This is a genomic window from Gordonia aquimaris, assembly GCF_026262595.1.
In the GTDB taxonomy this organism is placed as follows: domain Bacteria; phylum Actinomycetota; class Actinomycetes; order Mycobacteriales; family Mycobacteriaceae; genus Gordonia; species Gordonia tangerina.
Map to the genome: position 1 here is coordinate 1 of NZ_JAPKFM010000035.1, position 46,403 is coordinate 46,403.

Annotated in this window: 42 protein-coding genes and 1 pseudogene; 17 read left to right on the plus strand and 26 right to left on the minus strand. The window is 68.1% G+C overall.

The annotated features are described in order from the left end of the window. Nucleotides 1–353: pseudogene (locus tag OSB52_RS22630) on the minus strand (hypothetical protein); the annotation flags it as partial. A gap of 403 nt (nucleotides 354–756) precedes the next feature. Here OSB52_RS22630 and OSB52_RS22635 point away from each other — a divergent pair. After that, nucleotides 757–1,380 carry a hypothetical protein gene (locus OSB52_RS22635; RefSeq protein WP_266063620.1) on the plus strand — a complete coding sequence of 208 codons (624 nt, stop codon included), beginning with the start codon at nucleotides 757–759 and terminating at the stop codon, nucleotides 1,378–1,380. A gap of 97 nt (nucleotides 1,381–1,477) precedes the next feature. Here OSB52_RS22635 and OSB52_RS22640 read toward each other — a convergent pair whose 3' ends face one another. From OSB52_RS22640 to OSB52_RS22660, 5 genes are all read right to left on the minus strand, one after another. Continuing rightward, complete coding sequence (locus OSB52_RS22640; protein WP_372512468.1) at nucleotides 1,478–3,730, minus strand: ATP-binding cassette domain-containing protein; 2,253 nt, start codon at nucleotides 3,728–3,730, stop codon at nucleotides 1,478–1,480. Nucleotides 3,731–3,754: 24 nt separating this feature from the next. Further along, nucleotides 3,755–4,486 carry a hypothetical protein gene (locus tag OSB52_RS22645; protein WP_266063622.1) on the minus strand — a complete coding sequence of 244 codons (732 nt, stop codon included), beginning with the start codon at nucleotides 4,484–4,486 and terminating at the stop codon, nucleotides 3,755–3,757. Nucleotides 4,487–4,591: 105 nt separating this feature from the next. Then, nucleotides 4,592–6,523, minus strand: coding sequence for an Hsp70 family protein (locus OSB52_RS22650; protein WP_266063623.1), 1,932 nt, complete (start codon nucleotides 6,521–6,523; stop codon nucleotides 4,592–4,594). A 28-nt stretch (nucleotides 6,524–6,551) separates the two neighbouring features. After that, the gene (locus OSB52_RS22655) at nucleotides 6,552–7,988 is read right to left on the minus strand and encodes a GTPase (protein ID WP_266063624.1); all 1,437 of its coding nucleotides are present in this window, start codon (nucleotides 7,986–7,988) and stop codon (nucleotides 6,552–6,554) included. After that, complete coding sequence (locus OSB52_RS22660; protein ID WP_266063625.1) at nucleotides 7,985–9,814, minus strand: dynamin family protein; 1,830 nt, start codon at nucleotides 9,812–9,814, stop codon at nucleotides 7,985–7,987. Before OSB52_RS22660 ends, OSB52_RS22655 begins: the two co-directional genes overlap by 4 nt. 207 nt (nucleotides 9,815–10,021) lie before the next feature. On the opposite strand from OSB52_RS22660, the gene OSB52_RS22665 reads away from it, so the two are divergent. Together OSB52_RS22665 and OSB52_RS22670 are read left to right on the plus strand one after the other, a co-directional pair. Further along, nucleotides 10,022–11,341 (plus strand): DUF7373 family lipoprotein, encoded by a 1,320-nt coding sequence (locus OSB52_RS22665; RefSeq protein WP_266063626.1) that lies wholly within the window; start codon nucleotides 10,022–10,024, stop codon nucleotides 11,339–11,341. 99 nt (nucleotides 11,342–11,440) lie between these two features. After that, the gene (locus OSB52_RS22670) at nucleotides 11,441–13,081 is read left to right on the plus strand and encodes a peptidoglycan recognition protein family protein (protein ID WP_266063627.1); all 1,641 of its coding nucleotides are present in this window, start codon (nucleotides 11,441–11,443) and stop codon (nucleotides 13,079–13,081) included. Between the two features lie 90 nt (nucleotides 13,082–13,171). Here the strand turns inward: OSB52_RS22670 and OSB52_RS22675 are convergent, their stop codons facing one another. Genes OSB52_RS22675 through OSB52_RS22685 form a run of 3 tightly spaced genes read right to left on the minus strand, consistent with a single transcriptional unit; the run spans nucleotide 13,172 to nucleotide 15,595 of the window. Beyond that, on the minus strand, nucleotides 13,172–14,029 hold the full coding sequence (locus OSB52_RS22675) for an HAD family hydrolase (protein ID WP_266063628.1): 858 nt from the start codon (nucleotides 14,027–14,029) through the stop codon (nucleotides 13,172–13,174). Continuing rightward, entirely contained in the window at nucleotides 14,026–14,799 is a 774-nt protein-coding gene (locus tag OSB52_RS22680; RefSeq protein ID WP_235723289.1) for a lysophospholipid acyltransferase family protein, read from the minus strand. Before OSB52_RS22680 ends, OSB52_RS22675 begins: the two co-directional genes overlap by 4 nt. Nucleotides 14,800–14,824: 25 nt before the next feature. Beyond that, the gene (locus OSB52_RS22685) at nucleotides 14,825–15,595 is read right to left on the minus strand and encodes a lysophospholipid acyltransferase family protein (RefSeq protein WP_266063629.1); all 771 of its coding nucleotides are present in this window, start codon (nucleotides 15,593–15,595) and stop codon (nucleotides 14,825–14,827) included. Between the two features lie 94 nt (nucleotides 15,596–15,689). Here OSB52_RS22685 and OSB52_RS22690 point away from each other — a divergent pair, with 94 nt between their 5' ends. Together OSB52_RS22690 and OSB52_RS22695 are read left to right on the plus strand one after the other, a co-directional pair. Next, nucleotides 15,690–17,270, plus strand: a complete 1,581-nt coding sequence (locus OSB52_RS22690) for a Rieske 2Fe-2S domain-containing protein (RefSeq protein ID WP_235723287.1) — start codon at nucleotides 15,690–15,692, stop codon at nucleotides 17,268–17,270. 95 nt (nucleotides 17,271–17,365) lie between these two features. After that, entirely contained in the window at nucleotides 17,366–17,938 is a 573-nt protein-coding gene (locus tag OSB52_RS22695) for a TetR/AcrR family transcriptional regulator (protein ID WP_266063630.1), read from the plus strand. A gap of 236 nt (nucleotides 17,939–18,174) precedes the next feature. On the opposite strand, the gene OSB52_RS22700 is transcribed toward OSB52_RS22695, so the two are convergent. Further along, entirely contained in the window at nucleotides 18,175–19,026 is an 852-nt protein-coding gene (locus tag OSB52_RS22700; RefSeq protein WP_266063631.1) for a hypothetical protein, read from the minus strand. A gap of 165 nt (nucleotides 19,027–19,191) precedes the next feature. Here OSB52_RS22700 and OSB52_RS22705 point away from each other — a divergent pair, with 165 nt between their 5' ends. Together OSB52_RS22705 and OSB52_RS22710 are read left to right on the plus strand one after the other, a co-directional pair. Next, entirely contained in the window at nucleotides 19,192–21,249 is a 2,058-nt protein-coding gene (locus tag OSB52_RS22705; RefSeq protein ID WP_266063632.1) for an MFS transporter, read from the plus strand. A 111-nt stretch (nucleotides 21,250–21,360) separates the two neighbouring features. Next, on the plus strand, nucleotides 21,361–21,873 hold the full coding sequence (locus OSB52_RS22710; protein WP_266063633.1) for a hypothetical protein: 513 nt from the start codon (nucleotides 21,361–21,363) through the stop codon (nucleotides 21,871–21,873). A gap of 9 nt (nucleotides 21,874–21,882) precedes the next feature. Here OSB52_RS22710 and OSB52_RS22715 read toward each other — a convergent pair whose 3' ends face one another. The 3 genes from OSB52_RS22715 to OSB52_RS22725 all read right to left on the minus strand — a co-directional run bounded on the left by OSB52_RS22715 (nucleotide 21,883) and on the right by OSB52_RS22725 (nucleotide 24,584). After that, nucleotides 21,883–22,824 (minus strand): DMT family transporter, encoded by a 942-nt coding sequence (locus tag OSB52_RS22715; RefSeq protein ID WP_235723282.1) that lies wholly within the window; start codon nucleotides 22,822–22,824, stop codon nucleotides 21,883–21,885. A gap of 28 nt (nucleotides 22,825–22,852) precedes the next feature. After that, nucleotides 22,853–24,109 (minus strand): serine--tRNA ligase, encoded by a 1,257-nt coding sequence (serS, locus tag OSB52_RS22720; RefSeq protein WP_235723281.1) that lies wholly within the window; start codon nucleotides 24,107–24,109, stop codon nucleotides 22,853–22,855. A gap of 67 nt (nucleotides 24,110–24,176) precedes the next feature. Further along, a complete protein-coding gene (locus OSB52_RS22725; protein ID WP_266063634.1) occupies nucleotides 24,177–24,584 on the minus strand; it encodes an ankyrin repeat domain-containing protein in 408 nt (135 codons plus the stop codon). 52 nt (nucleotides 24,585–24,636) lie between these two features. Here OSB52_RS22725 and OSB52_RS22730 point away from each other — a divergent pair, with 52 nt between their 5' ends. Together OSB52_RS22730 and OSB52_RS22735 are read left to right on the plus strand one after the other, a co-directional pair. Then, entirely contained in the window at nucleotides 24,637–25,863 is a 1,227-nt protein-coding gene (locus OSB52_RS22730; protein ID WP_266063635.1) for a septum formation family protein, read from the plus strand. 4 nt (nucleotides 25,864–25,867) lie between these two features. Then, on the plus strand, nucleotides 25,868–26,218 hold the full coding sequence (locus tag OSB52_RS22735) for a metallopeptidase family protein (RefSeq protein WP_235723279.1): 351 nt from the start codon (nucleotides 25,868–25,870) through the stop codon (nucleotides 26,216–26,218). A 482-nt stretch (nucleotides 26,219–26,700) separates the two neighbouring features. Here the strand turns inward: OSB52_RS22735 and OSB52_RS22740 are convergent, their stop codons facing one another. Together OSB52_RS22740 and pheA are read right to left on the minus strand one after the other, a co-directional pair. Then, nucleotides 26,701–27,375: a histidine phosphatase family protein gene (locus tag OSB52_RS22740; RefSeq protein WP_235725724.1), complete on the minus strand. Its 675-nt coding sequence runs from the start codon at nucleotides 27,373–27,375 to the stop codon at nucleotides 26,701–26,703. Further along, a complete protein-coding gene (gene pheA, locus OSB52_RS22745; RefSeq protein WP_266063636.1) occupies nucleotides 27,375–28,325 on the minus strand; it encodes a prephenate dehydratase in 951 nt (316 codons plus the stop codon). Before pheA ends, OSB52_RS22740 begins: the two co-directional genes overlap by 1 nt. A gap of 141 nt (nucleotides 28,326–28,466) precedes the next feature. On the opposite strand from pheA, the gene OSB52_RS22750 reads away from it, so the two are divergent. Both OSB52_RS22750 and OSB52_RS22755 read left to right on the plus strand, forming a co-directional pair. Then, nucleotides 28,467–29,222, plus strand: a complete 756-nt coding sequence (locus tag OSB52_RS22750; protein ID WP_266063637.1) for a DUF2470 domain-containing protein — start codon at nucleotides 28,467–28,469, stop codon at nucleotides 29,220–29,222. 33 nt (nucleotides 29,223–29,255) lie between these two features. Beyond that, nucleotides 29,256–30,062, plus strand: a complete 807-nt coding sequence (locus tag OSB52_RS22755) for a CPBP family intramembrane glutamic endopeptidase (protein WP_235725715.1) — start codon at nucleotides 29,256–29,258, stop codon at nucleotides 30,060–30,062. A 10-nt stretch (nucleotides 30,063–30,072) separates the two neighbouring features. Here OSB52_RS22755 and OSB52_RS22760 read toward each other — a convergent pair whose 3' ends face one another. Next, nucleotides 30,073–30,756, minus strand: a complete 684-nt coding sequence (locus tag OSB52_RS22760) for a DUF4873 domain-containing protein (RefSeq protein WP_266063638.1) — start codon at nucleotides 30,754–30,756, stop codon at nucleotides 30,073–30,075. After that, a complete protein-coding gene (locus OSB52_RS22765; RefSeq protein WP_266063639.1) occupies nucleotides 30,753–31,667 on the minus strand; it encodes an AurF N-oxygenase family protein in 915 nt (304 codons plus the stop codon). The genes OSB52_RS22760 and OSB52_RS22765 overlap by 4 nt, the downstream gene beginning before the upstream one ends. A gap of 164 nt (nucleotides 31,668–31,831) precedes the next feature. On the opposite strand from OSB52_RS22765, the gene OSB52_RS22770 reads away from it, so the two are divergent. Together OSB52_RS22770 and OSB52_RS22775 are read left to right on the plus strand one after the other, a co-directional pair. Then, nucleotides 31,832–33,304: an LCP family protein gene (locus tag OSB52_RS22770; RefSeq protein WP_308203688.1), complete on the plus strand. Its 1,473-nt coding sequence runs from the start codon at nucleotides 31,832–31,834 to the stop codon at nucleotides 33,302–33,304. Between the two features lie 90 nt (nucleotides 33,305–33,394). Next, nucleotides 33,395–33,940 (plus strand): ferritin, encoded by a 546-nt coding sequence (locus OSB52_RS22775; protein WP_266063640.1) that lies wholly within the window; start codon nucleotides 33,395–33,397, stop codon nucleotides 33,938–33,940. Nucleotides 33,941–33,953: 13 nt separating this feature from the next. Here the strand turns inward: OSB52_RS22775 and OSB52_RS22780 are convergent, their stop codons facing one another. From OSB52_RS22780 to OSB52_RS22800, 5 genes are all read right to left on the minus strand, one after another. After that, the gene (locus tag OSB52_RS22780) at nucleotides 33,954–34,874 is read right to left on the minus strand and encodes a DUF5926 family protein (RefSeq protein ID WP_266063641.1); all 921 of its coding nucleotides are present in this window, start codon (nucleotides 34,872–34,874) and stop codon (nucleotides 33,954–33,956) included. Nucleotides 34,875–34,937: 63 nt separating this feature from the next. Next, a complete protein-coding gene (locus OSB52_RS22785; RefSeq protein WP_235725705.1) occupies nucleotides 34,938–35,729 on the minus strand; it encodes a glycerophosphodiester phosphodiesterase in 792 nt (263 codons plus the stop codon). Then, nucleotides 35,726–36,553, minus strand: a complete 828-nt coding sequence (locus OSB52_RS22790; protein WP_266063642.1) for a DUF4328 domain-containing protein — start codon at nucleotides 36,551–36,553, stop codon at nucleotides 35,726–35,728. The genes OSB52_RS22785 and OSB52_RS22790 overlap by 4 nt, the downstream gene beginning before the upstream one ends. A 215-nt stretch (nucleotides 36,554–36,768) precedes the next feature. Next, nucleotides 36,769–37,104 (minus strand): rhodanese-like domain-containing protein, encoded by a 336-nt coding sequence (locus OSB52_RS22795; protein ID WP_235725737.1) that lies wholly within the window; start codon nucleotides 37,102–37,104, stop codon nucleotides 36,769–36,771. A gap of 442 nt (nucleotides 37,105–37,546) precedes the next feature. Further along, the gene (locus OSB52_RS22800) at nucleotides 37,547–38,395 is read right to left on the minus strand and encodes a S49 family peptidase (protein WP_235725703.1); all 849 of its coding nucleotides are present in this window, start codon (nucleotides 38,393–38,395) and stop codon (nucleotides 37,547–37,549) included. Between the two features lie 53 nt (nucleotides 38,396–38,448). On the opposite strand from OSB52_RS22800, the gene OSB52_RS22805 reads away from it, so the two are divergent. Further along, nucleotides 38,449–39,201 (plus strand): VOC family protein, encoded by a 753-nt coding sequence (locus OSB52_RS22805; protein WP_235725702.1) that lies wholly within the window; start codon nucleotides 38,449–38,451, stop codon nucleotides 39,199–39,201. Between the two features lie 7 nt (nucleotides 39,202–39,208). On the opposite strand, the gene OSB52_RS22810 is transcribed toward OSB52_RS22805, so the two are convergent. Together OSB52_RS22810 and msrA are read right to left on the minus strand one after the other, a co-directional pair. Further along, nucleotides 39,209–40,279, minus strand: coding sequence for a winged helix DNA-binding domain-containing protein (locus OSB52_RS22810; protein ID WP_266063643.1), 1,071 nt, complete (start codon nucleotides 40,277–40,279; stop codon nucleotides 39,209–39,211). A 4-nt stretch (nucleotides 40,280–40,283) separates the two neighbouring features. Continuing rightward, nucleotides 40,284–41,000: a peptide-methionine (S)-S-oxide reductase MsrA gene (gene msrA / locus OSB52_RS22815; protein WP_235725698.1), complete on the minus strand. Its 717-nt coding sequence runs from the start codon at nucleotides 40,998–41,000 to the stop codon at nucleotides 40,284–40,286. A 131-nt stretch (nucleotides 41,001–41,131) separates the two neighbouring features. On the opposite strand from msrA, the gene OSB52_RS22820 reads away from it, so the two are divergent. Beyond that, entirely contained in the window at nucleotides 41,132–41,284 is a 153-nt protein-coding gene (locus OSB52_RS22820) for a hypothetical protein (RefSeq protein WP_235725692.1), read from the plus strand. Between the two features lie 194 nt (nucleotides 41,285–41,478). Beyond that, nucleotides 41,479–42,108, plus strand: a complete 630-nt coding sequence (locus OSB52_RS22825) for a superoxide dismutase (RefSeq protein WP_235725690.1) — start codon at nucleotides 41,479–41,481, stop codon at nucleotides 42,106–42,108. A gap of 82 nt (nucleotides 42,109–42,190) precedes the next feature. On the opposite strand, the gene OSB52_RS22830 is transcribed toward OSB52_RS22825, so the two are convergent. After that, nucleotides 42,191–42,940, minus strand: a complete 750-nt coding sequence (locus tag OSB52_RS22830; protein WP_266063644.1) for an energy-coupling factor transporter transmembrane component T family protein — start codon at nucleotides 42,938–42,940, stop codon at nucleotides 42,191–42,193. Further along, the gene (locus tag OSB52_RS22835; RefSeq protein WP_266063645.1) at nucleotides 42,937–44,997 is read right to left on the minus strand and encodes an ABC transporter ATP-binding protein; all 2,061 of its coding nucleotides are present in this window, start codon (nucleotides 44,995–44,997) and stop codon (nucleotides 42,937–42,939) included. The genes OSB52_RS22830 and OSB52_RS22835 overlap by 4 nt, the downstream gene beginning before the upstream one ends. 270 nt (nucleotides 44,998–45,267) lie before the next feature. Here OSB52_RS22835 and OSB52_RS22840 point away from each other — a divergent pair, with 270 nt between their 5' ends. After that, nucleotides 45,268–45,792, plus strand: a complete 525-nt coding sequence (locus OSB52_RS22840; protein ID WP_235725684.1) for a peptidase — start codon at nucleotides 45,268–45,270, stop codon at nucleotides 45,790–45,792. Nucleotides 45,793–46,403: the final 611 nt, after the last annotated feature.

The window sequence follows — 46,403 nt, forward strand, 5'->3', positions numbered from 1 at the left end:
GTACCCTGTCGAGCACGGGAGCTGACGGTCGCGCGGATAAGTGACGATGTCGGCGTAGTAGCGCCCGTGGGCTGCGGTGGCAGCGCTGCCCTTCGTTTAGGGGCCCAGAAGGATTCCCACGGTGCAGTGCCATGCCACACATTCTCATGCCGCGTGGCTTCCGCGATCGCCGCATGCCCGGTCGTGCCGCGTTCCTGAGCGGCCTTGAGCGCCGCGGTGTCACGGCGGGTGACCTCGGTACCGAACACCACCCGCGCCTCATCGAGACTCTGTCCCAACACCATCGCCGACTCACGCGTCATCGCCGCACCACCACCGCCGGCGGTGAACACCTCCCGCGTCGAGGCCGCCACCCATGCGGGTTGGTGTGCTCGTTGGCCTTGCCCGGACCGGCCAGATACATCACCAGACCGTTCATCCGCGCACCCGACGAGATCGCCGGCATCTACACGCCATCCCACTCGTCGACATCCGCACGCGACACTGTGTGCTCAGCGCCGGTGACGTTGTCGGTGTCGGCGGCACCGTAGGGCAGCTCGCTTCCGCGAGGCGGGTGCGTTTGGGCGTGCGCGCGCCTGCGGGCGGGGTCGGCGAGTCCAAGCGCACGCGTGGCCCATGTCGTCCGCCTGTGGCGGTCAGCGAGTGACGACGAAACGTCGGCTGGGGACAAGAGCAGGCAGAACTGGGGAACATTTAGGGCGACCGGGCACATCAGACACGTGACAGCTCGACCACATCGACCAGGAAGGCCCCACCATGCTCCCCAACGATCACGGCACCTCCAGCACCCCCGGCACCGCCACCGAGGGCGGCGTGCGCCACACCACCGACGCGCAGGGCAACGACGTCGCGGTCCACTACGACGCGGCGGGCAATGTCTCCCTCGTGGAGGTCGACACCGACGGCGACGGGCGCTACGACACCGCTGCGGTGTCCACCGCCGACGGCACAACCCTGGTCGGCCACGACGACGACGGCGACGGCCGCATCGACACGATCGCGCACGTCGACCGCGACGGCGATCTCACCCGCGTCGACACCGTGGAGAACGGCCAGATCGTGGCCTCGACCCTCGACCAGGACGGAAACGGCGCACCGGACACCGTCATCGAGGACACCGACCGCGACGGTGTCGCCGACCGCATCTCCTACGACCGGGACGGTGACGGTCGCATCGACTACATCGCTGCCGACACGGACGGCGACGGACAGCTCGACACCTACGTCGCCGACAACGACGGTGACGGCCAGGCCGATTCCTACTCCGGTGGTGGCGATTCCTACGGCAGCGACTCGTACGGCAGCGACCCCTACGGCCAGGACCAGGTCCCGCACTCCGAGGACGGCAGCGGCTACGGCGCCGACGACACGGTGCTCTGACCTCCACTCATCGCACCCCTCATCGCATCGCCCCCGCCCAGCCCACCCCGGCGGTCGGGGGCGTTGTCGTCTGCTCGCCACTCACCGACGACCCCACTCACCGACGACGCTGCAGCTGCAACCGCGACATCGTGTACGTCACCAGCACAGTCGCCACCAAAAGCATTGCGCTGCAGGCGAGTACCACGTTCGACCCAGTGGCATTCCAGATGGCGGCGCCTCGGGTCTGCGGGGCCAGTGGTGAGTTCGTGTTCACCTCGACCGCACCGGCCGCGGCCGCGTATCCCCAGTAGGACGGGAACAGCCAGGGCAGCTGGGCCAACACCGGTGTGCTGATCCGGAACAGCCCGCCGCAGAACACCAGCTGCGCGATGATCAACACCACCAGCGGCGGCATCGCCTGTTCGGTGGAGCGCACCGTGACCGACACGGCCAGACCGACGACGGTGCTGACGCAGGCGAGTGCACTGACCGCGCACACGAGTTCCAGCGGAGCGGTACCGAACACACCGCCGGCGGGAATCCCTTTGCCCAGGAAGGTGATCGTGATCATGACCATGCACTGGGTCACCGCCACGCTGCAGAACACGACGATCTTCGCCGCAAGGTAGGCACCGGGACGCAACCCGACGGCCCGCTCTCGTTCGAAGACGTCGCGCTCACCGATGAGATCGCGGATGGTGAGCGCCGTGCCCATGAAGGTCGCGCCGACCACCAGGATCACCAGGATCTGCAGGGCTTCGCCGGCGGTCTCGGGATTCTGGTTGACCGCGAATCCCCGCGAGCCCGGGATCACCAGCGTCAGCAGGCCGAGGACCAGCGGTAGTGCCGCGAGGAACGCCAGATAGCCGGGGTCGGCGACGAGGAGTCGGAATTGTCGGCGGATGACGGTGTCACACTGCCGGAACGCCGACGCCTGTGGCGTACCGATCAGCGGCCCGGTGGGCCGTCGAACCGGGATGGCGGGCGCTCGCCGGGAGCGGTCGAGGTGGGCCCGATGGGCGAGCACCGGGTGCGCAGTCACGAAGGCGAAGACCTCGGCCCAGTCGGCGCTGCCCATCGCGGCCGGGATGTGGTCGGGGCGGCCGACGAAGGCGGTGCGGCCACCGGGCGCCAGCAGAAGCACTTGATCGCACATCGCGAGATGTGCCAGCGAGTGCGTGACGACCAGAACCACGCGCCCGGCGTCGGCGAGGCGACGCAGCGCGGCCATCACCTGGCGGTCGAGTGCCGGATCGAGACCCGAGGTCGGTTCGTCGAGGATCAGCAGGCTGGGCCCGGTCAGCAACTCCATCGCCATCGAGGCACGTTTGCGCTGGCCGCCGGACAGTCGGTCAATGCGGGTGTCGAGGTGATCGGACAGCTGCAGTTCGGCGAGAACCCCGGCGACGACACGGTCGCGATCGGCGGAGGTCAGATCCGGCGGCAGCCGCAGTTCGGCGGCGTAGCCGAGCGCCTCGCGCACGGTGAGCCGCCGGTGCAGCACATCGTTCTGCGGCACCATCCCAATCCGGGTGTGCATCGCGTCGTACTCGCCGTGCACGTCGCGGCCCTCGAAGGTCACCACGCCGGCCGACGGGGTGCTCAGGCCGGCGACCACCCGGGCCACCGTCGACTTCCCCGCCCCGGATGGTCCGATCACCGCCGTCAATGTGCCGGGGCGGGCGGTGAATTCGACGTCACGCAGCAACGTGGTGCCACTATCGAGGGTGAGTCCGACGCCACGCACGTGCAGGCCGTCGGAGGCTCCTGCGGGTGCGCCATCACGGGCGAGGACATCGCCGTTCACCACGAGGTCGGTGTTGCCGATCGTGATCACCGATCCGTCGAGAAGCGCGGCCCGGTCGACTCGGTGACCGTCGACATAGGTGCCGTTGCTACTGGCGAGGTCTTCGATCATCAACTCTCCGTTGACCTGTCGGACGACCCGGGCGTGATGACGGGATGCCGGCATGTCCTCGACCACCACATCGTTGTCCGGGGTGCGCCCGATCGTGGTGATGCCGCGCACCGTGATCCCGCGCTCGGACCACCGGTCGGGTTGATCGACGACCAGGTCGATCACCAGCGACGGACCGTCGTCGGGGTCGGAGAGACGCACCACGGTCGGCGCGGCGACCATGACCTCGGTGACCGCGATGCCGGCCACGAAGGCCGGCATCGCGGGATCCTGCGCGGATACCCACCATCGGTTGGTCCGCCACTCGATCTGCACGTGGCGGGCGGCGATCAGCGGGTGATCGACGACGATGTCGTTGCCGACCGCGGACCCGACGCTCACCTGCGGATGCTCGCCGAGCTCGTGGACGGTCGCGCCCACCGTCACGGTGCCGCGGATCATCGTGGTCATCATCTCGGTCACCCGCAGGCCCGGTCAGAACGCGTCGTGCGCGTCGAGAGTGGTGTCGGCGTACGGTTCGTAGGCGGCTGCGGGATCGGTGACTGCAGTATCGGCTTCGGGGACATCGGATTCGGCGACATCGGACTCGGGGACATCGGACTCGGGGGCCGACGGCGCCGTCGACGGGGCGTTCTCGCCGTGCGGCTCACCACCGAGATAGCCGATGCGGTCGGCCTGACCGTCACCATCCGTGTCGGTGATCACGGTGTCGGGGGAGCCGTCGTTGTCGGCGTCGACGACGGTGGTGTCGAAACCGCCGTCGCGGTCGGTGTCGACGAGCTGCACGTCGAAATTGCCGTCGCCGTCCACATCGATCGCCGAGGACACGACCTGACCGTGGTCGAGGCCGTCGATCTGGATCACGTCGCCGTCGGCGGAGAGCTTTGCGATCACATCCGCGGAACCGTCGTCGTCCGAGTCGGATTCGACGATCGTCGTGCCGTCCGGACCGCCGTAGACCAGCGTGTCATAGGTGCCGTTGTGGTCGGTGTCTGCTTCGACGAGCACCACGTTGCCGGTGTCGTCGAGGTAGGAGTTGATCGCGGTGCCGTCGGCGGTGGTGCCGTGCACCACATCGACGTTGCCGTCGCGGTCGATGTCGACGGCGCTATGGGTGGTTCCCTCCGGCGCGGAACTGTCGGTGGTGCTGGTGCTGGTGCTGGTGGTGGGGGTGCTGCTGTTGCTGGTGGCGGTGCTGTCGGACATGGTTCTCACCCTTCGTCGCACCCCGCTCGGCGGGGCCTGTGTGCGTTGTCGGAGATCTGACGACAGCGGAGGGTGACAATGTTCCCGGAGGAGCCGAACGAGACTTTAGTTCATCAGACCCGACCGGGTGAGGAAGGTCTTCGCGTCATCGACGCTTGCCACGCCGAACACGTCCACCAGCAACCCCGTCGAGGTGTTGGCATAGTCGATCTTGTAGCTCGACTCCGCACTCGAGCGCGGTGCGATATCCGCGGCGGACACACGATCGGAATCCTCCACCAGCTCACCCTTGCCGTCGGAGTAGATGCCGTTGCGGATGTTGACGATGGTGCTGTCGGCCTCGTTGTCGTCCACGTGGAACGAGATGAAGTAGGTCAGCGACTCGGGTTGGCCGAGTTCGGCCAACGTGCTGTCCTCGGCGATGTCGCACAGCATCTTGACGGCGTCGTTGCTGTTGAAGCCGGTCTTGCGGCAGTTGGCGACTGACGCCTGCAGCGGCCCGGGCAGCGCGGCCATCAGGGCGGTCTCGTCGGTCAGGATTCGGCCACCGTCTTTGCCGGTTTCGCCGGCGGCGCTCACCTGCCCCGTGTCTCCTGACGCGTCGGCCGTCCCGGAGGCCGACGGGACGTCGGGATTCGGGTTGTCGTCGTCGGAAGAGTTCACCAGAGCGGCAGCGCCGGCACCGATTCCCACCACGGCGATCACCCCGACGGCGATCGCGGCGATCCGTCCCCACCGTCGACCACCCGACGACGAGGAGGTCGGTGCCACCGACTTCGCGGCGTTCAGACCGGGGCCCGAACCGGGGGGAGCCGGCATCCGATCGGACGCTGACGGCACGCCGGCCGGCCGGTCGTTGGTACGCGGGGCGCCCTCGACGATGGCGGTCACCAATGCACCCTGGGCGACCACGGTTTTCGGATCGTCGAGCGTGGCGACGGGACCGAGTTCGGTGAGCCGCTGCTGAATCATCGGGATGCGCGACGACCCGCCGGTGAGATACAGCGCCGACAGCTGATCTGCGTGAGTGATTCCCGCGTCACCGAGCGCCGCACGCGTCAGCTGCATCGCCTGCCCCACGGCCGGAGCGATGAGCTCGTCGAATTCGTCGCGGGTGATCTGCAGGGTGTTGCGGCCGGTGGGGGTGGGCACGGTGATGGTGGCCGACGGCGCCTCCGACAACAACTCCTTGGCGTGCCGAATCGAATCCTGCAGGCTCTGCATCACATCCACGGACGCCTGCCGACGCAGCCACGTCACGAGGTCCGGATCACGGTCGGCCAGGCGTTCCTCGACCCACCGTTGCACGAGGGCGTCGAGGTTCTTGCCGCCGAGCCCGTTGTCGCCGCGGGCCGCGATCACCTCGAAGGAGTTGGGCGCGGTCACCGTCAACACCGCGATATCCAGTGTGCCGCCACCGAAGTCGAAGACCGCGATCCGCGCTCCCGGTTGCATCGCGTGCGATCGCGAGTAGTGCGCCGCGGCGGCACGGGGTTCGGAGACGGTGACGATCCGCGCCGGGTGGATCCCGACCGTGGCCGCCGCGTCCACCAGCACGCGTATCTGCTGCTGCGCCCAGGCTTCCGGATGGGTGAGCACCACCTGCGCGGGCGGCGTCCCGGCGTGCGCGGCCATTCCACGCGCGATGATCGTCCGGATCACCGCCGACACGAGGACGTAGGTCGGCATGGTCTGCCCGTTGACGGTGCAGGTCGGGTCAGCACCGATCAAACGTTTCGGAGAGGCCACAAAGCCCGACGGATTCTGTTGTGCGGCATTGATCGCCGCGTCACCGACGGCGATGTTGCCGCCGCTGCCGGCGACGTACACCGCCGACGGCATCAGGTTGCTGGTGTGCGAGAGCGCCAGCGTCTCGATGCCACCGCTGGTCGCCCCGGAGTGCGCGGCGGCGGAGTTGGAAGTGCCGAAGTCGACGGCCAGCGTCCACGCGGCCGCTGTCGGGGGCGCCGGGGTCATCGGTTGCTGGGTCATCGGTCCCGGGTGCATCGGGTGCGGATTCATCGGCGGCGGGGTCATGGGTCTCGGTTCCTCGGATGCGGCGGGCTCAGCCCGGTGGCGGAGTCGGGGTGGTCGGCACAGTAGGGGCGGTGTAGGTGCGGATCAGGGTGACGATGGCGGCATCCTCGGCCGCCGACCCGGTGGCCAACGAGCGTTGCTGGAGCATCCCCAGCCGCCGGGCCGCCTCCGCGGTCACCGCCTGCGGCGGTGCGTCATCAGGCAATCCCACACGTCCCGCCAGGGTGGTCGCGGTGAGCACGGTGCGCAGCTCGTCGGTGATCGACGCCTGCGGATCGGTTCGCAGCATGCGCTGATAGTCCTCCAGGACGGTCACCATCTGCAGCGCCGGCGCTGCGCGCAATTGCGCTGCCAGCGAACGGATCTGCTCGCGCGCCGGGTGAGTGAAGGACAGCTGATCGAGTCGCGCCAGGATGCGGTGCGCGCGATGCAGGATCGCGAAGCGCGTGGTGGACGCGTCCAGGGCCCGCATCAGCCCGCCGATGCCGGATCGATCGGTCAGCCACGCATTCAGCGCCGCCGCACCACCCGCGGCGATCTCGCGCCCGTTGAGCACGCCGTATTCACCGAGCAACCCGAGCAACTGGATGCGCACTTCCAGCGGCAACACCTCGTCGGCGTCGTCGGCGTCGAAGGTGCGGATCAACTCGAGCGTCGGCATCCCGCGCAGCCGGCCGAGCGCTGCGGCATGGTGTTCGGTCAGCATGCCGGTGTGGCTGGTCTGGGCCATCAGCCCGGAGATCGGCACTACTGTGCTGACCGTCGCCGACAGCTGTCGTGCCATCCGCACGGCGTGCTCGGCGGCATGCCCGAGCGGGTCGCGACGGCCCAGCGCGCCCTCGCCGAAGGAGTCGGCCCGCGAGAGCACGCCGAGCATGTTCAGCGGCGTGAACGGCAACTGGGAGAGGAACTCGATCTCGTCGATCCGGGGTGCCGCGTCGAAGAGGAAGACCGCAGCGTCGGCGTCGATCGATGCGCTGCGGGTCTGTTCGAACCCGTCGATGGTGGCGCGTCGGGTGGCGGTGTCGTTGGCCACCGTCAGCGTCGACAGGCCGGGAGTGTCGATGAGAGTCAATCGACGCAGCGCCGCCGACGGCAACCACCGGTCCACGTAGGCGATGTCGGGGGTGGCCAGCGGCAGCGGGACCTGCTGATGCGGACCAACCGTCACCGGATGCCGTCGCCCGTCGACGCCCACAACTTCAGCACGCGACGGCGAACCGTCCTGGTAGACGGTCACGGTGTTGGTGGCCTCCAACGCGGCGGTCTCGGCCACCGGCGCCCCGATCAGTGCGTTGACCAGTGTCGACTTGCCTGCTTTGAGCCGGCCGACGACCACCACCCGCGGCGGTGACCACAGGATGGTGCCGATCGAGTTGGCATGTGCGGCCAGGTCGCCGCCGAACGCGGCGAGCTGATGCAGGCCGCGATCGAGGGTGGCGTGCACCGGATCGGGATGCGTCACGCGCCGACTCCCGCCATCAGTTGTTCGGCCGCGGCGATCCGTTTGTCCACGATCTGCAGGTTCGTGGTCAGCCGGGCGGTGGATTTCTCCCGGGCCGCGGCGTCGGCCGACGCCGCCTTTTGGACCTCGTTGATGGTTTTCTGCAGCTGCTCGATGGTGGTCCGCAGGTGATCGCGGTAGCGGATGATGATCTCCGGGCGCGACTGCGCCACTGCACTTTCCAGCAGCCGGCCGGTGGCCGCCTTGGTGGTGGCGATCGTCTCGCGCAGCCAGGTGAGCAGATTGGTCTTGCCTGCCCGGATGGCCCGGTAGCTCAGATTGACGCCCACCCATACCGTGCCCACCACCACGCCGACGCCCATCAATGCGGACAGACCCAACAAACCGCCGAGTGTCGAGCCACCCACGACACCCATTGTCAGCAGGGTGGGATCGAGCAGTCCGTGGCGCTTGTTGCCGACCTGATGAGACTCGATCCGTTTGTCCTGCATGGACGTGACGATGCGCGCGCTGAGTTCCTCCCAGACACTCGGGTCGTCGGCAAACCGGGGGGCGATGATCTCATCGTGCAGGCGGGCCAGGAAGGTCGACAGTGTCTGTGCCATCGCCTGTTGCAGGTCGGCCTGCATGTCCGCGGTGAACTTCTGCTCGCTGCGCCGCAGCACGGCCATGCCATGGGTGTTGACGTATGTCGTCCACTTGTCGCGGATCTCGTCGAGGCGCCTCTCGAGGTCGTCGATGGCCGACTGTCGCAGCAATGTCAGGTCCCGCGCCAGGTACTGCTCCCACTGCCGCGACTGCTCCTGCAGTTCGGCAAGGCGGTTCAGGTCGGCGGTCAGGTCGGGCAACGCATCCGCGCCCGCCGCCACTGCATCGAGTTCGCGGCGCACCCTGCTCCGGACCGACCGCAGTCCTTCCAGGCAGGTGCGCACTGCATCGAGGTGTGGGAGTTCGGCGGCGGTATCGAGCCGTCGGACGATCTCGGTGCGCAGCGTGGTGATCCCGCTGTCCCCTTCGAGGCGGTCTCGGACGGTGGGGTCGTCGATGTCGGCAGCGATCACCGCGAGCAGGCTCGACACCCCCAGCACGGTCACCGGCCGTCCCAGCTCGGTGGCCAGGATCTGTTCGTTCTCGGCGACGATCTCGCGCCAGCGACGCAGGTTCTTGTCGGTCTTGGTGACCACCACGATCACCGAGTCCACGGTGGCCGTCGCTTCCCGGACGAATGCCATCTCCGGGGCGGTCAGCGGCGACGACGCATCACACACCAACACCAGCACGCACGCCTGTTCGGCCGACTGGGCGGCCAGCCGCGCCAACCTCGGGTCGAGCCCCCCGACCCCCGGGGTGTCGACGAGGGTCACGTCGGCCATCCGGGCATCCCGCACCGCCAGTGCGGCGGCGGTCGGCAGCTCGTCGACGCGTGGGTCACACACATGCGTCCCCGTGGTGGTCACCCACTGCGGCAACTCCGCGACATCGATCCGCCGCGACCCGGTCGGGAAGAACAACTCGGCCACACGCGCCTGTTCGAGGCCGGCTTCGGGGGTGACGCCGACCGCCACCGAGGACGTCACATCGACCCCGACCGGACAGAGATCTCGTTGTCCGACAAGTGCGTTGACGAGCGAACTCTTGCCGCGCTGCACCTCGCCCACCACCACCACGGTGCGCGTCTGCACACCGCGATCGAGCTTGGCCAACGCGACGTCGGCGAGCCCATCGAGCTGATAGGCGCGCAGCACTTTGACCGCACCGTCGACCACCGCGGACACCTCCGCAGGGGCGGTTCCGGAGGCCACTGCCTGCGGCGTGGACTCACCCATCGATGGCTTCCCCCGGTCATGTTCGGTCACGGAAAACAGCAGAGCACGGATATCAGCTGCCTGCCGGGGCCGTAGTCTACCGAGATGAATTCTGCGCTGGTCATTCCTTCGGTGCACTAATCTGCATCCGAAGCTCGGGGGAACATTCGTCGGTCGCCACCGCATCGAACCCACGACACAGTTGTGAGCCCGCCGCTACAGGTCGGGATGCTGCGAGAGGGGAACGACAAGATGATGTGCGCACCGACGCCAGGTGGACGAGCGAGAGCAGGACGGTGGCTGGCGGCCTCCGGCGCGCTGGCCGCCGCGCTGATCGCGGTCGCCGGCTGCACCACCGACGGGACGCCGAGGAGCACACAGGCCGCGGCGGTGTCGTCGGCCGCCGAGCCCTCGGTGGATCTCGCCGCCCTGGACACCGGGGCCTACCCGACCGCGCCGCGGCCGGAGTTCGGGAAGGCGACCACCGACAACATCCTGCAGGTCGAAGGCCAGCGGATGGCGCAGTTCATCGTCGTACCGTTCGAGATCGATGCAGATCTCACGAAGAGCGGGCTGCCCACGATGGTGATCACCGGTAAGTCGAATCTGCGCCTGGTGTTCTCCCCGGAGGTCGCGAACGTGCCCGCCAACGAGAAGATGCTCGGCGGTTATGTCTCGACGGCGGCGACCCCGGACGAGAGTCTGCGCGCCGGTCAGCGGCGCAGCCTCAACAACCTGGTGGTGCGGTATCTGACCGCCGCTGACGCCACCGCCGCGGCACAGCAGATGGCCGACGCGGCCGCGAAATCCGCCGGCACCCGACCCAGCACGCTGCCGGGTCTGCCCGACACCATGGTGGTTCGCGGCACCAGCGGCGGCAACCGGCAGATCATGGCGTTCACGCCACACAAGACCTATGTGCTCTACCAGTGGTACGAAACGACACCGGCGCAGCAGGACCGCCTCGAACCCACGATCGGCAAGGCTTTGGAACTGCAGACACCGCTGATCGATCAGTTCCCCGCCACACCCACCAAGGCCGAGGCGGCCGCGCGTGGCGTCTCCGGCTCCAGCGCGCCACAGATCGACCAGGATCATGTCCTCATCTACGCGTTGCCCTACAGCGACGAGGAACTGAAAGACGCCAAGGCCAACGTGCCCGGCGGCAGCGTGCGGGCGGTCTACGGTCCGCGCGGGATGGCGCACACGAGTACCGATCCGGTCACCGACTACAACGTGCTCACCGAGACGGGGTCCACCGCCAACGCCGTCGAGCGCTCGACCGTGTACCGGGCCGAGACGGCCGAGGGCGGTCAGAAGATCGTCGACGCGTTCCTCGCCTCGAACCGCAATCAGGGCTGGTCCGACATCGACAGCCCGGCGGGCCTGCCGGTGGCGAACTGCCAATCGAAGACACAGTTCTTCTGGTGCATCGTGCGTGACGGTCGCTACGTTGCCTCGGTGTCGTCGAGTAGTGAGCGGGACGTTCACCAGCAGATCTCGGCGCAGTACGTGATCTTGACCAAGGCCGATCAGCAGGCGGAGTGATTCACACGAGTCACACTAGATAACAACTGCATCACGGGTTACTGAGAAGCGGCGCGCGGTGCGGATGTCCGAGGCATCCGACCACCACGATGGCGAACCATGCGCCGAGTTCGTCCCAACGCCCGCCCCAGGCCGTCGTTCGTGCTCGCGACGATCGCCGCTGCGATCGTCGCGAGTCCGTTCGCCATCATCGTGACCGGGTCGGAGCCACGACCCACCGACAACCATCGAGAAGTGCCGCCGACCGCAATCGATCAGATCGGGCTCGGCAATGTGCCGTCAGCGGTGGTCGATCTCGCCGAGTCAGGGCTGTCGGCGGCCGGGCTGAAGCTGCCCGAGATCGATCCGACGGCATTCGGGTTGCGTGACCTGAGCGGCGTGCAGGGCCCGGCAGCGCCGGAGACGCCTGCCGACCCCGAGTCCGAGCCGGTCGAGCCGGCGCCGCAGCAGAATCCCGAACCGTCGGCCGAATCGGAATCCGAGCCGGAGCCGGAGGCGTCACCGGCGCCGCAGGCACCGACGTCGCCCGGTGCGAAGTCGGCCGCGCCGGAGGCACCGCCGGCACCGCCGCGGATGGCCGACGGCCGGGAGGTTGGCGTGGCGGTCAAGCACATCGTCCGCGACGACCCGCTGAAGATGGTCGCGTTCACCTGGGACCGGGCGGTCGATGCGTCGATGATGCTGCGGGCCCGCAACGACGACGGGTCGTGGGGGGACTGGCTCGATCTCGACCCGGTCGACACGGCCTACCCGGTCTCAGCGGAGCACCCGATGGGCACCGAACCGGTGTGGGTGGGTGACGCCAAGGAGGTCCAGGTGGCGGTGTCCGACGACGGGCTCGCGATCCCGGCGGCCGAACCGCAGGGCGGCGGTCTGGTCGAACTCGGCATCGGCACCGCCAGCACCGTCGTCACGGAGCTGCTCGAGACCGTGGTGCCGGCGTTGACGGCGACGCTCATCAGCCCGGAAGGTCTGCTGTCGCTCGGGTCATCGTTGCTGACGCCGCTACTCGGCGGTCCGCAGGTGGTTGCGCGGGCACAGTGGGGCGCCGACGAGTCGATGCGGTGCTCACAGCCGACGTTCTCCCCGAACGTCCGCGGCGCCGTGGTCCACCACACCGCGGGCAGCAACGATTACACGCCGGAGCAGTCGGCGGAGATCGTCCGCGGCATCTACGCGTATCACGCACGCACGCTGAACTGGTGCGACATCGGCTACAACGTGCTGGTCGACAAGTACGGTCAGATCTTCGAGGGTGCGTTCGGTGGTCTCGACCGGAACGTGGAGGGCACGCACACCGGCGGGTTCAACAAGAACACGGTCGGGGTGTCGATGATCGGCAATCTCGACGAGGTCGCACCGACCACCCCGATGATCTCGTCGGTGGCGAACTTCCTGCGCTGGCGCCTCGGGAAGGCAGGGGTGAACCCCGCGACCAACGCGCAGCTGACCGCGGAGTACTTCTCCGACAGCAAGTTCCCGGTCGGCGCCGTCACCAATCTGCCGGTGATCAGCGGCCACCGCGACTACAACAACACCAGTTGTCCCGGTGAGTTCGGTTACGCCGCACTGGGTCCGATCCGCACGATGGTGGCGGGCTCCTCGGCACCGCAAGAACCGGCACCGCAGGAGTCGGCACCACAGGAGTCGGCACCACAGGAGTCGGCACCGCCGGCGGAGCCCGCACCGGCACCGCCGCCCGCCGAGCCGGTGTCACCGGCGCCGCCTCCCGCCGCCTGATACCTGTCCGCGCCTGGCCGAGTGAGTTCAACGTTCCGAAAACCGGAACGTTCACCTCACTCGCGAGTCGGGCCACGCCACTGCAGTGAGCTACGCGAACCACCGCTCCAGCACGCGGGCGACGCCGTCCTCGTTGTTTCCGACGGTGATCTCGTCGGCGGCGGCCAACGCCGCGGGGTGGCCGTGGCTCATCGCCACGCCGTGGCCGGCCCAGCTGAGCATCTCGACGTCGTTGGGCATGTCGCCGAAGGCGACGGTCGCCGACGAGTCCATCTGCGCCAGTTCGACGATGTGCCGCAGCCCGGACGCCTTGTGCGTATCGGGCACCGCCAACTCGACCAGCCCGTTGTCGGTCGAAAAGGTGATCTGCGCCAGCCCGTCGACAGTGTCCTTGAGTCGGGCAGCGATCTCGTCGCTACGCATATCCGGTTGGCGAACAAGCAGTTTCACTGCCGGTTCGGCATGCACCTCGTCGTCACCCACCTCGATATGGTCGGGATTGAGCCAGGCGTGACGGTATCCCGAGGTGGCTACGAAAGGCGGGGTGGCGGCGTCGTAGGCGGACCGTCCAGCACGTTCGGCGGCGATACCACACCCCGGTACCTGCCGATAAGCCTGCGCCACGAGCTTCTCCAGGACGTCGGGCGCCATTGTCGCGGCAGAGATCACGTGGTCATGCTCGACGTCATAGAGGATGGCGCCATTGGCGCACACCGCGTATCGCACATGTGCTGCGGTGCCCTCGAGTTGATCGGTGATCTCGGCGATCCACCTGGGCGGTCGGCCGGTGGCCAACACGAAGTCGACGCCGCGCTCGGCGGCGGCCGCCAAGACCTCGATCGTCCTACGCGACACGCGATTCTCATCATCGATGAGGGTGCCGTCCACATCCGACGCGATCAGCGTGGGCGGACCGAAGGCCCCCGAATCCGCGGGTGTCGGGCTCACCGCTCACCTCGCGCCTTCTGTGCACGCGCGTTGGCCTTCGCCGCCGCCTCGGCGTCTTCGATCACCCGGGCCTGTTCCGGTGTCGGTGCCGAGCCGCCGAGTCGGGCGGGCACCCAGAACTCGCCTTGCGGATGCGGCCCGTAGGCGTCCTGCACCTGGTGCAACAATGTCGTCATCTCCTCTCGCAGCCGGGCAGTGGCCGCATGCGAGTCCTCGCCGGCGTCGACCCGCACCGGCTCGCCATAGCTGACCGCAACCGGCAGTCGACTGCGGCCCATCTGTCGGGTGCCCGTCTCGGTTTTGGTCCATTGGCGCTGGGCACCCCAGACGATCGCCGGGACGATCGGCACACCCGCCTCCCCGGCCATGCGTACCGCGCCGGTCTTGAACTCCTTGAGTTCGAAACTGCGACTGATGGTCGACTCCGGGTAGACGGCGACCATCTCGCCGTCTGAGAGTTCGTCGACGGCGGCACGATAGGCGTCGGCACCGACCGACCGGTCCACCGGCACCGTCTTGGTGTGGTTGACCAGGAAACGCATGATCGCCACATCCATCACCTCGGACTTGATCATGAACCGGGTGCGCCGGCCGACCCGGTACAGCCCGAGCGCCAGCGGCAGGAAGTCGACATAGCTGGTGTGGTTGACGGCCAGCACTGCCCCACCGGCGCGCGGGATGTTCTGCAGACCCGAGAACCGCAGGTCCAGCCCCTGCGCTCGCACCAAGCCATTCGCGATGACCTCGAGCGTCCGGTAGACCGGTTCCATGTTGAGCCAGGGTAGTCGGGGGCGATCAGGAGGCCTCGCCGCCCGCCTCTCGCTCGGCGCGGCGGGCCGCTTTGGCCGCCTGTTCCTCGGCATCCATCCGGTTGGCCTCCTCGAGAGTGGGCGCCGACCCGCCCAGGCGCGCGGGCACCCAGTATTCGCCGGCGGGATGCTCACCGTAGGCGTCCTGCAGTTCGAGCAGCTTCTTGCTCATCACCTCGTGCAGCCGCGCGGTGATCTCCTCGGCGGTGCCCGCCGGTTCGATGGGTTCGGCGACCCCGATCATGATCTTGACGTTGCTGCGCCCGAGGTTCTTGGGGTGGCCCTTGGTCCACACCCGCTGCGCACCCCAGATCACCGTGGGGATGATCGGCGCCCCCGATTCCAGTGCCATGCGCGCGGCACCGGACTTGAAGTCCTTGAGCTCGAAGCTGCGGCTGATCGTCGCCTCCGGGTAGACACCCACGAGTTCGCCACGTTTGAGATAGTCCACGGCGTCGCGATAGCTCTGTGCGCCGCTGCCGCGATCGACCGGGATGTGTTTGAGCGCACGCATGATCGGACCGGAGACCTTGCTGTCGAACACCTCCTTCTTCGCCATGAACCGCACTTTGCGGCGGCCTTGCAGAAAGGCGGGGATGCCGGCATAGGTGAAGTCCATGTACCCGGTGTGGTTGATCGCGACCACGCCCGGGCCGTCGACGGGAACGTTCTCCACCCCCGACACCTTGAACTTCAGGCCCTCGGCCAGCCACAACAGGCGTGCGGTGGTGATCACAGCGTCGTAGACCGGTTCCATGCGTCGAGCTTAGGCCATGGGCGAGGCGCTACCCTGGGAGCCGATTTCGATCTCGGGCCCCTACCCAGCGGCTCGAGTGCGAGGAGGCGAGAAGTTGCAGATCACCAGCGTGGGACATGCCGGTTTCCACATCCAGACCGCGGCCGGTTCGATCCTCTGCGATCCGTGGGTCAACCCTGCCTACTTCGCGTCGTGGGTGCCGTTCCCCGACAACTCCGAGCTCGACTGGCGTTCACTCGGCGACTGTGACTACCTGTACGTCTCGCATCTGCATCGCGATCATTTCGACGAGCGCAACCTGCGCGAGAACGTCAACAAGGACGCGACCGTACTGCTGCCCGACTACCCGGTGCCCGATCTCAAGCGGGAGCTCGAGAAGCTCGGCTTCCACAGGTTCGTGGAGACCGAGGACTCGGTGAAGACGACGATCAGCGGCCCCAAGGGGTCGCTGGATGTGATGATCATCGCGCTGCGCGCACCCGCCGACGGGCCCATCGGCGACAGCGGTCTGATCGTCTCCGACGGCGAGACCACCTGCTTCAACATGAACGACGCCCGGCCGATCGACCTCGATGTCATCTCCGAGGCGTTCGGCCACGTCGATGTGCACCTGCTGCAGTACTCGGGTGCGATCTGGTATCCGATGGTCTACGACATCCCGCGCAAGTCGAAGGCGAACTTCGCTGCGCAGAAGCGGCAGCGCGGCATGGACCGGGCGCGCTCCTACATCGAGCAGGTCGACGCGAGCTGGGTTGTCCCGTCGGCCGGGCCGCCGATGTTCCTCGACGAGGACCTGTTCGGGCTCAACGATTTCGGGTCCGGGGTCGACGGCGCCGATGAGACGTCGATCTTCCCTGACCAGGAAACCTTCCTCGAACAGATGCGCATCCACGGCACCGACGACGGCGAGAAGCACCGCGGCCTGATGATGGTGTCGGGTTCGATCGCCGAGTTCGCCGGGTCGTCGCTGATCGAGGTCTCCCACCCGTATCCGCCGGGTGAGGTCTTCGGCGAGAACAAGCGTGCGTACCTGGAGAAGATGAAGGAGAAGTTCGCTCCGGTGATCGCGGCCGAGAAGGCCACCTGGGCACCGGCCGACGGTGATCCGTTGCTGCCGGCCCTCAAGGAACTCTTCGAACCGATCATGGCGCAGTCGGACCTGATCTGCGACGGCATCGGGTATCCAGTGGGTCTCGTGATGGGTGACGAGGTCGTCGTGGTGGACTTCCCCAACCGCATCGTGCGCGAACCGAAAGAGGGAGAAGGCAAGTACCGCTACGGCTTCCGGATCGCACCGGAGCTCGTGCGGACCGTGCTGCGCGACGACGAACCGGACTGGGTCAACACCATCTTCCTCTCCACCCGGTTCACCACGTGGCGCATCGGCGGCTACAACGAGTACCTGTACACCTTCTTCAAGTGCCTGACCGACGAGCGGATCGCCTACGCCGACGGCTGGTTCGCCGAGGCCCACGACGACTCTGCCTCGATCGTGAAGGACGGCTGGGAGATGCAGCGTCGGTGCCCGCACCTGAAGGCAGATCTGTCCAAGTTCGGCGTCATCGAGGGTGAGAAGCTGACGTGCAATCTGCATGGCTGGCAATGGGATCTGGCGTCCGGGCGCTGCCTCACCTCCAGGGGCCACGAACTGCGCGCCCAGCGCCTGGACTCCTGATGACCCGCATCTAGGCTGCGGAACGCACTGTGGCACAACGGTCATACCGAGGGCGCCCGGTCACCGAGCGCCGCGCCGACCGCCAGGACAGATTCATGGCGGCCGCCCTTGAGGTGTACGGCACCCAGGGCTACGCACGTGGCACGGTCTCCACGATCTGCACTGCCGCCGGCCTGTCCCGGCGGCAGTTCTACGAGTTGTTCGACAGCCGTGAGGATCTGCTGATCGCGGTGTACGACATGATCCACGCACAAGCCCGCACCGCGGTCCTCGCCGCATTCGCCCGCGCCGATCCGGCGGCAAGCCTGCAGGACCGGGTGCGCCCGGCCATCGCCGCCTTCTTCGACTCGGTTGCCACCGACCCGCGGCGGATGCGTATCGCATTCGTCGAGATCGGTGGTGTGAGCGCACGCGTCGAAGCTCACCGCGTGCGGTCCCGCGCAGAGTGGACGACGTTCTTCGGTGCCGCGGCTGCGGAGATCGGCGGTCTGCGCGACTCACCGTTCGGCTTCGACTACGAGGCGGCAGCGTTCATCGGCGCACTGACCGAGGCCGGCCACTTGTGGGCGAGCAGCACCGAACGGCCCGATCGGGACGAGGTGATCGACATGCTGCTCGCCGTCATCGTCGCACTGGCCACCCACCGGTCCACCGCTGAGCCCGCCTGAGCCACCGGCACCCTTGCCTGACGCTCGGGGCCCATCCGACCCATACCTGCACGTTCGTTGCCGAACGTCACGGCGGCATGCTATCTTTCCCGGCATTGTGGGACAGCACGTTCTCACATTCCTGGTCGGGGGTCACCGGAGCGAGCCAGCAGCGGGCGCCGCTCCGGTGGCAGCGGGAGTGTCCGAGGCGCACCCGCCCGCAGATACCTCAGACCGCAACGACAGCCCGCAACAACTCAGCCCTGCGGCACTGCGGGCGATGACGCCACGACGACGGCACCCACCACCGCCGCGACGAACGCAACGATCGCGACCGGCTCCCAACCCGCTCGGGTCGCGTCGCCGAGCAGGGCCAGTCCCACCGCGCCCGGTACCACCGTCTCGCCGACGACGAGAGCCGCCGCAGCTCCGTTGACCGATCCCGTCTGCAGCGCCACCGTGAACAAATAGAAGCCGGCGACGCCGCACCCGATCACCGCATAGGCCGCGGGGTCGGAGAGCAACGTTGCGAGGTCGAACGGATCGATACCGTGCACGATGCGGACCGCGACCGCCATCACCCCGAACAGGACTCCGGCCAACAATCCGGCGACCGTCGCGACGCGCGGCCCGGCCCACTGCAGCAGGGCGAGCCCGCCCACGAACAACACGACACCGGCACCCAACACCGACCAGTGCAACCATGCGGCGTCGTGGCCGTGTCCCTCGTCGGCGGACGCGACGGCGAGCACCACGAGCGCCACCACGACGACGCCGATTGCGACCCGATCTCGGGTTCGTAGCTGCACATGCAGGAAGATCGCCGCGAGAACCGCGGTCACCACCAGGTTCGCACTTACGATCGGCTGCGCGAGGAACAGCGGAAGATCCCGAGCGGCAACCAGATTCCCGACAAATCCGACACCATCGAGGGCTATTCCGGTGAGGAAGGCGACCGTCAGCATCGCGGTGATCGTCGACCGCAGGGTCGGTGCGTGTGTGTTCGCGTCACCCGGTTCGACCGCGCTTCGTGCGCCGTAGGCCTGCAGGACTGATCCCGTTCCATAGGCCAATGCCGCGACCACGGCGGCGACGATTCCGACGACCATCCGATCAGTATCACGGACGTGAAGGCGGAGATGAGACACCTGACACACATCGGCGCTGCGGGAACAAGACCAGGCCGCGAGCCCGTTACCGCTACACGTGACTCTCGCCCGCGGATCAGTAGCCGCCCGTCGTGCCCCTGCCTGCGCCACCGCTGAGGAATGCTGATGCGTCAGGGCCCCTTTGCCGGACGCTATCCGGCCGTGGCCGTCATGGTCACCTTCGCGCTCATCCCGTATCTCGCGCTGTCCGCGGCCATCGAACCGCTGGTACCGACGATCACCGCCCAGCTCGGTATGACACCGCAGATGATGAGCCTCGCATCCGGCCTCGCCAACGCGGCCTACGCAGCCGGCACGGTGCTGGCGGTGCAACTGGCCCAACACCTCCCGCAGCGTCGGATGCTGTTGGCGTACGCGGTGGTGCTCGTGGTGGGTGCGGTCGTCACGGCCGGTGCGGTAAACGGCGTCATGTTCACCTTCGGGCTGATCTTCCTCGGCCTCGCCACCAGCATGCTGCTGATCGCCGCCGCGCCGTCGTTGACCATCGGTTTCCCCAAGAAGCGTCTGCCCCAGACCGCCATGATCATGAACATGTGCGTGTTCGGTGCGGTGGCCATCGGGCCGTTCATCGGCGGCGTGCAGTCGGCGGCCGGGCAGTGGCGCCCTCTGTTCTGGATCATCGCCGGCATCGCCGTGCTGGCGCTCGCCATGGCGGTCCTCACCTTCGAGGACGCACCGCCGGCGGACCCGACCGCGCCACGTGATCTGCGGGCGATCGGGCTGGCCGCCGCGGGCTGCGTACTGGCCTTCGCCGGCGCCGCGCGACTGACCACCCATGGCCTGTTCGACGTCGAGGTGGCGTTGCCGATGTTCGTCGGCCTGGCTTTGATAGTCACGCTGATCACCTATCAGTTCCGGGCACGCCGACCCCTGTTGACGGTGCGGGCGGTGCTCACCAGTTCGATTCCGGTCGCGGGGGTGGGGCTGGCCCTGTTCGCCGCGGCGGCCTCGATCGCGGCCACCTCGCTCACCGCCGCCGCGTTGATGGATGAGCTCAGTGCCTTCCGGGTGGGGCTGCTGTATCTGCCCGAGCTGGGCGGCGCCATCGTGATGGCGGTCGTCTTCGGCGTTGTGATCTCGCGTCGCGCGATGCACTACCTGCCGCTGGTCGGCATGGTGCTGCTGGCGGCCGGGATCGTGGTGTTCCAGCTCGCCTTGCCGGCCAATCAGCCACTGGTGCTGCTCGGCGCGGCACTGACCGGCCTGGCGCTGGGTGCGACGGTGGCGCCCGCACTGTTCGTCACCGGGTTCTCGCTGCAGTCCAACAGCCTGCAACGGGTGTTCGCGATCATCGAGCTGCTGCGTGCGGTGGCGGCGTTCCTGGTGGCGCCGATTCTCGCCAACATCGTGGTTGCCGCGTCCGCCGACCGGCTCGACGGCACCCGCCACGCGTTGTGGATCGGATTCGGCCTGGCCATCGCCGGCGCGGTGTTCGGTATCGCGGTCTATGCGCTCAGCGGCGCTCGCCCACAGAAGCCCGACCTCGATCGCTTCCTGGAGGGTGACGCCGCGGCCTGGCACTCCCCGCCGCTGCTCGCCCGGCTGCGCGGCACCGCGGCACCGGCCCCCACCCGTTCCGAGCCGGTGGATCGGGGATTGCCGGCGCCGGCGCCCATCGCCGAGGCCGACCTCGATCGCGCGACACCTGGTCCGATCTGCTTCGCCTACGACGGCAGCGACCTCGCGCGATCGGCCATCGTCGCCGCCCCCGGGCTCGTCGGCCCCGGCCGAGATGCTGTCGTCGTCTGTGTGTGGCAGCCGGCCGATGTCGGGTTCACGCCCCCGCCTGACGAGCGATTCGACCCGAACAACGCACACGAGGTCGCGCGGATGGCCGAACGGGTGGCCGCCGCCGGTGCCCACCTGGCCGAGCAGGCCGGTTTCCGCGCCCGTAGCGTGGCGGTCGAGGCCACCCCGACCTGGCAGGGCATCGTATTCGCCGCGCAGGCCGAGAAGGCCCGGCTCATCGTGCTCGGGCCGCATCCGCGCGGTGGGCTGTTGGCCGCGTTGCAGGGCAGCGTCTCGGCGACCGTTGCTGCGCACACCGCGATACCGGTGCTGTTTGTGCCGTCACCCGCCGACACCGAGACCGACAAAACCGTCGAATCCGGCGCATCGCCGCAGGTGAACGGCCGGAGCGCGGCTGTCGGGGTCGGCGAATAGGCTCGTCACGGCGGAGTGTGATCGCCTACGGTTGAGAGAGCGGGATCGGGGGAACTCCTCGCAGGGTCGGGACTCCACTGAGGGTCGGGGGACTCGAGAAGGAGGCAACTCATGAACCGAACTGCTCGCCTCGCAGCATCCGCGCTCGCCGCGTCCGGGCTGGCGGTGGGTGCGACCACCGTCGCGGCCGCGTCGGCGACCGCGGCCGAACCCGCTGCCCTGAGCATCCAAGGTGACCTCGCGCTGACACCAGACCTGCATCTGTTGCGCATCGACGCCGAGGGCGCACGTACCGGGGCAGGAGCCACCGGCGGCACCTATACGGCGACCGTGCTGGCCGGCACCGACCCGACGCCGATCCAGGTCACCGGCCCGATCACCTGCATCTACGTCAACGGCAACACGGCCTCCCTGGTCTACCCGATCAGCGACATCAAACCCATCGGCCTGCCGGCGCAGTTCAAGGATGCTGCCGCCGTGCAGATCACTGTGCGCGAGGGGACCGACGGACGTAGCGACATGGTCGGTGTCAACGGGCCGATGCTGACCAGCAGCTTCACCGGGTGTGCGCCGACCGACACCCCGTTCGCCTTCGACGGCGAGATCGAGACGTCGGGCGGCTGATCGACTGATTCAGCCGGTCATCTGTCTCTGCTCCCGAGGCGGATGACCGTAGCCGGTCGGCATGTTGGTGGCGTCGGCGGATTCCACAGCGGTGACCGCTCCGGACGACGCCAACGCCACCCCACCGGCGACAGCGGCGACGAACGCGACGATCGCGACCGGCCCCCACCCGGCGCGGGTGACGTCGCCGAGAAAGATGATGCCGACGGCACCGGGTAACACCGTTTGGCCCACCACAAGCGCGGCGGCGGCACCATTGACCGACCCCGTCTGCAGCGCGACGGTGAACAGATAGAACCCGGTGATCCCGCTGAACAGCAACGCATACAACGCGGGGTCGGTGAACATCGCCATCAGGTCGAACTCATCGAGGCCGTCGACGAGGCGCGACGCGATGGCCATCACGCCGAACACCGCACCCGCCATCAGCCCGGTCGCCGCGGCAATGTGCTTGTGCAACATACGCATACACATCAGGCCCAACCCGAACAGGACGGGCCCGGCCACCAACACCGCCCAGTGCATCCAGCGGTCGTTCTGCGCGCCTTCACTTCCCGCGGACACCGCCAACAGCACCAATGACGCCACCACCACGGTGCCGGCGATCCAGTCGCGCATCGCCAGCCGCACATGCAGCACCACCATCGCCAACAACGCCGTCGCGACGAGCCGCGCCGAGATGATGGTCTGCGACAAGAACAACGGGATCAGCCGCGCCGACAGGATGGTCGCGACGAACCCGATGATGTCGAAGACGAAGCCCACCAGGAACGGCACCGTCAGCATCGTCGCGACGGTCGACCGCAGCGACGGGTGCGCCTTGGACGACTGGCGGCGCTCCTCGCGAACGGCGGCCCGCTGCGCCACCTGATCGGCACCGAGCGCCTGAAGCACCGCAGCCGCGGCGAAGGCGAACGAGCCGATCACCGCGATGATGATTCCGGCGGTCATCGCAGCGAGATCACCACACTTCCTTTGATCAGCGGGGCTCGAGGACGTCGGTCCCGACGAACCGGGCCAGTTCCGGCGGCAGCGTCACCGAGCCGTCGGGCTGCTGATGGTTCTCCAGGATGGCGACGAGCCAACGGGTGGTGGCCAGGGTGCCGTTGAGCGTGGCGGCGGTCTGCGGTTTGCCGTTCTCGTCGCGGTACCGGATCGACAGCCGCCGCGCCTGGAAGGTGGTGCAGTTCGACGTCGACGTCAACTCGCGGTAGGTGCCCTGGGTCGGCACCCAGGCCTCACAGTCGTACTTGCGTGCCGCCGACGACCCGAGGTCGCCGCCGGCGACGTCGATCACCCGGTAGGGCACATCGATCGCGGCGAGCATCTCCCGCTCCCAGGCGAGCAGCTTCTGGTGTTCGGCCGCGGCGTCCTCCGGTTTGCAGTAGATGAAGCCCTCGACCTTGTCGAACTGGTGCACGCGGATGATGCCGCGGGTGTCCTTGCCGTAGCTGCCGGCTTCCCGCCGAAAGCAGCTCGACCAGCCGGCGTAGCGTTTCGGGCCGTCGGCGAGGTCGATGATCTCGTCGGAGTGATAGCCGGCCAGCGGCACTTCCGAGGTACCGACAAGGTAGAGGTCGTCGTCTTCGAGGTGATAGACCTCGTCGGCGTGGGCACCGAGGAAACCGGTGCCGCCCATGATCTCCGGTCGCACCAGCACCGGCGGGACCATCAGCGTGAACCCGTTCGCGACCGCCTTCTGTGCGGCCATGTTGAGCAGCCCGAGCTGCAACAACGCACCGTGTCCGGTCAGGAAGTAGAAGCGCGACCCGGAGACCTTGGCCCCGCGTTCCATGTCGATGAGGCCCAGCGCCTCGCCGAGTTCGAGGTGATCCTTCGGGTCGTCGATCCGGCGCGGTTCACCGACGTGTTCGAGAACCACATAGTCGTCCTCACCGCCGGCCGGGGCGCCCTCCTCGACGAGGTTGGAGATCGCGCGGTGCGCGGCGGTCGCGGCCTCGTCGGCCTCGTGCTGGGCCGCGACGGCCGCCTTCACCTGTTCGGCGAGTTCCTTGCCCTTGGCCAGCAGCGCGGCCTTCTCCTCGCCTTGGGCCTTGCCGACCTGCTTGCCGAGAGCCTTCTGCTCCGAGCGCAGACCGTCGGCCTCGACGATGGCGGCGCGGCGCGCGGCATCGGCGTCCAGCAACGCGTCGACCAGACCGGGATCCTCACCTCGGGTCCGTTGCGAGTCGCGCACGAGGTCGGGGTTCTCACGAAGAATCTTCAGGTCGATCACGTGTGAAACCCTACTGGAGGCGCTGTGGCGTGGCGTCGCACCCGCTGGTCAGCGTGCCCGCGCGGATTCACGACTGCCAGTGCCGCGTGTAATCGGTGCGACCGAACATCTGGGCCGCATCGTGGGCGGTCGGAGTGCCGGCGAATGGGTCGGCACCCGCGCGCACCAACGCCGCGACCACGTCGTCGAAACCCTTGAACACCGCGCCGGCCAGCGGCGTCTGACCTCTGTCGTTGACGGCGTCGACGTCGGCGCCGCGGTCGATCAGCACCCCCACGGTCGCCGACGACCCGTGATAGGCGGCGAGCATCAGCAGCGAGTCGCCGGCCTGGTTGCGCAGGTCGGCGGGCACACCGGCGTCGAGATAGGCGGCCAGGGTCCGCGCGTCGCCGGCGCGGGCCATGTCGAACAACCGTCCGGCGAGCTCGGCCACATCGTCGGGTACCGGGTCGGGCGCGGGGGTCTGCGAACTCACCGTCGCGAGTGTAGGTACTCCTCGGCAGACGCAACAGGCATGATGGGTTCTGATGAACGGCGATGACGACACCCCGCGGGACGGGGCCGACGACGACTGGGTGAGCGTGCCCGGCGGCGAGACGTCAGAACACGACACGTCACCACACAACGCGCCGCCACAGGACACGCCATCGGCCGACGCGGCGGACACCCCCCGCGACGACGAGGGCCGCGACTGGCGACGATCCCTACTGCGCCATCCGGTGCGGGTGGTGCTGTCGGCGGTGATCATCGGCGCCATCGTGGCCGGCGCCATCGCCCTGGCCATGGGTGTGTTCAACGAGAGCGGCAGCGTCGGCGGCACCGACATCGGCGAAGGCGAGCGGCTCGCCCAGAACGCGTTCACCCAGTCGGTGCCCGGCGACTGCCTCGACTGGCCCGCGGACAACCCGGGCGATCCCAGCAAGGTCGCCTGCGATCAGCAGCACCGCTTCGAGGTCGCCGGTCCGCTCGACACCGGATTGTTGCCCGGGTCGGAGTTCGGCGAAAGCGCCTCGTGGCCGGGTGCCGGTCGCTTCGCCGCGATCCGTGACGAACAGTGTCCGGTCATCGTCGACGCCTACCTGGACGGGCGGCTCGATCCCCAGGGCCGGTTCTCGGTCGGCATGATGTATCCGTCGCAGGTGCAGTGGGACAAGGGTGCGCGCGAGTTGCGCTGCGGGCTGCAGCAGACCGGTGCGGACGGGATGGCCGACCAATTCGTCGGCCGCGTCGCCGAGCAGGACCAATCCTTCCAGTGGCCACCCGGTACGTGCATCGGTATCGATCCGGCCAACCGCAAACCCACCGGCGTCGCGGTGAACTGCACCGAGGCCCACGCCTTCCAGACCACCGGAACCGTCGTGCTGTCGCAGCGGTTCGGCAACCCGTTGTCGGGCAAGCCGTGGCCGGGGGTCGAGGCCCAGAACGATTATCTGCAGTCGATTTGCCCGGTGCAGGCCACTCGCTTCCTCGGCGGTAAGCAGAAACTCGACGCGACGACGTTGAACGTGCAGTGGTCGGTGTTGTCGGAGCCCAGCTGGCTGGCCGGCAGCCGCACCGCGGTGTGCTACCTCGGACTGCCCGACCGGGGCGGTTTCGCCACCCTGGTCGGCGATGCCCGCTCGACCCTGCTCATCAACGGCAAACTGCCGGTGCCACCACCGCAGGCGCCACCGGGTCGGGCGCTGCCCACCCCGGTTCCGCTGCCGCCGGGTATCGCACCGAATCCGGACGAAGTGCCGGCCCCGGCCGGGTGACCCGATGACCGTACGCATGTCCGACGACGAGTTCGACGGGCTGGTGTCCGACGCGCTGGACACCATCCCGTCCGAACTGACCGACAACATGTCGAACGTGGTGATCCTGGTGGAGCCGCACAACGAGGAAGAACCGTCGATCCTCGGCCTCTATCACGGGGTGGCGCTGACGATGCGCGACCACGAGTACGGCGGCTTCCTGCCCGACACCATCACCATCTACCGCGACCCCATTCTGGCGATGTGCCGCACCCGCGAGCAGGTCGTGCACGAGGTCGCGGTGACGGTGATCCACGAGATCGCCCACCACTTCGGCATCAGTGACGACTGGTTGCACGCGAACGGGTGGGGCTGAGGTCGTCGGCGGGCGGGGGCAGGGGTCTCGATACGCCGCTCGGCTAGCGCCTCGCGACTACTCGACCAGCGGTTGGTCGCCCTCGGCCAGCGGTTGGTCGAGTAGTCGCCAGCGATTGGTGGCCCTCGCCAGCGGTTGGCGGCCCTCGACCAGCGGTTGGCGACCCTCGCCAGCGGTTGGCGGCCATCGACCAGCGGTTGGTCGCCCTCGACCAGCGGTTGGTCGAGTAGTCGCCAGCGGTTGGTGGCCCTCGCCAGCGGTTGGCGACCCTCGACCAGCGGTTGGCGACCCTCGCCAGCGGTTGGCGACCCTCGCCAGCGGTTGGCGACCCTCGCCAGCGGTTGGCGACCCTCGCCAGCGGTTGGCGACCCTCGACCAGCGGTTGGCGGCCTGCCGACGCCCATAGTCGCTGGTCGAGTAGGCACCGAGCCCCTGGGCGAGGCGCCGTATCGAGACCAGTCCCGCCGGACCAACGACGAGAACTACCCCATCGGATCGGCGGACGGCTCGGTCACCAGCGGTTCGTCGATGCGCGGACCGAACGGGCCGGCCACCGCACCCCACCGGTGCAGGCGCCACAATCCGTCGACGAACTCGAGTTCGATGGAACCGGTGTTGCGCAGGTGTGTCTCCGCGGCGAAGCCGGGGTCGACACCGGCCAGGCGGGCCGCGATCAACCGGATCGCCGCGCCGTGACTGACCACCACGACATCGCGTTGATCAGCCCCCTCGAGATGCCCCGCGCGCAGGTCGTCGATGACCGGTAGGTAGCGGTCATAGACCATGGCCAGTGACTCGCCGCCGGGCAGCCGCGCTTCGAGATCCCCCCGATGCCACCGTTCGACGACGTCCTTGAACACGCCGTGGGCGTCGTCGTCGGAACGGTCCTCCAGGTCACCCACCTGGACTTCGTGGATGCCCTCGGCGACGTCGGGGTCCACCTCCCACACCGATCCGATCAGCTCTGCGGTCTGCTGCGCACGCCGGGCCACCGAACTCACCAACACCACGTCACTCGATCGTGGATTCTCCAGCGCATAGCGAACCCCTTGACGCACACCGAAATCGGTCAGCGCGGCGCCGGGCAGGGCGGTGTCGAGGCGCCGCATGACGTTGGAGGTGGTCTCACCATGGCGAACCAGATACAGCCGCGCCACTAGCGCACCGCCCCGCTGCGCAGACTCTCGAACCAGGCGACGCTGTCGGAGGTGTCGGGCGGCGGGGACCCCGTGGCGCGATCACAGGGCCACGAGCCCAGGAACACCACCCGCTCACAACGGCGGTACAACGCGCGCAACGCCTCCCCGACCGCGTCGTCGTCGATATGACCGACGGCGTCGAGGTAGAAGCGGTAGGAACCCGGCACGTCGCGCCGCGGACGGGATTCGATTCGCGTCAGATCGATTTCACGCGAGGCGAATTCGTCCATCGCAGTCATCAGGCTGCCCGGCACGTTCGGGAGGTCGAGGATCACCGACGTCCGGTCGGAGCCGGTCGCCGCGGGCGGCGCGGCCGGTGCGCCGATCAGCAGGAACCGGGTGTAGGCGTCGTCGGCGTCGGCCACCGCGTCGGCGAGGACCACCAGGCCCGACAACTCCGCCGCCAGCGAGGTGGTGACGGCCACGTCCGCCTTGCCGTCCGCAACGTCGGCGGCAGCACCCGAATTTGACGACGCGGTGACGAATTGCGCCTGCGGATAAAGCTTCTCGATGGATTCGCGCACCTGCGCCGCGGCCACCGGATAGGCCGCCACCGTGCGCACCTGTGACGGTTCCAATGGCGATCGCGCGCCGATCGTGAACGCGACGTCGAGCACGACCTCGGCGAACACTTGCACCCGCCCGGCGGTACCCGGCCCCGGCGGGACGAGCGCGTCGGCGGTGGCCGGGACCGCACCCTCCACGGAACTCTCGATCGGGACACAGCCGAAATCGGCCGCCCCGGCGCGCACCATCTCGATGGTGGCGGCCGGGCTCTTGGCGGCGATCTTCTCCACGTCACCCGTCGGGCGGGGGGCGCTTTGCCGCGGCAGCCGGGTGGTCAGCAGCCGGTCGAGGGCGATCTCGGTGAAGGTCCCCGAGGGACCGAAGTAGGCGAACACGGACACGACAAGAGCCTAGTCGAGCCGACGCAACCGCCGATCGACGTTCTCGGACCCGTCATCGAAAGGATTGACGAACACCGGATAGGTATTTAGGTTAGGGTTGCCTTAATAAGGACAAACCCGCCGATCGAAAGCGAGGAGCGCATGACTCGGGCACTCACCGACCGTCCGTCGGACGCCGAACTGATCCAGACCGCATGCCGCCAGGTCAGCGTCGCCACCCTCGCTGTCGAGGGCGCCGAGCCGACTCCGGTGAACGTGGTGCATCTGTTCGAGTCGCAGGCATTCGTCCTGGTCCCCACCGACGGCGACGCGGTGACATTGGCCAGTGACTGCCCCGACGGGATCGCCGCCATGGTCGAGGTCACCGATTGCGCCCCGATCGATCTGCGCGAACGGGTTCGGTCATTGGTCTGGCTCAACGGCACCCTGCATGCCGTCCCCACGAATCTGGAACGCGATCTGGCCGTGGAGATCGCCACCGAACACCCCGACGACGGGCTACTCGACCTGGGCCACGGCAGTTCGATGCTGCGGCTGCAGATCGACAGCGCCGTCATCGCCACCTCCGCGGGTGCGGCCTCGGTCCCGTCTGCCGAGCTCGCGGGTGCGACCCCGGACCCGTTCTGGGAGTACGAGGGCGACTGGATCGCACATCTGGATTCCGATCACGCCGACCTGGTCGGACAGCTTGTGCGGCGCCTGCCGCGAGACATGCGCGACGGCCGCGTTCGGCCACTCGGACTGGACCGGTTCGGTATCCGCTTCCGGATCGAGGGACGCGGCGGGGATTCCGACGTGCGACTGCCGTTCACGCGACCGGTCTCCGATGTCCACGAACTCTCCCAGGCGTTGCGCACGCTCGCGGGTTGCCCCTTCCTGAACAGCCTGCCGGACTGAGACCGGAGGCGCCCGGCCCGTACGCTGGCCATCATGCGCGCCACGCTGAGATCGGTTGTGCACCCCGCGCGTCCGGCCGGGATCGCCGTCGTCACCGACCCCGTCGAACGCCGCGCACTCATCCTCGAGCTGGTCATCGTCGGCGCCCTCACCTTTGCGTTCTCCGCGATCTCGGCGGCCCTGTCGTTGGTGGAGGCACAGCTGGCCGGCGGCATCGGCAACACGACAGTCGCGCTGAATCCGTCACGTTCGGACCTGGGGTGGATCGACTTCGCCCGTCAGCTGATGAGCGCCCTGCGACTGTTCGCGATCGGCGGGCTGGGAGTGTACCTGCTGTGGCGCAGTGGATTTCTGCGGCTCGCCGGCCTCGACCGAGGGCCAACGCGACGCGACCTGCCCGCCGGCGTCGGACTCGCCGCAGTGGTGGGGCTGCCGGGCCTGGCGCTCGTGGCCATCGCTCGTGCGCTGGGCGTCAACGCACACCTGGTCCCCAGCGAGGTCGACGGGGTGTGGTGGCGCTGGCCGATCCTGATCCTGCTCGCGGTGGGCAACGCCGCCGCCGAGGAGATCATCGTGGTGGCCTACTTCATCACCCGGCTACGGCAACTCGGTGCATCCGAGAATGCTTCTCTCGCCGCGAGTTCGGTGCTACGCGGCGGCTACCACCTGTACCAGGGTGTCGGCGCGGGACTCGGCAACGTGGTGATGGGACTGGTGTTCGGGCGGTTCTTCCAGGTCACCTCGCGGGTGTGGCCGCTCGTCGTGGCGCATGCGGTGATGGACATCGTCGCTTTCGTCGGTTATGCGCTGCTGCACGACCATCTGAGCTGGGTCGGCTGACCGATCGCTCTCACACCACCAGCGCGTCGAGAGCGTACGGCGGCGCGCCCACTCCCACGATCCGAACCGTACCGGCGGGGGTGACCTCGGCCAGCCGGGCACCCACCGGCTCGCCGCCGTCCATCGCGACGGCCACCGTGGTGACCCGGTTGTTCTTCCACCGTCGGACTTCGTCACCGAAAACCACGCCCGCCCAGTGGTATCGCCCGTCGAGTGGGTCGAGATGACCCGTCACCCGCACTCGCGCCGACAGCTCGTCGCCATCGACCGACAGCGCCGCCATGCCGTCGACGACGTCGTCCTCGATGGATTCGACACCCACCCAGTCGTAGTCGTCGGGACGGAACCGACGCAGCCGCGACCTGCGACGCCGGGGCGTCCCGATGGCCGCCCACTCGTTCTCGATGGGCTTACGCACGGTGAGCGAGTGCGCACCCACGACGGCGAGGTGCTCGAGCATCGCCGCCACATAGTCAACAGTCCGTGGGTCATCGAGAAACACCTCACCGTCGCGATCCGCCGACACGAGATCGAGGTAGCTCCCCGCGGGCGCACTGCGCTCGTGCACCGCCACCCCGGCCCGGAGGGAATCGGAGACGATGTCGATCCGCACCGACGAACGTCGGATGCGCGCTCGAAGGCGTTGCGCCGACAGTCCGGTGCCGGTGACCGCCACCGTCGGATGGCTGCTCATGGCAGGAATCCGCCGCGCCGCCACCCGTATCGCGACAGCCGGCTCATCAGCCCGGCGTCGTCGAGAAACGCGGCGAGCGAGGCAAAGCCACGTATCTGCACCTCGTGGAAATGCGGGTTGGCACGCGCGATCTGCGCCGCGGCCCGGCCGTCGAGCCCGGCGCGGGTGTACATCGCCGGGTTGGTGAACAGTCGCCGGAACAGCACCCCCGCCAGCGCATGTCCGTTGGCGGCCACGACCGTTTCCCACCGGCCGCGAGTGGGTGTGCGGCGCATGATGCCGTCCCGGGCGAAGCCGATGTGCCTCGCTTCCTCGGCGACGTGGATCTGCATCAGCCGTGCCACGAGCGGCTGCAACTCGGGATCGTCGACCATCTCTCGCTGCAGGGCGTCGAAGATCTCCTCCCCGACGAGGGCGGCCACCCACAGCAGGCTGCCGCGCAGCGCGGAGGGCAGCATCGTCATCACCGCCCGCTCCCACCACCGCATCCGGAAGGGCCGGGCGCCCGACCATTCGATCGCGCGACCGAACATGACCATGTGCCGGCACTCGTCACCCATCTCGGTCAGCGCGTAATGCGTGGTGGCCGACGCCGGGTCCGCGGCCATCAGGCGATCGAGCAGCGTGCGGTTGAGCAGGTTCTCGAACCAGATGCCGACCGACAGGATGTTGGCCAGCTCCTGTCGGGACACCTCGATCCGCCGCTCCTCCGACAGTCCGGCCCACAGGTCGGTCCCGGCCAGCGTCAGCACCCGCGGCGGGAGGAAGTAGCGATCGGATTCGGGTTCGCGATCCCAGTCCAGTTCGACGACCGGCTCATACGACCGCTTCACCGACCCGTTGATCAGGCGTTGGGCAATTGCCACCCGCCCTGCGCCATCATGCCGCCTCACCTGCGATGTCGCTGGCATCGAACACCTCCTGGACCCCATCGTCTGTGATCTCCGACACTAGATCCGGGATGGCTATGTGTCAATAGTGAATGTCACAGTGCTTGATGGATTGATTGTGTGTCCGCTCCACTCGGTCGCGCAGCGCGCCGGAACGCGAGGCGTCGATGCGTACATTGGATGAGATGAATGAGCCCGACCAGCCGATGATGCGACGGCGCGACGTCCCTGCAGGACCCGCCCCGCGCGCCGGCGACCGCGCTCGCAGACCCGTCCCATCTCCCCCGCGACATGCTTCCCCGCCGCCACCTTCCGCATCTCCCCCTCAGGGTTCGCCGCGTCGTCCACCGCCGCCCCATCCGGACGCCGGCCGGACCCGTCAGGCGCCCGGACCGCGTCGCAATCCGGTTCCCCCCAACCCGCCGGAGGCCACCGCGCACCTGCGCGACCGACGTGCCGACGATGCGCACTACCGACCCCCGCTGGCCTGGTCGGATGCGCCGGGTTCGGCGTCACCCGGCAACCGGCAGAGTTACGCGCCCACGCAGCGGCCCGAGCCCGTCCCCGCGGCAGAACGCATGCGACGACCGGTGCCCGCGCGTGCCGGGTCGTCGGCGCGCCACGGCGGTGATGGCGGCGGACCCCGACGACCCGGCGGCCGCTCCGGAACCGCCGCACCGAAGCCGCGCCGCCGTCGGCGACGACGACTGCGCGTCGGCCGACTGCTCCTGGTGGCACTGTTGGTGCTGGTGGTCGCGTCGGTGGGTCTGGTCTTCTACTACGACAGCAAACTGCATCGCACCGATGCGCTGACGGCCTACGCCGGGCGCCCGGCCGACACCCCCGGCACCAATTGGTTGATCGTCGGCACCGATTCGCGAGCCGACCTCAGCGACGCCGAGCGCGCCGAGTTGTCCACCGGTGACAGCGACGGTTCCCGCACCGACACCATCATGATGGTGTACAAGCCGCCGAGCGGTGATGCGATGCTGATCAGCATCCCGCGTGATCTGTACGTGCCGATCCCCGGACAGGGCTCGCACAAGATCAACGCCGCGTTCAACTTCGGCGGACCACAGTTGCTGGTACAGACCGTCGAACAGCTGACCGGTGCGCGCATCGATCACTACGCCGAGATCGGTTTCGGCGGATTCGACCAGGTGGTCGACGCGGTGGGTGGGGTCAACATCTGCCTCGATCAGACACTCAACGACCCCAAAGCGGGTTTGAACCTGCCCGCCGGTTGCCAGGATCTCAACGGTCAGCAGGCACTCGGCCTGGTCCGGACCCGCGCCTTCCCCAACGCCGACCTCGAGCGCATCGAGAATCAGCGTAAGTTCCTCAGCGCCCTGATGGCGAAGGCAACCAGTCCCTCGGTCCTGCTGAATCCCTTCCGGCTCATCCCCTTCGTCAACTCCGCGGTCGATGCGGTGACCGTGGACGACGGCGATCATCTGTGGAATCTGGCCGGACTGGCCTGGTCGCTGCGCGGCGACCCGATCACCACCACCACTCCGACCGGTGGCAGTGAGTACACCTCCGACGGCGATTCGCTCGCCGTCGGCGACAACACCGAACAGTTCTTCACCTACATCCGCAAGGGCGCCGCGGTGCCCGAAGACCTGCTCTCCACCCAAGCCGGGGTCATCGGCGGCTGACGCCGGTCGGTGGTGAAATGTGGTGAGGCTCAACTCAGTTAGCCTGCGCTGAGCCGATCGCCGGATTTCGGGCCGCCTACTGTGGACGCCATGACATCGAGCACCGACGACACCGTTTTCCGGAAACTGCTGCACGAGCAGATCGGCAACGAATTCGCCGCCGCGCAGCAATACATCGCGGTCGCGATCTACTACGACGGCCACGACATGCCGCAACTGGCCAAGCACTTCTACGCTCAGGCCGTGGAGGAACGCAACCACGCGATGATGATCGTGCAGTACTTCCTCGACCGCGACGTCGACGTGCAGATCCCCGGCGCACCGGCCCCACGGACCAGCTTCGCCGACTACCGCGAACCCATCGAACTCGCACTGGCACAGGAGAAGTCGGTCACCGAACAGATCGTCGACCTGGCCCGTGCCGCGCGCGACTGCGGCGACTATCTCGGCGAGCAGTTCATGCAGTGGTTCCTGGCCGAACAGGTCGAGGAGGTCGCCACGATGACGACCCTGCAGACCATCGCCGATCGTGCGCAGGGCAACCTGTTCGATCTGGAGAACTTCGTGCAGCGCGAGATCAACGGGAACGCACCGTCGTCGGCGACACCGCCGCCGGCCGCCGGCGGGAACCTCTGATCCCCCGGAGATCTCAGCGCAGGGTGACCTGACGGCCGCGAATGCCGTCGCGCGAGCGCACCTCTGCGGTGGTCAGGTCGCCTTCGACCGCCAGTGCCTCGGTGAGCCATTCGTCGAACTGATCGAGCGCCGGCGCCCATTCCTCGTGATGGAGTTCGTTGTCGAGGTCGAATACCGGCACCAGTAGCCCGTGGGTGCGGAACGAACCGGCGAACCGCGACCCCTCGCCCAGGGTGAGCCGACCAGCGGCGTGCAACCGGGCGAGCGCGTTCATCACCTCGTCCTCCGGTTCGGGGCGCACCCAGCGCAGGTGGGCGCGCTCGCCGGCGTCGACCCACCAGGGTGCGCCGATCCCGCTCTTGGCGGTCAGCCGCGCGCTGGGCATGATCGAATCCTTGGCCTGCTCGAGCATGTCGGCGAATTCGGCCGGGACGTCGGTGCCCGGCGGGAACCACCACCCGAAGTCGTCGTGCACGACGATGTCGAGCTGGGTCTGCGGCGCGAGGACATCGGTCAGTGCCGGCGGTTCGTCGGAGGGCACGAAGTCGGTGTCCGGGGCCGCCTGTGTCGCCCACACCAGCGCGTCGGCGATCTCCCGGTCGACGTCGTCGGGGTCCACCTCGGTCTGCAGCGCGACCACACCCTGCGGCCCATCGTCGGTGTTGCGGACGATCGCGCGCACCGCACCGGGCAGGATGCTGGCCAGCAGCACGCTGCGATCGGTTCCCTGGGTCAGTGCTTCGGACCCGAGTTCCACTGTGGCCGAGGCGACGAAGGCGCGCATCGCCACCAGGTCGCATTCGGCGGCGAGTCCGGCGAATGGCCGCGGCGGCGGCGCCATCGCGGCCCGCTGACGCTCCTTGCGGGCGGCGACCCGCTCGGCGCGATTACTTCCCGGCCGCGGACCACTGCCGCGTTTGCTCTTCTTCGCCATGCGTCCACCCTCTCACGGGGTGGGCGCGCGGTGATCGCGGGCTGCGCGGTGGGCGGTGGGCGGTCAGTCGACGGTGACGAGCCAGTCGCGCACCTTGGCGGGTTTGTTGGTGGCGACCCACCGCACACCGAGGTCGGCACACATCTGCACATCCGGCTGCTCGTCGACGGTCCAGCAGTAGGTGACCCGTCCGGCGGCCGCGGCACGATCGACGAGGTCCGGATTCATCCGCAACGTCTCCACCGAGGGCCCGATGCCGGTGGCACCCACCGCGGTCGCCGCGCTCCCGCCGAGCATCCGAGCGGTGTCGCCGAGCAGAATCGTCGGCAGCATCGGTGCATGCCGACGGATTCGCCAGACCCCGGCTGATGAGAACGAGATGACCACGGCGCGACTGTGATCTGCCGACGGCGGCGTGGCGACACCGAACTCGTGCAACATCGCGAGGAGCTTTTGTTCGACGAGGCTGCCGTAGCGCACCGGGTGTTTGGTCTCGATGAACAGCCGGACCGGCCGGCGCCAGTCGAGGGTGAGGGTGATCAGCTCCCGCAGCGTCAGCACGGACGCCGGTTCTGCGGCCGGGTGCCAACTGCCGAAGTCGAGTTCGCGCAGTTGGGCCAGCGACATCTCGCTGACCGCGCCCACCCCGTCGGAGGTTCGGTCGACGGTTCGGTCGTGCACGCAGACGAGTTCGTGGTCGCTGGTGAGCCGGACGTCGCACTCGAGGCCGTCGGCGCCCTCGGCAAGCGCGCGTTCATAGGCGGCCAGGGTGTGCTCGGGCAGGTCGGCCGAGGCTCCGCGATGGGCGACGACGGCCGGCTTCCCCGACCGGGACACCTGCTCGGCGCCCGTCATGCGGCCATCACCCATCGGCGCGCCGGAACCGGGTCCTGCTGTGAGGTGGCAAAAGTGACCTCGAGCCGGTCGGCCAGCCATCGCGCGAAGACCGCCGAACACGCGGCGGACACAGTGACCGCCACCAAGCCGTTGGCACCGGTCTGGATCGATCCCGACCAGGTCGCGACCACCCGGGTCACGATCGCAGCCACCGCCAGCGCGTTCACGATCGCCCACGCGACCCACATGCGGGTCAGGCGGCGTCGGGTGCGGTCGCGGTCGAGGTCGGTCCGGACGTCGGCGGCCTCGTGCAGCAGCACGGCCACGCCCAGCACGTTCACCAGCGGCACCACCGCCAGGAGCACGATCTGCCACCGTGGCCGTGGATCGCGACGATCAACGCAGCGGTAGGCCTCGGTACGCATGGCCATCACCCATCGCGCGAAGACGACGGTCGTGTACACGAAGCAGCCGAGTGCGAGCAGGCCACCGAAGATGACCAGGGTGGAGGTGACCAGATCCGTCCACGCCGGGACCGGCGTGGACCGGTTGATGATCAGCAAGACGTAACGCAGCAGATGCGCGACTGCGGCCAGCCCGAGCGCGGCAGCCAGGACGTACAGCGCACGGGTCAGGGCATCGGACAGTGCGCCACCACGCGAGGCGGCAGCCCGCCCGCCGGTCGCGTTGCCCAGGCCCCCGTCTGTGAGTCCCCCGTCCGTGAGTCCCCCGTCCTTGAGTCCCCATTGCGGGATGTAGACGTAGCGCGGGATGTAGCGGGGCCGCGCGACGAATTCCGGTCGGCGAATCGTCGGAATCGCCTCGGGTGGGCGTCGGGCCACCCACCGGACGTGTCGGCTCCGGTAGAGCCGGCCACTGCGCGGACCGCTTACCGGCGCCGGCCGTGACGGCGGTGCTGCCGGGGCTGGTGGTGCCGCCTGCCGCGGAGACCCGAGCAGATCCGAGTCGAGCACACGGAGCGGACCACCACATCGGGGGCAGCGCTCGCGTCCGGGGCGGTGGGGCGCCTGGATACGGCACCGCGGGCAGAGGTCGATCATTGCGAGCCGGCACTCCCGGTCTCGACGGGCTTGCCGTTCTCGACCCACGCGAGCATGCCGCCGCGGACACAGCTGCCCTCGTAGCCCATCTGGCCCAGGTACTGCAGCACACGCATCGACCGCCCGCTGGAGTGACACACGACGAGCAACTCGGCGTCGAGGTCGATCTCACCCAGTCGCGCGGGAACGTCACCGAGGGGGATGTGCAGCGCTCCCCGGACATGCCCGGACGCCCACTCGTCGGGCTCGCGCACGTCGAGCAGCACGCGGTCGGTGTCGTCGGTGAAATCGTTCGGGAGCTCGGTCACCGCCACCTGTCGGATGTCGCCCATACTCACGGAACCATGGTGGCACAGCCGTCCGGTCACGGGCGCGGATCATGCCCGGAACGCCTGTGCACAACTTCGACGCGCATGACTCGGATTGACACGGGCCGGACGCCGCACAACGGACTATGACGACCTGCATATATCTATCCACATGCCGCTTTGCCAAACCGATCGGAAGTGTGCATCGGCGACCATCAACCTGTGGATGAGACTGTGGAAATTGTGGAGAAACCCGGCCCGACCTCCGCCTCCGCTGTGACCGCTTTCACATGTGGTGTGATAGTCGTCACTGAAATGGTTGCTCAGTGTTACACACTCTTCACCAAAGTGCAGAGCTGGGTCACACCCGAAGAATCTTCCCCAACGTGCGCCATCCTGTGGATAACTTGGGGAGAACGGTGCACAACTGCTCAACGAGGCGGCCGAACCGGCCTTTCTGCGCAAGTCAGCGAAGTTCGGTTCTGATGGGCCGATCGAGCACTTCGAGGGCACCGGTCACCGCGTTCTGTACAACGTTCTGCACGCTCACCTGCCCGCCGAGGAGCCGCGCGAGCAGCGGCTTGGGTGCGTCGATCACAGTGATCTCCGCATCCGGGTAGCGCTCGGCGATCACCGACCGCATGACGCCGATCGCGTCGACCAAGCCCACTTCGACCGCGCGGCCACCCACCCACAGGTCACCACTGAACAACTCCGCGTCGGGCGCGTTCAGCTTCTTGCCCCTCCGCTGCCGCACCCAGCTGATGAACGCCTCGTGCAACTCGCCCTGCAGACCGCGCAGCCACTCGACGTCCTCGGGCCGCTCCGGCGAGAAGGTGTCGAGGCGGGCCTTGTTGTCACCCGCCGTGTAGAGCCGACGTTGGACACCGAACCGGGAGAGCACATCGGACAGGCCGAAACCCGAGGAGACCACCCCTATCGACCCGATCATGGAGGTGTGAGCGGCAAAGATCTCGTCGGCGGCGCAGGCGATCCAGTATCCGCCCGACGCCGCGACGTCCTCGCAGAAGGCGAGTACCGGCACGCCCTTCTCCGCCGACAGTTGCCGGATGCGTTCGGCGATGTACTCCGACTGCGCGGGCGATCCGCCGGGTGAGTTGATCACGATGACGACAGCCTTGACGTGCTCGGTGCCGAACGCCCGCTTGAGGATGGGCTCGACGCCGTCGGTGCTGATCCCGTGACGTCCCACGCCGGTCGGCCCGATCGGGCCGTCGAGCCGGACGACGGCAACCCGGTCCGCGCGAGAACGCGCCACACGCTTGGCGATCGATCTGAAGGGTCCACCGGTCATGCGGCCGAGTGTAATGCGCGGCCCCGCGCGCTCGACGGCCCTAGACTTTCGGCGTGCGAATCCGATGGCTTACGGCGTTCTTGGATTTCCCGTCCGACCAGTTCGGCGCCGAGGTGACGTTTTGGCGGGCGATCGCCGGCAGTACCGTGTCACCGCCTCGGGGCGAGCACCGCGAGTTCGCTTCGCTCGAACCGTTCAACGGGGATCCGCATCTGCGGGTCCAGCGCATCGACGAGGGGCCGGGCGGCATTCACCTCGACCTGCACGTCGACGATCTGGGCGCGGCAACCGATGAAGCGATCCGGCTGGGCGCCAACATCCTTCGCAGCAGCCTCGACACCGGGTGGGTGTCGCTGACGTCACCGGCCGGATTTGTCTTCTGCCTGGTCGCGTGGCAGGGGGAATCAGTACGTTCGCGACCCATCCGGTGGCCCGGCGACACGATCAGCATCATCGATCAGGTATGCATCGACGTGCCGCACGGCGCGTGGGACCGCGAAATCGAGTTCTGGTCTGCGATCACCGGCCGTCCGACGACGCCCACCAGCCGCCCCGAGCTGGTACGCCTGTCCCGCGACCCCGCCCTCGCGATCGGAATCCTGTTGCAACGCAACGGTCCCGACGATCCCTCCCAGACCGCGTCGGGCCATCTGGACCTGGCAGCCAATGCCGTCGAGGACGAGGTGGCGCGACATGAGGACTGGGGCGCCGAGGTCGTCGAACGCCTCGAGCAGTGGACAGTGATGCGCGACCCCGTGGGCCGCCGATACTGCATCACCAACCGCAACCCACGCACCGGGGACTGATCCGGCCTCAACCGTTTCCGTCGAGGAATTGTTGCAGCAGTTGAACTTCGGTTTCCAGATCGTCACGCTGCGATGACGACAGCTCGATCATCACCTCCAGGTGGACGCGCCCGTCGGCGATGCGCCAGGACCCGGCCAGCCATCCGTCGACCAGCACGAACCCTGGCGATCGTCCGTTGGGAGTGCGCAGCCGGCCGAATCGCTCCTTCTCAGCGATCCGCCGCCGGTCGGCCTGCGCGACAAGCACATTGTCATACGGCGCCAGCAGCCTGATCGGCGCCGGCCGATCGGCGTCGACGATGTCGAGACCCTCCAGGTCGAACAACCGCTCACCGTCGGGCCCGATGCGCTCCACGAGTTCCCAATCGGCCTCCATCTCCTCGACCAACGGCGTGAGCCTGGTCAACCCACACCAGCTCTGGATGCCCGCAACGGTGGCTGGGCCGAAGCCGCGCAGATATAACCGGATCAGATCACGGCGCGCCTCATCGCCGGTAACCGCCGGCTCCCCCGAGCCGACCCAGTCGTCGAACAGCCGATACGTCGGTGCGGCCGACCCCCGCCACAACCCACGCGGTGGTACCTGGACCAGCGGAAGGGCGCACCGCGCCACCGCAACGAGAGTCGACGCCGGCGCGTCGGGATGACGTTCCTGCAGCGCACGGCCGAGTTCGGTACCCGACAACGACCCGCCCGCCAGCAACTCGGCGGCATCGGTCACGACATCCGCGGGCCGCACCCCGTTCAGCTTGCGCGCATGTATGGCCAGTTCCGCGTCGAGCGCCGGCTGCGCGAGCGGTCGTACCCAACGGGCGTCCTCGGCATCCATCAGGAAGACCGTGGACCGCAACATCGCCATCCGAACGACTTCGCGGTCGGTGAGCAGATCGTCGAGTTCGGACGGGTCGAAATCGGCGATGCGCGAGGCCAGTCCGAAGAACGGCGCACGCGGGTCCTGCGCCTGCAGGCCCACGCACCGGTCGAGCACCTCGATGGCGTCCTCGGCGACTCGCTCCAGCAGGTGCTGGCGATGTAGCAGCGTCCGGTTCCACTGACCGGTGGTGATCTTCTCGGCCACCTGCTCAGGCGGCGGGATAACGCAGGCCGGTGGCGGCGTGGCAGCGGTAGCCGTGCGGGTTCTTCGCGAGGTACTGCTGGTGGTAGTCCTCGGCGTAGTAGAAGCGGCCGTCCCCGGCGTCGGCGAGCGGGCTGATCTCGGTGGCGATGGGCCCGAGCCCCGCCTGCCTCAGCACGGTCTCGAACTTCTCCGCGCTCTGCGCGGCTAGCCGAGCGTCGGCGTCGGTCAGGGTGTAGATCGCCGACCGGTACTGCGTCCCCACATCGTTGCCCTGCCGCATCTCCTGGGTGGGATCGTGGCTCTCCCAGAAGACCTTCAGGACGCCTTCGAGGTCGATCACCTCGGGATCGAACACCACGAGCACCGATTCGGTGTGTCCGGTGCGTGCGCTACATACCTCGTTGTAGGTCGGATTCGGCGTGTACCCGCCTGCGTAGCCGACGGCAGTGGTGTACACGCCGGGCAGCTGCCAATAGATCTCTTCGATCCCCCAGAAACACCCACCGGCCAGAATCACCGCCGACAGACCTCGGCCGAAGTCCCCGATGCCGAGATCGCCGTCGGGGAATTCCGGGTCGATCGCACCCCGGAGCGGGTGGTGCAGGAGCAGATGCTCATCGGCGACCGGGATTCCCTCGGCGCGACCCGGCAGCGCCCGTTCGGGCGAGATCATTTCCCGTTTGTGTGATCGCGAGGAAAGAAGCTGGTCAAGCCATGACATGCGTCCGATCCTACGCGTCGCCGGCGCCGCCACGGGTTGATGGATTTCGCAAGGTCTGCCTATCATGTCCCCCACGTCGGGGTTGTGATCATGGTCACTCCGGCTGGGATCAGCGACGACGAAGGGTGTTCATGGCAACGCACGCGAGTTCTGAACTCCGGCGGGCCCTCGGCTCTCGGCCGAGCACCCCGCGCGCCACCTATGACGTCCGGTCGGCGTGCGTCGGGACGGCCGCGAGCACCCTCGCACTGGTTGCCCTCCTCGTCCTGTTGATGCTGCTCTGAGCTACTTTTCCGGGCCGATTCTCGGCCCGCAGACTTCAACCACACTTGAAGTAGATTGTGCCGCAGTGTTTGCAATCGCCCATGTGGTGGGTAAGGGTGGAAGTACTCGCGCTACCCGACATCGGGCTCCGTTGTCCGATGCCTGTGATCCACGCGCGCAGTGACAAACGAGCAGCACCTCAGAGAGGATTATCGTGGCTGAATACACCTTGCCGGATCTCCCTTACGACTATGCGGCGCTCGAGCCGCATATCTCCGGCAGGATCATGGAGCTCCATCACGACAAGCACCACGCCACTTACGTCAAGGGCGCCAACACCACTCTGGAGAAGCTGGCCGCGGCCCGCGAGGACGGCACCATCGCCGACAAGGTGTACGGCCTGTCGTCGACGCTCGCTTTCCATCTCGGTGGCCACACCAACCACTCCATCTTCTGGAAGAACCTGTCGCCCAACGGAGGCGACAAGCCCGAGGGTGATCTGGCCGCCGCGATCGACGATCAGTTCGGCAGCTTCGACAAGTTCCAGGCACACTTCACCGCCGCCGCCACCACGCTGCAGGGCAGTGGCTGGGCGATCCTGGGTTACGACACCATCGGCGGCAAGCTGGTGATCCTGCAGCTCACCGACCAGAGCGGCAACATCCCCGCGGCCATCATTCCGGTCGTCATGCTCGACATGTGGGAGCACGCCTTCTACCTCGACTACCAGAACGTGAAGCCCGACTACGTCAAGGCCTGGTGGAACGTCGTCAACTGGGCCGACGCCGCGGAGCGCTACGCCACCGCGAGCAGCCAGGGCAAGGGACTCATCGTCCCGGCCTGACGCCCCGTCGGCAGCAGATGTGCAGCGCCGCCCGGTTCGGATCTCCGAGCCGGGCGGCGATTGTCTGTACGGGGGGGCCTGCTCAGAGCAGGATCGTTACCGTGATCGCCGCGGCACACGCAACGCCCACCACCGTCAGCACCACCGCATCGGTGCGACCCGGCCGCGACGGGTAAGCCGCCAGCCGGCCGGTACCGCCACGCGCGGTGATGGCCTCGGCCATCTCCGAACTGCGCCGCAACGCACTCGACATCGCGGCAGTGATCATGTCGAGCACACCCATCTCCGCCGCCGGATGGCCGCTGCGGGGCGGCGCCGACGGCCGCAGCCGATGTGCTGCCCGCAACATCCGCAGTTCGTCGATCAGCATCGGCATCCCCCGCAGACACAGGGCTATGGCGACAGCCCACTCGTCGACCGGCAGCCGGAAGATACGCAATGGCCGCATCAGGGTCGCGATCGCCGGGGCGATGTCGGCCATCGGCGTCGTCCAGATCACCAGGATCGAACTCGCCACCAGCACCAACCCGAGGGTGACCGCCCGCAGGTACACGATTAGCGCCGCTGGACCGAACATCACGTTGAGCAGGCCGCCGGCGATGATCAGACCCCAGAACCACCAGGGCGGCCGCGGGATGGCACCCAACGGGATGCCGGCGGCAATCGCGGTGATCACCACGAACGCCGCCACCATGCCCAGCGACGGCCACGACGGCAGCACCCACGTCATCACACTGAGCAGCAGCACGACGATGAGTTTCGTGCCCGCCCACAGACGATGAACCATGGAGTCGCCGGGCACCTGGCGCAGCGGGATCGTACGCACACTCATTCGGCAGCCTCCCCGGTTGCACGCTGAAACGACTGCTGCCCGGAGATCCCCGGGGCGTCGACCACTGTCAACGTGCCGTCGGTGAGCCGAACCCGCCGACTGACCACCGCGTCGAGATCGGACAGATCGTGCGAGATGATCACGATCGTCATCCCCTCGGCACGCAGCCGTCCGAGCATCTCGACGATCTCGGCACGGGCATACGGGTCCACCCCGGCGAGCGGTTCGTCGAGGATCAACACCTTGGGTCGCCGCGCGATGAGCCCGGCGAGCACCACCCGACGCATCTGGCCGCCGCTGAGGGAATCGGTTCGGCGCGCGGCCATCTCACGCGGCAAGCCCACCGCCTCGAGTACCCGGGCGACCTCCGCGCTGCCGACCTCGATTCCGCCGGCGGCCATGATCTCGTCGCCGACGGTCTGCTTCTGCAACTGCAGCCGGGCGTGCTGGAACGCCAGTGCGACCTCCCCGACCTTGTCGGTACTCGGCGCGCCGTCGAGGGTCGCGGTGCCCTCCGACGGCGCGATCAGTCCGGCCATCACCCACGCCAGGGTGGTCTTGCCCGAGCCGTTTCCGCCGACGATGAGCAGCCCGTCGCCGCGATGCACGGTGATCGACACGTCGTGCAGCGCGCGCACCGCCCACGGCGAACCGGCGAGATAGGTGTGCCCGACCCCCTGCAGCATCAGCAGCGGCTGCGCCGGCCGCGGACCGAACCCGCCGGCCTGCGCCACCGGCGTCGGCCGGGCCGGTTCCTCGACCATGCCGGGGCGCGGCACCCAGTGCGGCGGATGCGGGATCACCCGACCGTTGTGCAAGTGGATGATGCGGTCGGCGGCGGCGGCCTCGGCACCCCGATGGGTGATCAGCACGACGGTCATGCCGCGCCGGCGCGGCAGATCGGCGAGCAGCGCCAACAGCTCGTCACGTCCGGTCGGGTCGACCATCGAGGTCACCTCGTCGGCCACCAGCAGATCCGGGTCACGCGCCAGGGCGGCAGCGATGGCCAGCCGTTGCTGCTGACCGCCGGACAGATCCGACGTCTCGCGATCCCCCAAACCGGACAGGCCGACCTCGCCGAGCAGTGCCTCCACGTCCACCTCGGCGCCGAAGGGCAGACCCCAGACCACGTCGTCGGCCACCCGCGAGCCGAGCATCTGGGTCTCTGGTCGCTGCAGGACCATCGCCGTGCCGCCGTGGCGTCCGAGACCGGCGGCGCCGGGCCGCGTCACCGAGCCCGTCGTCGGCGCCCGGCCGGCGAAGATCTTGGCCAGGGTGGACTTGCCCGACCCGTTCGCGCCGACCACGGCGACGAACTCACCGCTGCCCACCGATACGTCGACGGCGTCGAGCACCACCGGACCGTCCGGCCGGTAGCGGAACCCGACATCGGTCAGGTGCAGGGGCAGCGGGCCCACCTGCGCCGATTCGCGATCCGCGGTGCCCGCGTCCAGGGTGTCCTCGCTCGGGATGTCGGCGAGCCTCGCGATGACCCCGCCGAGCAACCACCAGGCCACCGCCAGCGACACCACGGTCCCCAACGCGCCGGACACCCACATCCACACCCACCAGTGATCGACCATGCTGGTGCCGAGCGAGTCGACGGTGTCGGCCAGTCCGGTGAGCCCCGGAACCTGGTTGAGCAGTTTCACCAGGCCGCCGACGGTATTGCCGAGGGCCTCCAGCGCCAGCGTGCGCAACGGCACCAGGATGAGCAGCAGCAGCACCGAGATCCCGCCGATCACCGGGGCCGCGACGAGGCCGGCGAGCGCGAGGGTGCCGATGCCCCGGCCACGCCGTTTGGTGTCGCCGACGATGCCGCCGACCAGCGCCGACCCAAGCACCGTGGCCGCCGCCCCGGTGCCTGCCATCGCGAAACTGACCCCGGTGGCGGCCACCGACGCCGCGATCAACGCCCGCGGCCGGGTGCGCGCAGCGACCAGGGCCAGCGGGACGGGCGCCAACAACCCGACCGCCGTCGCCAGCGGCACCACAGCGGCGACGACGATCGCCGCGACCGTCAGGCCACCGAAGATCGCGATTGACGCCATCTCCATCGGGCGCAGCGGAACAGACTTACTCACCTCATCCAGTGTGCCTGGTGGGTCCGACGGTCCCGCCGTGTGTCCGCCTCATCACACTGAAGAGGCTCGGCCGGTGACGTCCGAGCGTCCACACCCGGGTTACGTCGTGTAAAAGAACCGTCACAACAACCGTGTTCGAGTTGTCAGCACCGGCGTCGAGGTGGATTCTTCTTCCACAGGATCCGATTTTCGATCCGGGTCCTCGTCCGGGAGTAAGAACCCTGTGGCAGAGGGAGATCAGTGATGACGACTTCCATACCCATCGGCCTGACGCCGTTCCACTTCGAAGGGGAACTCAACGGCATCCTGATCTCGGGTCGGTGGCCCGAGTCGACGCTCGAATGGACGCAGACGCTGGTGGCCTCCGTCCGAATCGCGTGCCGGCCCGGCTTCCTGCCCACCACCACCATCTTCGGGGTCGTCGAAGAGCGTCCCGACGATGCCGACGCCGACGCGGTCGGGATGATGGTCGCGGTGGGCAATGTCGTCGACGACAGCTTCGTGGAGGCGGGCCGCTTCCTCACCAATCCGCCGGCGCTGGTGATGCTGCACCCGCCGTCGCAGACCCGACCGTCGTTGCCCGAGTGCGCCGACGTCGCCTCCGGATGCGTGCTGCTGCCCGGCCTGCCCGAGCTCGGTCTCGAACACCGCGCCGGCTGGGCCGAGGCCGAGGCCGACGGCACGGTGGTGAATCTGCGCAACCAGGTCGGGATCGACCCCAACGCCGACCCCGACACCGCGGTACTGGCGATGTTGCTGGCGGCCTGACGAGATCGTCGAGATCTGGAGTCGTGCGTCGCGAGTTCGTTTCCTGAGTTCGGCACGAGAACTCGACGTCTGCGTACACATGGGGTCATCGCCCGGCCCGGTCCCGCCGGCCGGCTACGTCCCCCCGTACAAAACGAACAGCTGGGTGCGCGCCGAGGCAAGGTTCAGAATGAGAGGACTCGGGCCGTGTCAGGATCGGCAGATGGCCTACCCCTACCGAGACTTCGGATGGCTCGCAATCGACTACCGGTGGACTAGTAGATGCTGAAAGGGCTCTGTTGCGCGGCGTTGTCGTTCAGCGCTCACAACACTTGGACCGTCATACCGGCATACCTCTATATAGCCAGTCTTTTAGCCGATAATCATCGTTTGTCAGCGGACATGAAAAACTGCCCATGGGCGGTCACGAAAGTGCCCGCTGACGGCCAATAAGGACTGCCCACTCGCGGTCACGAAGCTGCCCGTCGGCGGACACGATTTTGCCCACACCTGTCTCATCCGACGGCGCGTCTGCGCTGAGCGGGTCTCTCCCGTGGCTTCGATAGCGATGCCTAGTCGTATCGAACTCACTCACGGGAGAGGCCCCTCTTGAAGTCTGACGGAGAACTCAC

Excerpts from the sequence above, each read along its gene's own strand:
- OSB52_RS22660 (WP_266063625.1), bottom strand. The coding sequence starts at position 9,814 with ATGGGTGAGTCCACGCCGCAGGCAGTGGCCTCCGGAACCGCCCCTGCG.
- OSB52_RS22680 (WP_235723289.1), bottom strand. The coding sequence starts at position 14,799 with ATGGAACCGGTCTACCGGACGCTCGAGGTCATCGCGAATGGCTTGGTG.
- OSB52_RS22735 (WP_235723279.1), top strand. The coding sequence starts at position 25,868 with ATGACCGTACGCATGTCCGACGACGAGTTCGACGGGCTGGTGTCCGAC.
- OSB52_RS22750 (WP_266063637.1), top strand. The coding sequence starts at position 28,467 with ATGACTCGGGCACTCACCGACCGTCCGTCGGACGCCGAACTGATCCAG.
- OSB52_RS22765 (WP_266063639.1), bottom strand. The coding sequence starts at position 31,667 with ATGCCAGCGACATCGCAGGTGAGGCGGCATGATGGCGCAGGGCGGGTG.
- OSB52_RS22695 (WP_266063630.1), top strand. The coding sequence starts at position 17,366 with ATGGCGGCCGCCCTTGAGGTGTACGGCACCCAGGGCTACGCACGTGGC.
- OSB52_RS22770 (WP_308203688.1), top strand. The coding sequence starts at position 31,832 with ATGAATGAGCCCGACCAGCCGATGATGCGACGGCGCGACGTCCCTGCA.
- OSB52_RS22820 (WP_235725692.1), top strand. The coding sequence starts at position 41,132 with ATGGCAACGCACGCGAGTTCTGAACTCCGGCGGGCCCTCGGCTCTCGG.
- OSB52_RS22760 (WP_266063638.1), bottom strand. The coding sequence starts at position 30,756 with ATGAGCAGCCATCCGACGGTGGCGGTCACCGGCACCGGACTGTCGGCG.
- OSB52_RS22700 (WP_266063631.1), bottom strand. The coding sequence starts at position 19,026 with ATGGTCGTCGGAATCGTCGCCGCCGTGGTCGCGGCATTGGCCTATGGA.
- OSB52_RS22840 (WP_235725684.1), top strand. The coding sequence starts at position 45,268 with ATGACGACTTCCATACCCATCGGCCTGACGCCGTTCCACTTCGAAGGG.
- OSB52_RS22650 (WP_266063623.1), bottom strand. The coding sequence starts at position 6,523 with ATGACCCCGCCGCCGATGAATCCGCACCCGATGCACCCGGGACCGATG.
- OSB52_RS22795 (WP_235725737.1), bottom strand. The coding sequence starts at position 37,104 with ATGGGCGACATCCGACAGGTGGCGGTGACCGAGCTCCCGAACGATTTC.
- OSB52_RS22715 (WP_235723282.1), bottom strand. The coding sequence starts at position 22,824 with ATGACCGCCGGAATCATCATCGCGGTGATCGGCTCGTTCGCCTTCGCC.
- OSB52_RS22830 (WP_266063644.1), bottom strand. The coding sequence starts at position 42,940 with ATGAGTGTGCGTACGATCCCGCTGCGCCAGGTGCCCGGCGACTCCATG.
- OSB52_RS22755 (WP_235725715.1), top strand. The coding sequence starts at position 29,256 with ATGCGCGCCACGCTGAGATCGGTTGTGCACCCCGCGCGTCCGGCCGGG.
- OSB52_RS22785 (WP_235725705.1), bottom strand. The coding sequence starts at position 35,729 with ATGACGGGCGCCGAGCAGGTGTCCCGGTCGGGGAAGCCGGCCGTCGTC.
- OSB52_RS22685 (WP_266063629.1), bottom strand. The coding sequence starts at position 15,595 with ATGGAACCGGTCTACGACGCTGTGATCACCACCGCACGCCTGTTGTGG.
- OSB52_RS22640 (WP_372512468.1), bottom strand. The coding sequence starts at position 3,730 with ATGACCACGATGATCCGCGGCACCGTGACGGTGGGCGCGACCGTCCAC.
- OSB52_RS22665 (WP_266063626.1), top strand. The coding sequence starts at position 10,022 with ATGCTGCGAGAGGGGAACGACAAGATGATGTGCGCACCGACGCCAGGT.
- OSB52_RS22835 (WP_266063645.1), bottom strand. The coding sequence starts at position 44,997 with ATGGAGATGGCGTCAATCGCGATCTTCGGTGGCCTGACGGTCGCGGCG.
- OSB52_RS22645 (WP_266063622.1), bottom strand. The coding sequence starts at position 4,486 with ATGTCCGACAGCACCGCCACCAGCAACAGCAGCACCCCCACCACCAGC.
- OSB52_RS22780 (WP_266063641.1), bottom strand. The coding sequence starts at position 34,874 with ATGGCGAAGAAGAGCAAACGCGGCAGTGGTCCGCGGCCGGGAAGTAAT.
- OSB52_RS22670 (WP_266063627.1), top strand. The coding sequence starts at position 11,441 with ATGCGCCGAGTTCGTCCCAACGCCCGCCCCAGGCCGTCGTTCGTGCTC.
- OSB52_RS22705 (WP_266063632.1), top strand. The coding sequence starts at position 19,192 with ATGCGTCAGGGCCCCTTTGCCGGACGCTATCCGGCCGTGGCCGTCATG.
- OSB52_RS22635 (WP_266063620.1), top strand. The coding sequence starts at position 757 with ATGCTCCCCAACGATCACGGCACCTCCAGCACCCCCGGCACCGCCACC.
- OSB52_RS22775 (WP_266063640.1), top strand. The coding sequence starts at position 33,395 with ATGACATCGAGCACCGACGACACCGTTTTCCGGAAACTGCTGCACGAG.
- OSB52_RS22800 (WP_235725703.1), bottom strand. The coding sequence starts at position 38,395 with ATGACCGGTGGACCCTTCAGATCGATCGCCAAGCGTGTGGCGCGTTCT.
- OSB52_RS22710 (WP_266063633.1), top strand. The coding sequence starts at position 21,361 with ATGAACCGAACTGCTCGCCTCGCAGCATCCGCGCTCGCCGCGTCCGGG.
- msrA (WP_235725698.1), bottom strand. The coding sequence starts at position 41,000 with ATGTCATGGCTTGACCAGCTTCTTTCCTCGCGATCACACAAACGGGAA.
- OSB52_RS22730 (WP_266063635.1), top strand. The coding sequence starts at position 24,637 with ATGAACGGCGATGACGACACCCCGCGGGACGGGGCCGACGACGACTGG.